The following is a 57036-nucleotide window of genomic DNA, read 5'->3' as shown; positions in this document are numbered from 1 at the left end:
TCCATGGCGATGCCCTTCAGATCGCGTTCCACCATGAAAACCGGCATTGTCCTGTCTCCTCGTATCGAGATTGCCAACGCGGCCATTGCACCGCACCGCGTCGCCGGGAGGAACTGCAATTGCGTTATCGTTCCATTCCCCACGGTTTGGGGAAAATGCGGTATGATCTGCGCCTGAGGTGTGGAGCGGCAGGAGGGACGCCCATGGAGATGTCGCAGATCCGCTATGTGCTGGCGGCGGCGCGGACACTCAACTTCACGCGCGCCGCCGAGGAGTGCCACGTGACGCAACCGGCGCTGACCAAGGGGATCAAGGCGCTGGAGGAGGATCTGGGTGCGGCGCTGTTCCTGCGCGAGGGGCGGCGCGTCGCGCTGAGCGAGTTCGGGCGCTCGATGCTGCCGCACCTGCGCCACATCGCGGACGAGGCCGAGGCCGCGCGGACGCTGGCCGAAAGCTTCAGGCTTCTCGAGAAGGCGCCGCTGAGGCTGGGGGTCCTGTCCACGATCGGCCACATGCGCCTCGCGCGGTTTCTCGCGCGGCTCGGCGCGGCGCATCCCGGCATCGAGCTTGCCGTTAGCGAGGGCCCGCTTGCGAGGCTGCGGCGCGACCTCGAGGCGGGACGGCTGGACGCGGCGATCCTGACCGACATCGACGGCATCGCCGAGGCCTTCAGACTCCATCCGCTCTACGAGGAACGCTACGTCGTGGTCATTCCGCCGCAGCACCGGCTGGGGGAGATGAACGCGGTGAGCCTGCGGGACCTGTCGGGCGAGGATTACGTCGACCGCCTGTCGTGCGAGATGCGCGAGATGGTCATGCGGGTCTGCGAGGATGACGGCGTCGCGCTTTACGCCCGCTTCCGCTCGGAGCGGGAGGACTGGGTGCAGGCCATGGTGCTGGCGGGGATCGGTTTCGCGTTCATGCCGGAGTATTCGGTGAGCCTGCCAGGACTGGTGCAGCGGCCGCTGATCGAGCCCGCCGTGGCGCGGAAGGTGACGCTTGCCACGGTGCCGGGGCGAAGGCACGCGCCGGCGACGGCGGCGCTGGTGCGCGCGGCGCAGGGTTTCGCCTGGCCGGGATAGCGCCTCAGATCTCCTCGACGGTGACGACGCCGCCGAGGCTTTTCAGGGCGCCCTTGATCTGCGGGGACACCGGAAGCCCCTCGCCCACCAGAGCCTCGACCTCGGCGGCGCCGTCCGGAAAGTCGGGGGCCATGGCGCAGATGTAGACCGGGCCGCGGGGCGCGCGCGCGTCCTCCGCGGCGATGCGCGCCAGAAGCTGCGCGACCGAGGTGGGCGCCGCGCAGTCGTCGACGAAGACGCGAAGGCCGCGCGCCTCGGCGGCCACGGCGTCGTCCACGAGCTGCACCGTCTCGCCGCGCAGGCGCAGCGTGCCGTCCTGCACCTCGGCCTTGACCTGAATTCGGACGTTGGTGCCGGGCTCGAGGATGTGGCGGTGCGCCTCAAGCGCCTCGGAAAACAGCATCACCTCGTAGGTGCCGGTCGGGTCGGACAGCCCAACGAAGGCGAAGCGCGTGCCGCGCTGGCTCTTGCGTTCCTGCCGCGAAGCGACGGCGCCGGCCATCCAGGTGACGAAATCGCCGCGGCTTGCGCGCCGTTCGACCTCGGCATGGGTCAGGCAGCCCTTGCGCTTGAGCGCGGACATGTAGTCGTCGAGCGGGTGGCCGGAGAAGTAGAAGCCGACGGCCTGATGTTCCTGCGCCAGCATGTGCGCGGGCATCCAGTCTTCCGCATCGGGCAGACGCGGCTCGGGCAGGTCCTCGCCCGCCTCTCCGAAAAGCGAGACCTGCGCGCTGCCCTTCTGCTCGTGGATCGCCGCCGAATAGGCGACGAGCGCGTCGAGGCCCGCCAGCACGCGGGCGCGGTTGCGGTCGAGCGCGTCGAAGGCGCCCGAACGCGCCAGCATCTCCAGCGACCGCTTGCCCACGCGCTTGAGGTCCGCGCGGCGGGCGAAGTCGTAGAGCGTGGCGAAGGGCCTGTCGTGACCGTTCCCGCCGCGGCGGGCCTCCACGATGAGGCGCATCGCGTCAACGCCCACGTTCTTCAGCGCCCCGAGCGCATAGAGAAGCCTGCCCTCCCGCACCGTGAAGCTCGCGTCGGACCGGTTCACGCAAGGCGCCAGAACCTCGATCCCCATGCGGTCGACCTCGGCCTTGTAGATGGCCAGCTTATCGGTGAGGTGGATGTCGCAGTTCATGACGGCGGCCATGAATTCGACGGGGTGGTTCGCCTTGAGCCACGCGGTCTGGTAGCTCACGACGGCGTAGGCGGCGGCGTGCGACTTGTTGAAACCGTAGTTGGCGAACTTGTCGAGAAGGTTCCAGACCTCCAGCGCCTTGGCGTCGTCGACGCCGTTTTCCTTGGCGCCTGCGATGAACTTGGGACGCTCGGCGTCCATCGCCTCCTGGATCTTCTTGCCCATCGCGCGGCGCAGCAGGTCGGCGCCGCCGAGGCTGTAGCCCGCCATCTCCTGGGCAATCTGCATCACCTGTTCCTGGTAGACGATGATGCCCTGCGTCTCGTCGAGGATGTGATCGACCGACGGGTGCAGGTAGTCGCGCTCGCTGAGGCCGTTCTTGACCTGGCAGTATTTCGGGATGTTCTCCATCGGGCCGGGCCGATAGAGCGCGACCAGCGCCACGATGTCCTCGATGCAGGTGGGCTTCATCTGCATCAGCGCCGACATCATGCCCGAGCTTTCCACCTGGAACACCGCGACCGTCTTGGCCGAGGCGTAGAGCTCGTAGGTGGCCGGATCGTCGAGCGGGATCGCGTTGATCTGGTTCTCCGCGCCCTCGGGCGGATCGTAGAGACGGCGGCCGTCGGCCGCCTCGTGAAGGCTGCGGCCGCCGGCGTGGATCAGCTCGATCGCGTTCTGGATCACGGTCAGCGTCTTGAGGCCGAGGAAGTCGAACTTCACGAGGCCCGCGGGCTCGACCCACTTCATGTTGAACTGGGTGGCGGGCATGTCCGACCGAGGATCGCGGTAGAGTGGCACCAGCTCGTCGAGGGGCCTGTCGCCGATCACCACGCCCGCGGCGTGGGTCGAGGCGTTCCTCAGAAGCCCCTCGATCTTGCCCGCGTAGTCGAACAGCCGCCGCACCGGGTTCTCGCGGCCCTCGCGGCGGTCCTGCTCGGTCTCGACCATCTCGTTGCGGATGCGCTCTTCCTGCGCGATGGCCTGCTCGATGGAAACGGGTTTGACGCCTTCGACCGGGATCATCTTCGACAGCTTGTCGACCTGCCCGAACGACATCTGAAGGACGCGCCCCACGTCGCGCACGGCGGCCTTCGACAGGAGCGCGCCGAAGGTGATGATCTGGCCCACCTTGTCGCGGCCGTATCTTTCCTGGACGTAGCGGATGACCTCTTCGCGGCGGTCCATGCAGAAGTCGATGTCGAAGTCGGGCATGGACACCCGCTCGGGGTTGAGGAAGCGCTCGAACAGGAGCGAGTAGCGCAAGGGATCGAGGTCGGTGATCGTCAGCGCATACGCCACGAGGCTGCCCGCGCCCGATCCCCGGCCCGGCCCGACGGGGATGTCGTTGTCCTTGGCCCACTTGATGAAGTCGGCCACGATCAGGAAATAACCCGGAAAGCCCATCCCCTCGATGATGCCCAGCTCGAAGTCGAGGCGCTTCTCGTAGTCCTCGACCGGGGCGGCGTGCGGAATGACGGCGAGGCGGGCCTTCAGGCCCTCGCGCGCCTGACGGCGCAACTCGTCCACCTCGTCGTCGGCGAAGCGCGGCAGGATCGGGTCGTGCGTCCGGGCGCGGAAGGCGCAGCGGCGCGCGATCTCCACGGTGTTCTCGATCGCCTCGGGCAGGTCGGCGAACAGCGCGGCCATTTCCTCGGGCGTCTTGAAATAGTGCTGCGAGGTCAGGCGGCGGCGCGGCTCGGACTGGTCGACATAGGCGCCCTCGGCGATGCAGATCATCGCGTCGTGGGCCGCGTACATCGAGGGCTCGGGAAAGTAGACGTCGTTGGTGGCGACCAGCGGCAGGCCCATGTCGTAGGCAAGCTCGACATGGCCCCGCTCGGTCAGGCGCTCGGCCTGCGGCGCGCCGCCCTCGGCGGGATGGCGCTGCAGCTCGACGTAGAGGCGGCCGGGATAGATCGCGGCGAGGCGCTCCATCGTCTCGCGGGCGCGGGTCGCGTTGCCGTTCTGCAGGTGCCGCCCGACCGGACCGTCGGGCCCGCCCGTCAGGCAGATCAGGCCCTGCCCATGCGCCCCGAGCTCCTCCATCGTCACATGCGGCAAGGCGCCGTCCGCGCGCAGGTAGAGGCAGCTGTTGAGCTTCATGAGGTTGCGGTAGCCCGCCTCGTCCTGCGCCAGCAGCACCACGGCCGCGTAGGGATTGGGGGCCTCGCCGGGGCGCACTGGGGCGTAATCGACATCGAGCTGGCAGCCGACGATGGGCTGCACCCCGGCCTTCGCCGCGGTCTCCGAGAATTCCAGCGCGCAGAACATGTTGTTGGTGTCGGTCACGGCCACGGCGGGCATGCCCGCCTTCGCCACGAGGCCGGGAAGCTTCTTCACCCGCATCGCGCCTTCCAGCAGCGAATATTCGGTGTGCAGGCGGAGATGGATGAATCGCGGCGCGGCCATGGCGCGGATGCTAGGCGAGGAGCGCCGCGGGGGAAAGACCGAAGCCGCATCATCTTGTGGATCGACGCAAGGTCCGCGCTGTTTGTTGTAGCCTCAGCGGAGAAGCTCCAGCGATGTCACCCGCCCGCGCCAGTAGGGCCGGAACACGCCGTCCTCGACATAGCCGACCTCGCCCCGCGTGGGGATGCGACGCTCTCCGAGCCAGCCGTAATCCGTGAAGACGCCGCGCCACTCGCGCGCGATCTCGGCGCCGCCGGGGCCCGTGTCGGGGCGGAGCGCCGTCATTCCGACGATGTCGCCCGCCCCATCGAAGGCGAGGCGGACGGCGGCCGGGCCCGAGGGCGTCTCGATCCGCGCCTCGACCTCGGCCGCGCCGGTCTCGCGCCACGCGATGTCGGGGTTGCCGAGGATCGCGTCGGGCGCCCACGGCAGCTCGGCGAGGTAGCGCATGGCCTCGGACCGGTCGAGCACGGCCCCCTCGGCGCGGGCGACCGGGATCGAGCCGAGGGCGTTGGCCCGCAGAAGCCCCCTGCCCCCGACATGGGCGTCGATCACGGTGAACATCGGCAGGCCCGGAAGAAGACCGGGACCGGGCGCGCGCGCGTTCCAGACGAAGCCCGGCGCGCCGAGGCAGATGTGCTGGACGGCGGGCATCGGGCCCCACGTCTCCGCCCTTCTGAAATCGGCATCCTGGACGATCCGGATCGCCCGGAACGGGCCCCGGTCGCCGCGGATGTTGCCGAGGGCGAAGCGCCGCGGGGCGTCCGGCGGATCGGCCGCGGAGGCCGCTGGCCCCTCGGCGATCGCCGAGGCCAAACGGGCCGCCTGCGCGCGGAACCGCGCGGCTGATACGAGGTGGGCCGCGACGCCCGCCGCCACACCGAGCGCCAGCGCGACGCCCGCGAATTCGAGACCCGTCATGTGCCGCCTCCTTGATCTTTCGCGCCGAACTATCGACCCTGCGCTGCCGCGTCGTTGATCCTGCGCAAGCCCGGCCCGGCACCGCGGGCCTCGGACGCCCGAAATGCGGGCACTTCGCCCCTGCGACCGCACTCCTCTTGCAAAGCGGGGCCGGGGCCGTTCTTCTAGCCTGCGGTCGACCACGAAAACGGGGCCGCCCTCTACGCCGCATCGAGGGCCGGACGACCACCCCGGAAAAGGTATCGCGGCGGATGAGATCCCATGACGATCCGGTTTCTTCTCAACGGGGAACCGCAGTCGGTCGACACGGCTCCGACCACGACGCTGCTCGACTGGCTGCGCGAACGAAAGCGCCTGACCGGCACCAAGGAAGGCTGCAACGAAGGCGATTGCGGCGCCTGCACGGTCATGGTCAGCGATGCGGGCGGCGCGCGCGCGCTGAACGCCTGCATCCTGTTCATGCCCCAGCTGCACGGCCGCGCGGTGCGCACGGTCGAGGGCATCGCAGGCCCCGACGGCGCGCTGCACCCGGTACAGGCCGCGATGGTGGAGCATCACGGCAGCCAATGCGGCTTCTGCACGCCGGGGTTCATCGTGTCGATGGCCACCGCGCATCTGAACGGGCGGACGGATTTCGACGACCAGCTCGCAGGCAACCTCTGCCGGTGCACCGGATATGCGCCAATCATCCGCGCGGCCGAGGCCGCCGCCGCCGAACCGGTGCCCGACTGGATGACCGAAGACGCCGAGGCGCTGGAGCTTCTGGCGCAGGACGTCGGCCGTGCCGAAGGCGTCGCGATGCCCGAAAGCGCCGACGCGCTCGCCGCGTGGTACGAGGCCCATCCCGACGCCACGCTGATCGCCGGGGCGACGGACGTGGGCCTCTGGGTGACGAAGGCGCTGCGCGATCTCGCTCCCGTGGCGTTCCTGAACAACTGCGCCGATCTGCGGGGCGTCTCGTCGGACGGGGAAACCGTCCGCGTCGGCGCGATGACGTCGCTGACGGATTTCGGCGCCTTCGTCGCGCAGCTTCACCCCAGCTTCGCCGAGATGGTGCGCCGTTACGGCTCGGTGCAGGTCCGCAACGCCGCGACGGTCGGCGGAAACATCGCCAACGGCTCGCCCATCGGCGACAGCCCGCCCGCGCTGATCGCGCTCGGCGCGACGCTGCACCTGCGCCGGGGCCCGGTCCGCAGGTCCCTCCCGCTCGAGGCGTTCTTCCTCGACTACGGCAAACAGGATCGCGTCCCCGGCGAGTTCGTCGAGGCCGTTTCCTTCCCGGTCCAGCCCGACCGGCTGCGCGTCTACAAGCTGTCGAAACGGTTCGACCAGGACATCTCGGCGGTCTGCGGCGCCTTCAACGTGACGGTCGAGGACGGCGTGATCACCGCGGCGCGGATCGCCTTCGGCGGCATGGCGGGCATCCCGAAGCGGGCCGGCCATGTCGAGGCGGCGCTGGTCGGACGGCCCTGGAGCCTCGAGACCTTCGAGGCCGCGCGCGACGGCTTCGCGCGGGATTTCAGGCCGCTCGACGACATGCGCGCATCTGCGGGCTATAGGCTGGAGACGGCGGCGAACATGGCGGTGCGCTACTTCCACGACATCTCGGGCGCGCCGGTCTCGGTCCTGGAGGTCGCGCCGTGAGCGTCCGCAAGCCGCTGCCGCACGATGCGGCCCCGCTGCACGTCACCGGCGCCGCCCGCTACGTCGACGACATCCCCGTGCCGCCGGACTGCCTGCACCTCGCCTTCGGCGTATCGACGGTGGCGAAGGGGCGGCTGGAGCGGCTCGACCTCGCGGCGGTGCGCGCGTCGCCCGGCGTCGTCATGGTGCTGTCGGGCGAGGATTTCGAGACCATCCCCGACTGCTCGCCCTCGGCCCATGACGAGCCGCTCCTGAGCGACGGCGCGATCCACTACGCGGGCCAGCCGCTGTTCCTGGTCGCCGCCGAAAGCCACCTGCTGGCCCGGAAGGCGGCCGCGCTCGCCGTGGCCGGGATCGAGGCGGAGACGCCGATCCTGAGCATCGACGAGGCGCTGGCGGCGGGGTCGATCTTCGAGGACGGCCCACGGATCTACGCCAAGGGCGACGTGGAGGCCGCGCTCGCGCACGCGCCGCGCGTGATCGAGGGCAGCATCGAGATCGGCGGTCAGGAGCATTTCTACCTCGAGGGGCAGTCGGCGCTGGCGATGCCGCAGGAAGACGGCGACATGATCGTCCATTCCTCCTCGCAGCACCCGACCGAGATCCAGCACAAGGTCGCCGACGCGATCGCGCGTCCGATGCATGCGGTCCGTGTCGAGGTCCGGCGCATGGGCGGCGGCTTCGGCGGCAAGGAGAGCCAGGGCAACCACCTCGCCATCGCCTGCGCCGTGGTGGCGGCGCGGACCGGCAGGCCCGCCAAGATGCGCTACGACCGCGACGACGACTTCGTGGTGACGGGCAAGCGCCACGACGCGCGCATCGCCTACCGCGTCGGCGTGCAGGAGGACGGGCGGATCCTCGGCGTGGACTTCACGCAGATGATCCGCTGCGGCTGGTCGATGGACCTGAGCCTGCCGGTAGCGGACCGCGCGATGCTGCATGCCGACAACGCCTACCTGCTGCCGCACGCGCGGATCACGTCGCATCGGCTGAGGACCAACACCCAGAGCGCGACGGCCTTCCGCGGCTTCGGCGGACCGCAGGGGATGGTGGGCATCGAGCGCGTCATGGACCACGTGGCCCACGCGCTGGGTCTCGATCCGCTCGAGGTGCGGCGGCGCAACTATTATGCCGAGGCGCCCGTGGCGGGCGGCGAGACGCGTATTTCGGGAAAGATGAAGGGCGGGGTGCTGGAGACCGCCGACCTTGCCGGGCGCGGCTCGGTCAGGGTCGCGACGGGATCGGGGGGTGCGTCGCGCTTCGGCGCGGCGCATTCGCCCGCGCCGCACGACGCCGCCGGGAACACGACGCCCTACGGAATGGAGGTGGAGGATTTCATCCTGCACGCGATGACCGAACGGCTGGAGGCCGGGGCGCGCGTCTCCGAGCGCAAGGCGCGCATCGCGGAGTGGAACGCCGGCAGCGAGATCCTGAAGCGGGGGATCGCGGTGACGCCGGTGAAGTTCGGCATCTCCTTCACGCTGACGCATCTCAACCAGGCGGGCGCGCTGGTGCATGTCTACCAGGACGGCTCGATCCACATGAACCACGGCGGCACCGAGATGGGACAGGGCCTGTTCCGGAAGGTCGCGCAAGTGGCGGCGGACCGTTTCGGGGTCGCGCCGGAGCGTGTGAAGATCACCGCGACGGACACCGGCAAGGTGCCGAACACCTCGGCCACCGCAGCGTCCTCGGGGAGCGACCTGAACGGCATGGCGGTCAAGGCCGCCTGCGACGAGATCCGCGCGCGCATCGCGGCCGTCGTGGCGCCCGAGCTGCAGGCCGAGCCCGCGTCGGTCGTCTTCGAGCACGGCATGGTGCGGGCGAACGGCGCCGCGATGAGCTTCGAGGAGGCGGTCACGAAGACCTACATGGCGCGCGTCTCGCTGAGCGCGACGGGGTTCTACCGCACGCCGAAGATCGAATGGGACCGGATCGCGGGGCGCGGGCGGCCGTTCTTCTACTTCGCCTACGGCGTCGCCTGCTCGGAGGTGGCGATCGACACGCTGACGGGCGAGAACCGCATCCTGCGAACCGACATCGTGCACGATTGCGGCGCGTCGCTGAACCCGGCGCTCGACATCGGGCAGATCGAGGGCGGCTTCGTGCAGGGCGCCGGATGGCTGACCATGGAGGAGCTCGTCTGGGACGACGCCGGGCTGCTGCGGACCCATGCGCCGTCGACCTACAAGATCCCGGCGTGTTCGGACCGTCCGCGGGAATTCGACGTGCAACTCTGGGACGGCGAGAACCGGGAAGAGACGATCTATCGCTCGAAGGCCGTGGGCGAGCCTCCGTTCATGCTCGGGATCAGCGTGTTCTCGGCGCTGGGGCAGGCCTGCGCCGCCTGCGGGCCGCATTTCCCCGACCTGCGCGCGCCGGCGACGCCGGAGGCCGTGCTGGCGGCGGTGAACCGGGCGCGCGGCGGGCGATGACGGGCATCCGCGTCACGGTCGTCGCGACCCGCGGCTCGGCCCCGCGCGAGGCGGGCGCGCAGATGTTCGTGACCGCGGAGGGCGCGCGGGGCACCATCGGCGGCGGCGCTCTGGAATGGGAGGCGATGGCGCAGGCGCGGCGGATGCTGGCGGAGGGCGTCGCGCGGGCCGAGCGGCGGATCTCGCTCGGGCCCGGCCTCGGGCAATGCTGCGGCGGGGCGGTCGAGCTGCGCTTCGAGGCGGCCGAGGGGCTGAAGAGGTCCCAGGGCGCGCCGCTCTGGGTCTGGGGCGCGGGCCATGTGGGGCGCGCGCTGGTCGGGGTGCTCGCGCCGCTGCCCGGGGTTGCGATCACATGGATCGACACGGCGGAGGACCGTTTTCCGCCGCAGGTCCCCGACGCGGTCACGCGCCTTGTCGCGGCCGATCCACCGAGGCTGATGCAGCACGCCCCGCGGGACGCGCATCACCTGATCCTCACCTATTCCCACGACATCGATCTCGCGCTTTGCGACGCGGCCCTCGGGCACGGCTTCGCGGGGTGCGGCCTGATCGGGTCGGCGACCAAATGGGCGCGGTTCCGTTCGCGGCTGGCGGCGATGGGCCACGGGATTGCTGAAATTTCGCGCATCGACTGCCCGATCGGCGACCCGAGCCTTGGCAAGCACCCGCAGGCCATTGCCGTCGGGGTCGCCGCGCGGCTACTGAAAGAGCATATGCCCAAGGAAGCGGCAGATGGGGATTCGGCGCGCGAAGCGGGCCACGGGGAAGCATGAAGGGAAGCGCGGGCACGTGACGGCACTCCTCGAGATCAGGGGGCTGACCAAGGCCTATCCCGGTGTCGTGGCCAACGACGACGTGTCTTTCGGGATCGCGCCGGGCGAGGTCCATGCGCTTCTCGGCGAGAACGGCGCGGGCAAGTCCACGCTGGTCAAGATGATCTACGGCCTCGTGCGGCCTGACAGCGGAACGATGACGCTGAACGGCGCGCCCTATGCACCGGCCGAGCCGCGGGCGGCGCGCGCCTCGGGCGTGGCGATGGTGTTCCAGCACTTTTCGCTGTTCGAGGCGCTGAGCGTGGCCGAGAACATCGCGCTCGGCATGGAGAGCCCGCCGAAGCCGCGTGACCTTTCACGCCGCATCCACGAGGTCAGCCGCGCCTACGGCCTGCCGCTCGACCCCGGGCGGATGGTGGGCGACCTGAGCGCGGGCGAGCGGCAGAGGGTGGAGATCATCCGCTGCCTTCTGCAGGACCCCAAGCTCCTGATCATGGACGAGCCGACCTCGGTCCTGACCCCGCAGGAGGTCGAGATCCTGTTCCACACGCTGCGCAAGCTGTCGTCCGAGGGGACCGCGATCCTGTATATCTCCCACAAGCTCGAGGAGATCCGCACGCTTTGCGACGCGGCCACGATCCTGCGGCTGGGAAAGGTCGTGGGAAGCTGCGTCCCGGCCGAGGTCTCGGCGGCGGGGATGGCGGAACTGATGGTGGGCAAGTCGCTGTCGACACCGGCGCGCGCGGCCACCGCACCGGGCGAAGTCCTGCTGCATGTCTCGGGCCTGTCGCTGGAGCCCGCCTCGCCCTTCGGCACGCCGCTGCGGCATGTCGGCCTCGAGGTGCGGGCGGGCGAGGTGCTGGGCATCGGCGGCGTGGCGGGCAACGGGCAGGACGAACTGCTGGCGGCGCTGTCGGGCGAGCGGCCCGTGGCGCCCGGCATGATCGAGCTTCGCGGCCAGGCCATCGGCGCGACCGGGCCGGAGGCGCGGCGCCGCGCGGGCCTTCTGTGCGCGCCCGAGGAACGCCTCGGCCATGCCGCCGCCCCCGACATGAGCCTGACCGAAAACGCCGTCCTGACCGGACGCGCGCGACGCGGCCTCGACCGGTCGGGCTTCGTCGGCTGGGGCAAGGCGCGCGCCTTCGCCGAGGAGATCATCGCGCGCTTCGACGTGCGCACGCCAGGGGCCGGAGTGGCCGCGCGCGCCCTGTCGGGCGGCAACCTGCAGAAATTCGTCATCGGCCGCGAGATCCTGCAGGCGCCCGACGTGCTGGTGGTCAACCAGCCGACATGGGGCGTTGACGCCTCGGCGGCCGCGGCGATCCGGCAGGCGCTTCTGGACCTCGCTTCGGACGGGGCCGCGGTCATCGTCATCAGCCAGGACCTCGACGAGCTTCTGGAAATCTCCGACCGTTTCTGCGCGCTGAACGAGGGGCGGCTCTCGGCGCCGCGGCCCGCGCGCGGCCTGTCGATGGAGGAGGTCGGCCTGATGCTGGGCGGCGCCCACGACATGCACGACCTCGCCGGGGACGGCGCGGCGACGGGCAGGCTTGCGGAGGCGGTGCCTTGATCCGGCTGGAGAAACGCCCCAGCCCGTCCCGCTTCTGGGGCGCGGCGACGCCGGTCGTGGCGGTGATCATGACCATGATCGCGGGCGGCGTCATGTTTTCGCTTCTGGGCAAGGATCCTTTCGCGGCCATCCGCATCATCTTCTGGGACCCGCTCTTTTCGGAACAGTTCGCCGGCTATTCCCGCCCGCAGCTTCTGGTGAAGGCCGGGCCGCTGATCCTGATCGCCATCGGCCTCAGCCTCGGGTTCAGGGCGGGGATCTGGAACATCGGCGCCGAGGGGCAGTACATCATCGGCGCGATCTGCGGGGCGGCGTTCGGGCTTGCGTTCTATCCGTCCGAAAGCCCGCTGATCTATCCGGGCATGGTGGTCGCGGGGGTCTTGGGCGGGTGGGCCTGGGCGATGATCCCGGGGATCCTGAAGACACGCTTCCGCACCAACGAGATCCTCGTGTCGTTGCTGCTGGTCTACGTCGCCGAGGCGATCCTCGCCTCCGCCGCGACCAATTGGTTGAGGAACCCCGACGCGATGGGCTTTCCCGGAAGCCGCAACCTCGCGCGGCATCCCGGCACCGACAATCCCGAGCTGATCGCGGGGACGGGCATGCATTGGGGCGTGCTTCTGGCCTTCGTCGCCGTCATCGCCGCCTACGTTCTCCTGAACCGCCACGTCCTTGGCTACCAGATCCGCCTCGCGGGGCAGGCGCCGCGCGCGGCGCGCTTCGCGGGCGTGAACCCCGGACGGCTCGTGCTTCTGTGTCTCGGGGTCTCGGGGGCCCTGGCGGGTGCGGCCGGCCTTTTCGAGGTATCGGGGCCCGCCGGCCAGATCTCCATCGACTTCAACGTGGGCTACGGGTTCACCGCGATCATCGTGGCGTTCCTCGGCCGCCTGCATCCCGTCGGCATCCTCTTTGCGGGGCTCCTGATGGCGCTGACCTATATCGGCGGAGAGCTTGCGCAGCTGATGCTGGGCGTGCCCGCCCCGGCGATCCAGGCCTTCCAGGGGATGCTTCTGTTCTTCCTGCTCGCGCTCGACGTGCTGTCGAACTACCGCATCCGCACCAGGCGCGAGGCCGCCGCATGATGATCGATCCCGTCACGCTTGTGGTCGCGCTGATCATCGCCTCCACGCCGGTCCTGCTGGCCGCGATCGGAGAGCTCGTCGTCGAGAGGGCGGGCGTCCTGAACCTCGGCGTCGAGGGGATGATGATCATCGGCGCGGTCACGGGCTTCATGACCGCCGTCGAGACCGGGTCCGTGGCCCTCGCCTTCCTCGCCGGAATGGCGGGCGGCATGATCCTCTCGGCGGTCTTCGCCTTCCTCACGCAGGTGCTGCTGTCGAACCAGGTGGCGACGGGACTGGCACTGACGCTGTTCGGGCTCGGGCTCGCGGCGCTGCTGGGCGTGGGATATTCGGGCCAGCAGGTGCCCGTTTCGGCAGACCTGTTCCCCCCGGCGATGCAGGCGATCCCCGTCGCGGGTCCGATCCTGTTCGGCCATTCGCCGATGATCTACGTCTCCGTCCTGCTCGTGGGGGCGGTGTGGTTCGTGCTGCGGCACACGCGCACGGGCCTGATCCTGCGCGCGGTGGGCGAAAGCCACGACGCCGCCCACGCGCTTGGCTACAAGGTGGTCCGCATCCGCGTAATGGCGATCCTCTTCGGCGGCGCCTGCGCGGGGCTCGCGGGGGCCTTCCTGTCGGTCGCGCGGGTGCAGAACTGGATCGAGGGCATGACGGCGGGCGCGGGGTGGATCGCGCTCGCGCTCGTGGTCTTCGCGTCGTGGAAGCCGTGGCGCGTGCTGTTCGGGGCCTACCTTTTCGGCGGGATCTCGGCGTTGCAGCTGCGCCTGCAGGCCGCCGAGGTGGGCGTTCCGGTCGCGCTCCTCGACGCTTCGCCCTACCTCGTGACGATCGTCGTCCTGGTGCTGATTTCCTCGGACCGCACACGCGCCGCGTTGAACGCACCGGCCGCGCTCGGCAAGGTGTTCCATGCCAGCGGCTAGGGGAAACCATGCGACGGACCGAGATCATCGACATTCTCGATGGCACCCACCCGCGGGTCGGGCGGGGTGTGGCGCTGTGCATCTACGCCCTGATCGTGACCTCGGCCATCGTGATCGCGGTCGAGACGATGCCCGCCCTGCCGCCGGCCGCGCACAGGGCGCTTCGGATCGTCGAGATGGCAATCATCGCGGTCTTCGCGGTGGAATACGCGCTCAGGCTCGCCTGCGCGCCGAGGCCGCTGTCCTACGCGCTCAGCTTCTGGGGGATCGTCGACTTCATCGCGGTGGTCCCGGCGATCCTGTTCCTGTTTCCCGATCTCGCGACGATCAGGGCGATGCGGCTGGTGCGCCTGTTGCGGCTCATGAAGCTGTTCAAGGCGAACCGGGCGCTCGACCGGATCGCCCGCGCCTTCCAGCAGGTCTGGGCGGAGTTCGTGATCTTCCTGATGATCGCGATCGTCATCCTGTATCTCGCAGCGGTCGGCATCTACCACTTCGAGCATGTCGCCCAACCCGAGGCCTTCGCCTCGATCCCCGCGAGCCTGTGGTGGGCGCTGGCGACGCTGACCACCGTGGGCTACGGCGACGTCTACCCCGTCACCACGGGCGGGCGGATGTTCACCGGCCTCGTGCTCCTGGTGGGTTTCGGCGTCATCGCCGTGCCCGCCGGCCTGATCACGTCCGCCCTCATGCAGGGCGGACGGGGGGCGGACACGCCCCGGCCGCCTGACGGCGGCACCCCGGAAAACCACCCCAGAGACCCCAACACGGAGGACAGAAGACAATGACATCACCCAGAAGGATCATCGCCTCGGCGCTTGCCGTCGCGGGCCTCGCCATGAGCCCGGCCGTGGCTCAGGACGACCCCTTCAAGGTCGGCTTCATCTACGTCGGCTCGCCCGGCGACTACGGCTGGACCTACGAGCACGACCAGGCCCGCCTCGCGGTCGAGGAGGCCTATGGCGACGCGGTCGAGACCGTGTTCCTCGAGAACGTGCCGGAAGGCGCCGACGCCGAGCGGTCGATCACCCAGATGATCCTCGGCGGCGCCGACATGATCTTCACGACGTCCTTCGGCTTCATGGACGCCACGAACGCCGTCGCGGCGCAGTTCCCGGACGTCTACTTCGAGCACGCCACCGGCTACCGCCGGGACACGCCGAACGTCTCGACCTACTCGGCCCGCTTCTACGAGGGCCGCGCCGTGATCGGCCACATCGCGGGCCACATGACGGAATCCAACATCGTCGGCTACATCGGGTCCTACCCGATCCCGGAGGTCATCCGCGGCATCAACTCGGCCTACCTTCACGCCAAGGAAGTGAACCCGGACGTCGAGTTCCGCGTGGTCTGGGCCTACACCTGGTTCGACCCGGCCGTCGAGGCGGACGCCGCGCAGGCGCTGATCGACGCGGGCGCGGACGTGATCATGCAGCACACCGATTCGACCGCGCCGCAGACCGTCGCGCAGGAGGCGGGCATCATCTCGTTCGGGCAGGCCTCGGACATGATCCAGTTCGCCCCGCGTCCCCGCGTGGCCTCGATCATCGACAACTGGGCGCCCTACTACATCCGCCGCGTCGGCGAGGCGATGGACGGCACCTGGGAGCAGTCGGACGTCTGGGAAGGCATCGACGATGGCATGGTCGTGATCGGCGAGATGACCGACGCGATCCCCGAAGAGGTCCGCGCCTCGGCTCAGGCGCTGCAGGCGTCGATCGCATCGGGCGAGTACCACCCGTTCACCGGGCCGATCAACCGGCAGGACGGCACGGCCTGGCTGGGCGAGGGCGAAGTGGCCGACGACGGCACGCTGCTCGGCATGGATTTCTACGTCGAGGGGCTCACGGGCGACATCCCGAACTGACCCCGAGGGTCCGAAGACGGGCATGAAGGTGAAAGGGCCTGCGAGACGCAGGCCCTTTCGTCATCCAGGGTCGCGCCGCGCCGGGGCGCGGCACGGACGGGGGCGCTGCCCCCGGGGCCTGCGGCCCTCCCCCGGAGTTTTTTTGCAAGGGTGAAGGATGCCGAGGCGGCGATGCCCAGGGTGCGGGGCCGCCCCTTGCCGCGCTACCGGAGCCGTGCCATTCCGGGGCATGGTCCACGATTTCATCGTCATCGGCGGCGGCATCGCCGGAACGTCGGCGGCCGCCCGACTGTCCGGGCTGGGTTCGGTTCTCGTGCTGGAGGCCGAGGAGGCGCTGGCTTACCACGCCTCGGGGCGTTCCGCGGCGCTTTACGAGCAGACCTATGGGCATCCCGCCACGGTGGCGCTGAACCGCGCCTCGCGGCCGGATCACGAGACGCTGGATGGCGGCGTCCTGTCGCCGCGCGGGCTGATCCTGCTGGGCGGGCCGGGACAGGAGGCGCTGGCGGAGGCCGACATCCGGGACATGGAGCTGACGCCCTTGCCGGTGGCGGAGGCGGTGGCGCGGGTGCCGATCCTCGATCCGAGCCACATCACGCGCGCGGCATGGCACGAGGACGCGCTCGACATCGACACCGATCGGCTGGTGCAGCATTTCGCGCGCACCGTGCGCGGCGCGGGCGGCACCGTGCTGACCGGCGCGCGGGTGGAGGCGATCGCGCGCGAGGGCGGGAGATGGCGGGTCACCTGTGGAGATACCCCTCACGAGGGACGGGTCCTCGTGAACGCCGCAGGCGCCTGGGCCGACCGCATCGCGGCCATGGCAGGCATCGCGCCACTCGGCCTGACGCCGCTGCGGAGGTCCGTGGCGAGGATGCCGGCGCCGGGCGGCCACGACGTGTCGGGCTGGCCCACGCTCCTCGGTGCGGGCGAGAGCTGGTATGCCAAGCCGGACGCGGGCGCATGGCTCGTGTCGCCCGCCGAGGAGGATCCCGTCCCCGAGCCGCACGACGCGTTCAGCGACGACATGGTGCTGGCGGAGGGCATCGCGCGCTACCAGCCCTTCGTGACCGAGGAGGTGACGCGCGTGACAGGCAGCTGGGCGGGCTTGCGGACCTTCGCGCCCGACCGCTGCCTCGTCCTGGGGCCCGAGCCGGGGCGCGAGGATTTCGTCTGGGTGGCGGGACAGGGCGGATACGGCTTCCAGACCGCGCCCGCGGCGAGCCGGCTTGTGGCCGACCTCGTGGCGGGCAGGCGGCCCGAGCTGCCGCCCGGCATCGTCGCGGCGCTGCGGCCGGACCGCCTGCGCACGGGAGGGATTTCCGCCGGCTGAGCGCGACGTGAGCGGGGCGCGCTTGCGATCGGGCGGAGTTTCGTCGGAACATGGCGGAGCACGATTACCGAGGATGACCGCGATGCCCCGCCTGACGCTCCGTCCGATTGCCAGCCTTGCCCTCCGTCCGACGCCGAGACTGGCGGCGCTGATGGCGGCGCTCGCGGCTTGCGCCACGCTCGCCGCCGGCCCCGGGGCCGCACAATCCGCTCTGGAGCGGCTGGAGACGCTGGACGAACGGATGAACGCCCTCGTCTTCGATGCGCTCGAGGCGGAGATCCCGGCGCTGTCGGGATACCGGCCTTCGCTGGAATGGGACGCCGCGATGCGCGAGAACGGCGCCTGCCTGATCGAGGCGGTCGAGGCGCAGACCGGCGGCGCGGGGGTGAGCCAGCTTCTGGAGAACTACGCCGCGACCGTGGAAGGGGCGTCAGACGGCGCCTCGGACCTCGGGGGCATCCGGCTCGACCCGCCCCAGGGCATGACCCCGGCCGAGTTCCAGGCCGCCTATGCCGAGTGCGGGATGCTGGACTGGCTGTCGGCGAAGCTGGCCGGGTCGGGCGCGCTCGCCATCATCATGGAAAGCACCCGGTAGGCGGCGCGTGACGCAGGCGCCCCCCACCGACGGCGGCGATCCGCGGCGGTCCGCGCCGGCCGCGCTGCGCAACCGCGACGCCATCGCGCGCGAGCTTGCGCGGCTTGCGCCGGGGCGCGGGCGGGCGCTGGAGATCGCGTCGGGAAGCGGCGAGCACGTGGTGCGGTTCGCGCGGGCGATGCCGGGGCTGGAATGGCAGCCGACCGACCCCGATCCCGGCCAGCGCGCTTCAATCGCCGGGTGGATCGCGGCGGAGGCGCCAGGGAACGTCGCCGCGCCGCGCGATCTCGACGTGACGCGCCCCGGCTGGGCCGAGGACGAGGCGGGGGCCGCGCTGGTCGTCCTCGTCAACCTCTTGCACCTCGTGACCGACGCGGGCGCGCGGACCGCGCTCGATGGCATTGCGCGGGTTCTCGCGCCGGGCGGCATCGCGGCGATCTACGGGCCCTTCCTCCGCGACGGCGAGACGACGAGCGAGGGCGACGCCGCGTTCCACGAAAGCCTCAGGGCGCGGGGAACCGGTCTGGGCTACAAGGACGTGGCGGAGGTCGCGGCCCGGCTGGTCGCCGCCGGCCTCTCGCATGTCGAGACCGTCCGGATGCCCGCCAACAACCTGCTGCTGGTCTTCGAACGGACGTGACGCAAGGTCATCCGCCCGACGGGCCGCCCGCGCGCCAACCCACTGGTGAATTGCCTGTTTCTGCCTGTATGCTTGCAGGACGCAGGGAGGCGATGCTGGCGCGCCGGCAGGGAGGTTCGCGTGAGATCGGAGCATGACGAGACCGAGGAGGGCCTGTTCGCCCTTCTCGCAGGGCCGGCGATTGCGCGCCTCGCGCGCGAGACCGTGCCGCGCGGCACACGCATGATCGAGGCCGGAAGCGCGGCCGAGGCGATGTATCTCGTCGAGACCGGCCGTTTCCGCGTGCGGCGCGACGGTGTCGACCTCGCCGAGATCGGGGCGGGCAACGTCATCGGCGAGATCGCCTTCCTCGCCGGCGGCGCGCGGACGGCGGACGTGGTGGCGGCGCGCGACTCGGTCGTGCTGAGGATCGACCGGGCGGCCTACGAGCTGTTGTGCACCGAGACGGCGGGCCTGCAGCAGGCCATCGCATCCGAGCTAGCCGCGCGGCTGGCGCGGACCTCGGCGCGGGTGGTGCCCGATCCCGGGCGTACGCCGGCGCGCACGGTCTGCATCATTCCCGCGGCGGGGGCGCCCCTGCCCGAGCGCTTCGTCCCGGACCTCGTGGCGGCGATGGAACGCCACCAGTCGGTGCGGACCGTCACCGAGGCGGCGCTGCGCGCGGCGCTGGGTCCCTCGGCCGATCCCGGCGGACCCGAGGCGACGTCCTGGCTCAACGCGCAGGAACGCACCGCCGATACGGTGGTCTACGTCACGGGCACGGATGCGTCGGACTGGTCGCGCGCCGCGCTCAAGCAGGCCGATCACGCCGTGTTCGTGGCGCAGGCCGCGCGCCATGCGCCGCCCTCGGAGATCGAGGCCCTCGCCCTCGACCTGATCCCCGAAAGCCAGCGGCGGCTGGTGCTGATCCATCCCCACAGGATGCAGCGCGCCTCCGGGACGGGCATCTGGCTGAACTCGCGTCCGGTCTTCATGCATCACCACGTCGCGATGACCGCGGACGGGGCCGACATGGCGCGGTTGGGGCGGTTCCTTGCCGGGCAGGCCATCGGCCTGACCCTGTCGGGAGGCGGCGCCTTCGGTGTCGCGCATGTCGGCGTGTGGAAGGCGCTCGACGACATCGGCATCCCGCTCGACATCGTGGGCGGAAGCTCGGTCGGCTCGGCGATGTCGGGCGCCATCGCGCTCGGCCTGTCCGCCGAGGAAATCGGGCCGCGGGTCGAGGAGATCTTCGTCCGCTCCGGCGCAATGCGCCGCGTCACCGTTCCGAAATACGGCTTTCTCGACCACAAGGTCCTCGATGCGGCGCTGCACAAGCATTACGGCGATGAGCCGATCGAGGACCTCTGGCTGCCCTATTTCGCCGTGGCCGCCGACCTGTCGTCGAACGAGATGGTCGAGATCCGGCGCGGCCCCCTGTGGGAGGCCGTGCGCGCGTCCTCCGCGATCCCGGGCATCCTTCCCGCCTTCTACAATGCCGACGGCCAGATGCTGGTCGACGGCGGCTGCATCGACAACATGCCGTTCCGCACGATGCATCGGCTGAAGTCGGGACCGAACGTCGTGGTCAACGTGCAGAAGAAGACCGGCCAGCGCTTCCATGTCGACTACGCCCGCCTGCCGGGACGCGCCGAGCTTCTGAAGCGGTCGGTCATGCCCTTCGGCAAGGGTGCGCCGCGGGCGCCCGGCCTGGTGTCCACCGTCATGCGCTCGTTGCTCGTCGGGCAGTCCGACATGCTCAAGGCGCTGCGGTCGACCGACATGATGATCCGGCCTCCGGGCCTGAGCGGGGCGGGATTTCTCGCATGGAACAAGCACAAGCTGTTCTACGAGATGGGCTACCAGCACGCCTCGGAGGTGTTTCAGACGGCGAAGGCCGACGGCGATCCCGCGATGGCCGCGCTTCTGCGGGCCGCCGCCGCGTGACGCCACGCGTTCAGCGCGAGAACGGCGGCCAGCGAAACGCCGTGCATCCGTTCGGCCCTGCCGGCGCTGGCCGCGTCGGCGGCGAGGCTCTGCGCGAAAAGCATGGCGTAGGCGCCGAGGAGCGGACGCACGAGGACCGAGGGCGCCACCGCGAGGCTCGCCAGGCGGAGCCGCCGTGGCAAGACCCGGCAGGTCCCGCGCCCCAGCCGAGGCGTCCAAGGGACAGGCCAAGCGCCAGCATCGACCGAAACGGGGCCCGCCAGGCGAACCCGGCAGGTGCGGCGTGGCTCGCGACCGCGATCAACCGTCCACGCGGATGACCGCGTTCGCAGGGTCGTAGGGGCTGTCCTCGACCACCTCGGCGTCGAACAGCTCGCGGAACATGCGGACCTTCAGCTTGGTGCCGACCGTGGCAAGGTCGGGGCGTACATAGCCCATCCCGATCTGCTTGCCGAACGCCACCGAATAGCCGCCCGAGGTCAGGCGCCCCACCTTCTCGTCACCCGAATAGAGCGCCTCGCGGCCCCACGGATCGGCGTCCTCCGGCCCATCGATCAGGACCGTGACGCACTTGGCGCGGATCCCCGTCTCCAGCATCTTCGCCTTGCCGCGGAAGTCCTTGTCCGTGTCGACGAACCGGTCCAGCCCCGCCTCGAGGGGGGTGGCGTCGCGGCCAAGCTCGGTGCCGAACGCGCGATAGGACTTCTCCTGCCGCAACCAGTTCTGCGCCCGCGCGCCGACGAGCTTCATCCCGTGCCTTTCGCCCGCAGCCATCAGCTGGTCCCACAGGTAGGTCTGCATCTCGATCGGGTGGTGAAGCTCCCAGCCCAGCTCTCCGGTGTAGGCCACGCGGATGGCGCGGACCGGGCACATGCCAAGCTCGATCTGGCGCATCGAAAGCCACGGGAACCGCTTGTTGCCCAGCACCGTCTCGGGGTCGGCGTCCTTCACGATCTCCTTCAGGACGTCGCGCGACCTGGGCCCCGCGATGGCGAAGACGCCCCACTGGGTCGTGACGTCGTGGATGTCGACATATGCGCCGCCCCCGGCCACGAAGTCCTCGGCCGCCTTGCGCATGAAATCGGCGTCGTAGGCCGTCCATGCCCCTGCCGAGACGAGGTAGTATTCGTGCTCGGCGAGGCGCACGATGGTGTATTCCGTCCGCGTCGTGCCGTGCTCGGTCAGCGCGTAGGTCAGGTTGATCCGCCCCACCCTGGGCAGCCTGTTGCAGGTGAAGCCGTCGAGGAATGCGGTCGCCCCCGGCCCGCGCACGAGGTGCTTGGTGAAGGCCGTCGCGTCGATCAGTCCGACGCCGTTGCGGACCGCCTCGGCCTCGGCCCTCGCATAGTCCCACCAGCCGCCGCGACGGAAGCTGCGCGTGTCGTGATCGAACCCCTCGGGCGCGTCCGCCGGACCGTAGTAGTTCGGCCGCTCCCAGCCGTTCACACAGCCGAACTGCGCGCCCAGCGCCTTCTGCCGCTCGTACGCGGGCGCGGTGCGCAGCGGGCGGCAGGCTTCGCGCTCTTCGTCGGGATGGTGCAGGATGTAGACGTGCTCGTAGGCCTCCTCGTTCTTGCGGGCGGCGTATTCGGTCGTCATCCAGCCGCCGAAGCGGCGCGGGTCGAGCGAGGCCATGTCGATCTCGGCCTCGCCCTCGACCATCATCTGCGCGAGGTAGTGGCCGGTGCCGCCCGCCGCCGTGATCCCGAAGGAAAAGCCCTCGGCCAGCCACATGTTGCGCAGGCCCGGCGCGGGGCCGACCAGCGGGTTGCCATCTGGCGTGTAGCAGATCGGTCCGTTGTAGTCGTCCTTCAGGCCCACCGTCTCGGAGGATGGAATGCGGTGGATCATCGACATGTATTCCTCCTCGATCCGCTCGAGATCGAGGGGAAAGAGGTCGGCGCGGAAGCTTTCGGGCACGTCGTAGAGGAACCGCGCGGGCGCGTTCCGCTCGTAGGGGCCGAGGATCCAGCCGCCGCGTTCCTCGCGGACATACCACTTGGCGTCGGCGTCCCGCAGGACCGGATGCTCGGGGTTCGAGCGGCGATACTCGACCAGCGCGGGGTCGGGCTCGGTCACGATGAACTGATGCTCGACCGGGATCGCCGGGTGCTTGATCCCCAGAAGCCGCGCCGTGCGCTGCGCGTGGTTGCCTGTGGCGGTCACGACATGCTCGGCGGTCACGACAACCTGCTCGTCGGAGGGCACGAGGTTGCCGCCCTTCTCCACCATCTTCGTGCAGCTGACGCGCCACTCCGCGCCGGTCCACTCGTAGCCGTCGACCTGCCATTTCCGCTCGATCGCGACGCCGCGCTGGCGCGCGCCCTTGGCCATCGCCATCGTCACGTCGGCGGGGTTGATGTAGCCGTCCGTGGGATGGAAGATCGCGCCCTTCAGGTCCTCGGTCCGCACCAGCGGCCAGCGCGCCTTGATCTCGTCGGGCGTCATGAATTCGAAGGGGATGCCCACGGTCTCGGCGGTCGAGGCATAGAGCATGTATTCGTCCATGCGCGCGTCCGTCTGCGCCATGCGAAGGTTGCCCACGACGTAGAAGCCTGCGTTCAGGCCCGTCTCCTCCTCGAGCGACTTGTAGAACCTGACCGAGTAGTCGTGGATGTGGCTGGTCGCGTAGCCCATGTTGAACAACGGAAGAAGACCGGCGGCGTGCCATGTGGAGCCGCTTGTCAGCTCGTCCCGCTCCAGCAGCATGACGTCCTGCCACCCCTCGCGCGCGAGGTGGTAGGCGATGGATGCGCCGACGGCGCCGCCGCCGACGACGAGGGCTTTGACATGGGTTTTCATCTGGCGCGCCGCTCCGATACGGGATTCTCAAATCTCGCCCTCATTGCCCGAGCGCGAGGGGATACGCCTCGCCCAATCGACACAATGCGGGCTGAAAGCGACATGATCGCAGAAGCCGCCCCTAGTCCGTGCACGCGGCGCGGCTTGCCGCAAGTGCGCTGACGCGCAGGGGCGCGCCGTCGTGCCGCCGGACAAGGTCGAAGTCGCGAGGGCGGGCCGCCGGCAGGGGGCAGAATCCGAGGCGCCGCGCGTAGTCGCGCGTGGCGGCGCCGTCGCCGCCGTCCTCCCAGAGAAGGGTCGCCGCCCCGGCCTTCGCAACCACATGTTGCGCCTGCGGAAATTCGGGCGTCGCGAAGGCGCGCGGCGCCTGCAGCCGAAGATTGGCGAGCACCCAGTAGCTTGGCGCGATCACGGGCTCGGGCAGGCCCGCATCCCGCAACGCGGCGTCGAGTGCGGCATAGTCGTAGTCGGTCCGGGGGTTGATCCGGGTGCTTTCGACCCACTGCGCCGAGGTCGACAGGACGCCCAGCAGCACGCCAGCCGCAAGCACCAGCGCCGTCGCGCGGGGCCGCCCCCGAAGCGCCGCGCCCATCACGATCGGCAGAAGCGGCACGCAGACCGGCACCAGCCAGCGCATCCGCACCTCTGTCGCGGCGGTGGCCATCGCCACGACCAGGCCGAGGGCCCACAGGATCAGGCCCCAGCGCGACAGGAGGGCGGGCGCGGCCTCAACCGGCCGCTGGATGTCGGAGACCCGCCCGCCCGACAGGAAGAACGCCGCCGCGGCGATCAGCGACACAAGCAGGTAAAGGCTTGCCGTCGCGCCGAGGTAAAGCCCCGCGCCACGCAGCGCGCCCGCCGCGCCCTCGGGCGCCGCGGGGACGAAACCCGCGGTGAGGGCGAAGACGGCGTCGGCGTTCGACAGCGCCCAGACGAGGTGCGGCGTGACGATCGCGGCAGCGATCCCCACGGCCAGCACCGCCTGCGGGCGCAGGAGCGCGCGCGCGCGCGGCATCGAGAGATCGGCCGCCACCAGCGCGCCGAGGAACAGGGCGCTGTTGTATTTCGACAGGAGCATCAGGCCCGACACGATCCCCAGCAGCGCGAAGCGCCGTCCCCCGCCATGCCGCAGGATGTCGAGGTAAAGCACCGCGGCCCAGGTCATCAGCGCGAAAAGCAGGACGGAATGGGCGTAGTTCCGCTGGCTTTCGAGGCCGATCTCGACGACGGCGAACAGCGACATCATGGTGGCCGTCGCCACCCGCCCGTCATGGCCAAGCCGCATCGACAGCGCGCGGATGCCCAGGAACCCCGCGAGGAGCAGCCCGAATTTCAGCGCGTTCTCCGCGATCTGGCTGACGCCGAGGACCTGCTGCACGCCGATCAGAAGCCATGTGTAGAGCGGCGGCTGCGAGCGCCCGTACCCCCAGTCGAGCACCTGCGTGTAGACCAGTTGCTCGGCGCCATCGACGCTGGTGCCGCTGCGCAGGACCGACAGGATCACGGCCTGCCCCGCGAAGGCGAGCGCAAGCAGGATCGCGGCGCGCGACCAGCGCTCGCCCGGCGCCGACCCGGCGGCCATCACAGCATCGAGGGCACGACCATGTCCGGCGGGCGGTGGCCGTCGGCGAAGGTCTTGATGTTGATGATGACCTTCTCGCCCATCTCGGTGCGTCCCTCGCGCGTGGCCGAGCCCATGTGCGGCAGAAGCACCACGTTGGGCAGCTCGCGCAGGCGGGGGTTCACCTCGCGCCCCTTCTCGAAGACGTCGAGCCCCGCCCCCGCGATCTCGCCAGCGCGCAGCATCCGCGTCAGGGCGTTCTCGTCGATGACCTCGCCGCGCGAGGTGTTCACGATGATGGCCTCGGGCTTCATCAGCTTCAGACGGCGGGCGTTCATCAGGTGGAAGGTCGAGGGCGTGTGCGGGCAGTTGACCGAGACCACGTCCATGCGTGCGATCATCTGGTCGAGGCTTTCCCAGTAGCTCGCCCCCAGCGCCGTCTCGATGTCCTCGTGGACGCGGCGGCGGTTGTGGTAGTGGACCTGCATCCCGAAGGCCTTCGCGCGGAGCGCAACCGCCTGCCCGATCCGGCCCATGCCCAGAATGCCGAGGCGCTTGCCGCCGACGCGGCCGCCCATGAAGGCCGTCGGCGCCCAGCCCTTCCAGTTGCCCTCCTGCATGACGGCCATGCCCTCGGGCACGCGGCGCAGGACGCCGAGGATCAGCGCCATCACCATGTCGGCGGTGTCGTCGGTCATGACGCCGGGGGTGTTCGACACCAGGATCCCGCGCTGCCGCGCGGTCGAGACGTCGATGTGATCCACCCCGGCCCCGTAATTCGCGATCAGCTTAAGCCTGTCGCCCGCCTGGCCTAGCATACTGGCGTCGATCCGGTCGGCGATGCAGGGCACCAGCACGTCCGCCCGGTTCATCGCCGCGACCAGCGCGGGCTTGGTCATGGGGAGGTCGTCCTCGTTCAGCTCGACGTCGAAAAGCTCCCGCATCCGAGCCTCGACGGCCTCGGGCAACCGTCGCGTGACGACAACACTCAAGCGCTCACCTGCCATCTGACGCTTCCCCCTGCTGGCATTCCGCAACCGGGAGTGACACTCTCGCATCCGCGGGGATGGCGCAAGAACGAGCCTCCCGCCCGCGACAATAACCGCATTCCCCGTGCGCCGGCGCCAAGACCGGACGGGGGCGATGACGACAGAGGCAGCAGAGTGACCCGCAACCTGGCAAGTACGCTTGGCGGCGCTATGACGGTGATGATCGTCGTGGCGTTCATAACCCTCGGTTTCGCGGGCGCACAGACGGAGGGCGCCCCGGAAGCGGCGACGCCGGAGGCGGCGGCGGCCCGCATCCTGCCCGCGCTGGCGCGCGAGGCGGCCGCGCCCGACCCGGTCCCGGTCCGCGCGGCGCCCGCCGACGTGCGGCGGGGCCCCGTCACGGGCTTCCCGCTGCCGCGCTACGTCTCGCTCGGCGCGTCCGAGGCGAATGCCCGCCGCGGCCCGTCGCGCAGCCACCGCATCGACTGGGTCTTCACCCGCCGGGAGATGCCGGTGATGATCGTCGCCGAACACGGCCACTGGCGCCGGGTCGTCGACCGCGACGGCGTCGGCGGATGGATGCACTACTCGCTTCTCTCCGGCGTGCGCACCGCCATCGTCGACCGCGACATGCTCCCCCTCTACAGCCGCCCCGACGCGAACAGTCCGGTGCGCGCCCGCGCCGAGCTTGGCGTGATCGGCCGCCTCAGGGAATGCCGCCCGTCGTGGTGCCTGATGGAGGTGGGCGGCCACCGCGGCTGGGTCGATCAGCGCGCGCTCTGGGGCGTCGAGGCCGACGAGGTCTTCGACTGAGGGCACGGGCGCGGATCGAAGCGCGCCCCCGCGATGACCGGGACGAAAGGCGCGCGCGAGGACTGACGCCGCGGGGGGGCTTCGCGCTATAGTCAGCCGCAGCCACCCCCCGCCCGTCCGTCCGAGCCGAGGCCGCGATTGATCCTTGAACCGCTTCATACGACCCTTCGGGACGGCAGGCCCGTCTTGATCCGCGAAGTGACGCCCGAGGACGCCGCGCTTCTGCGGCTCGGCTTCGATCACCTGTCCGAGACCTCGCGGCACTTCCGCTTCTTCGGCGCGATCAGCACCCTGAGCGAGGAGCAGGTCGCGGCCTTCACCAGCGAAAGCGATCGCGACCACGTCGCCATCGGCGCCGCCGTCCCCTTGCCCGAGGGTCTCGATCCCGCCGGAACCGCCCGCTACATCCGCCTGGCCGCCGATCCGCGGACGGCCGAGTTCGCCCTGACGGTCGTGGACCGCTACCAGCGCCTCGGCCTCGGCAGCCTGCTGCTGGGGGTGCTTGCCGCGATCGCCCGGCAGAACGGCGTCGACCGGCTCCTGGGCTACGTCATGCGCGCGAACCGCCCGATGATGGAGCTGATGGAGGCGCTCGGCGCGGACCGGAGGCAGGGGCCCGAGCCCTCGGTCCACGAGATGCTCGTGGAGCTGCACGACGATCCGGCCCGCTATCCCCCGACGGCGGCGGGCGACGCGGTCAGGCGCGCCTTCGCGCTGGTGCGCACCCGGCCACCCGGCCCCTAGGCCACCCGGTCGAGCCCGCGCCCCTTCAGAAGCGCCTCGACCCCCGGCATCCGGCCCCGGAACGCCGTATAGAGGTCGTCCGCCTCCCGCGAGCCGCCGGCAGACAGGATGTGACGCTCGAGGCGCGCGGCGATCTCGGGATCGAACGGGCCGTCCGCCTCCTCGAAGGCCGCGAAGGCGTCGGCGTCCATCACTTCGGACCACATGTAGCTGTAGTAGCCCGAGGAATAGCCGTCGCCCGCGAAGACATGGGCGAAGTGCGGCGTGGCATGGCGCATCCGGATCGCGCGCGGCATCCCGATGCGCGCCAACGTCTCCGCCTGCGCGGCCATCGGGTCCGCAGGCGCGGCGCCGGCATGGAAATCGAGGTCCACGAGCGCGCTCGCGACATACTCCACCGTCTGGAACCCCATGTCGTAGGTCTGCGCCGCCAGCAGCCGGTCGAGAAGGTCCTGCGGGATCGGCTCGCCCGTCCTCGCGTGGCGGGCATGGGTCCTCAGGACTTCGGGCACCTCCAGCCAGTGCTCGTAGAGCTGGCTTGGCAATTCCACGAAGTCGCGCGCGACCGAAGTTCCCGAGATCGACCCGTAGGTGACGTCCGACAGCATCTGGTGCAGCGCGTGGCCGAACTCGTGGAACAGCGTCCGCGCGTCGTCGTAGGACAGAAGCGCGGGGTCGCCCTTGGCGAAGTTGCAGACGTTGACCACGATGGGCCGCACCTCGCCGCCGAGCTTCTTCTGGCTGCGCATGGCCGAGCACCACGCGCCCGAGCGCTTCGACCCGCGCGCGAAATAGTCGCCGACGAAGACGGCCATGTGGCGACCGCCCCGCGTCACCTCCCAGGCGCGCGCGTCGGGGTGGTAGAGATCCACGTCGAGCGGTGCGAATTCCAGCCCGAACAGACGGTTGGCGCAGTCGAACGCGGCCTCGATCATCGCCTCCAGACCGAAGAACGGCTTCAGTTCGGCCTCGTCGAGGTCATGCTCGGCGCGCCGCCGCTTCTCGGCGTAGTAGCGCCAGTCCCACGGCTCCAGCGGACCGTTGACGCCGTCCTCGCGCATCATCTCCTCGAGAACCCGCGCATCGGCGTCGGCCGAGGCCTTCGCAGGCTCCCACACCGCCATCAGTAGCTCGCGCACCCGATCGGCGCTGCCCGCCATCTCGGTCTCGAGCTTGTAGCCCGCGAAATCCTCGTATCCCAGCAGCCCCGCACGCTCCTGCCTCAGCCGCAGGATCTCGGCCGCGATCTCCCGGTTGTCGGTCGCGCCGCCATTTTCGCCGCGCGCGGTCCAGGCCCTGAAGGCGCGCTCGCGCAGGTCGCGGCGCGGCGAGAACTGCAGGAACGGCACGATCAGCGACCGCGACAGCGTGACCACCGGGCCGCTCGCGCCCTTTTCCGTGCCGGCCGCGCGGGCGGTGTCGACGACGAAATCGGGCAGCCCCTCGAGGTCGGCCTCGGACAGCTCCATGAACCACTCCCGCTCGTCGGCGAGAAGGTTCTGAGTGAAGGACGTTCCAAGGACGGCGAGACGCGACTTCACCTCCGTCAGCCGCGTGCGCGCCTCGCCCTCCAGCGCGGCCCCCGACCGCACGAAACTGCGGTGCGTCAGGTGGAGAACGCGCATCTGCTCCTCCGACAGCCCCAGCTCGTCGCGCCGTTCCCAAAGCTCGGCGATGCGCGCAAAGAGCTTCTCGTTGTTCACGATCTCCGAGCCGTAGGCCGAGAACTTAGGCGCGAAGTCGCGCTGCAGCGCCTCGCGGGCGGGATTGGAATCCGAGCCTGCGAGATTGAAGAACACGCCCGCCACCCTGTCGAGCGTGGCATCGGCCAGTTCCAGGGCCTCGACCGTGTTCGCGAAGGTCGGCGGCGCGGGGTTCTCGGCGATGGCGCGGATCGCGGCCCGCCCCTCCTCGAGCGCGGCGTCGAGCGCCGGCGCGAAATGGCCGTCCTCGATCGCGGCGAAGGGCGGCAGGCCGAAGGGGGTGTCCCAGTCGGCGAGCAACGGGTTGGCGGCGGCGTCTGTCATGTCGGTCTCCCCTCGTGTCACGCGATACCTAGTCCGCCGCCGCCCCGGTTGCGAGGCCCCCCTGCGCAGGCGGCCGGAAAGGCGCCCCGCGGCCTCGCGCTGGCGACGGCGTCAGATCGATCCGCAGACCGGGCAGTCGGGGCGGCGCGCCACGCGGATCGTGCGCATCTCGGCATGGAGCGCGTCGTAGATCAGCATCCGGCCCCGCAGCCCCTCGCCCGCGCCGGTGACATGCTTGACCGCCTCCAGCGCCATCAGCGAGCCGACGACGCCCGGCAGCGCGCCGATCACGCCGGTCTCCGCGCAGGTCGCCGCAAGCCCCGGGGCGGGCGGCTCGGGGAAGACGCAGGTCAGGCACGGCGCGCCCGCGGCCGGATCGTAAAGCGTCACCTGCCCCTCCCACGCGCTGATCGCGCCGGCAAGGACGGGCCGTCCCGCCGCGACGGCCGCGCGGTTGACGAGCGCCCGCGTCTCGTAGGTGTCCGTCCCGTCGAGGATCAGGTCGTAGTCCTCGAAGAGCGTCGCGGCGATCTCGGCGGTCAGCGCGCGGTTGTAGGGCCGGACCTCGACGTGCGGGTTCAGCGCCGTCATCGCGGCCTGCGCCGAGAAGACCTTGGGCATGTCCTGCCGCTCGTCGGTATGGATCACCTGCCGCTGAAGGTTCGACAGGGCCACCACGTCGCCGTCGATCACGCCGATCCGACCCACGCCCGCCGCCGCGAGATAAAGCAGCGCCGGAGAGCCGAGGCCCCCCGCCCCCACCACGAGGACACGCGCGCGTTTCAACGCGAACTGCCCGCCGCCTCCGATGTCGGGCAACGTGATGTGGCGGGCGTAGCGTTCCAGTTCCACGTCGCTGAAGGGCGCGCCCTCCTCTGGCCCGGTCACGGGCTCGCGCGCCGCCTCCGCGGCCTCCGCCCGCCCCCGGACCTTCGACAGGATCGCGCGATAGATCAGCACGAGGACTGCTCCCGCCCCCAGCAGCAGCCACAGCGCGGGCGAGCCACCGGTCAGCTCGCGGACCGGATGGCCGCCGGGCAGGGCCACCTGCACGGCCAGCACCGCGACATAGAGCAGTCCCAGCATGTTCAGCCGGGCGGCCCTCGGCACGCCCATGAAGTGCCCGATCCCCCAGATGACGGCCGCCACGAACAGGACGAACAGCATCAGCTCACCCCGGTGGAGCCGAAGCCCCCCTCGCCGCGCGCGGTCTCGTCCAGCCTCCCCGCCACGACGAACCGCGCCTGCACGACCGGCGCGACCACCGCCTGGGCGATCCGGTCGCCATGGCAGATCCTGTAGGGCTCCGCCCCGAGGTTCACCAGAAGCACCCCAAGCGGCCCGCGATAGTCCGCGTCGATGGTGCCGGGCGTGTTGGGCAGCGTGATGCCGTGCTTCAGCGCAAGTCCCGAGCGCGGCCGGATCTGCATCTCGTATCCCTCGGGGATCGCCACCCGCAGCCCAGTGGGAACGACCGCGCGCTGCATCGGCGCGAGGACCAGCCCGGCCTCGCGGTCCCCGGGGACGAGGTTCGCGCGCAGGTCCGCCCCCGCGGCGCCCGCCGTCGCGTAATGCGGCAGGGGCACGGCCGGATCGGCCCAGTCCTCGCGCAAGACCTCGATCGGAACAGTCACCGGCAGACCAGACACGCGCGTCCCCTTCATCTTTCTCCAAATACGCAAGATACCGGCGCCGCCACTCAGCCGAGCGCCAGGGCGATGCGCGACGCCAGCCGCCGCGCCGTCTCGTCCTTCGACATCCGGGGCCAGGCCTCCGCCCCCTCCCCGGTGATCAGCGTCACCGCGTTCTCCGTCCCGCCCATGATGCCCGTCGCGGGCGACACGTCGTTGGCGACAATCCAGTCGCAGCCCTTCCGCGCGCGCTTGGCGGTGGCGTTGTCCTCCACCGCCTCGGTCTCGGCGGCGAACCCCACGACGAGGCGCGGCCGCCCCGCCTCCATCCGCGACACCGTGGCGAGGATATCGGGGTTCTCGCCGAAGCGCAGGCTGGGCGCGGCGGCCTCGGCGGTCTTCTTGATCTTCTGCCCCGAGGCGTTCTCGACCTTCCAGTCGGCCACCGCGGCGGCGAAGACGGCGGCGTCCGCGGGGAGCGCGGCGAGTGTCGCGTCCAGCATCTCGGACGCGGTCTCGACGGCGATCACCTCGACGCCCTGCGGCGGCGGCACCGATGCCGGACCGGTCACGAAGCTCACCCGCGCGCCGAGGTCGCGCAGCGCGGCGGCGATGGCCGTCCCCTGCGCCCCGGACGAACGGTTGGCGATGTAGCGAACCGGGTCTATGGGTTCGTGGGTCGGTCCCGACGTGACGAGGACATGCCTGCCCGCCAGCGGCCCCGCGCCCAGCGCGGCCTCGATCGCGGACAGGATCTGTGGCACTTCCGCCATCCGTCCCGGTCCGAACTCGCCGCAGGCCATCGCGCCGTCCGCGGGGCCGACGACGAGAATGCCGTCCTCGCGCAGCGTGCCGAGGTTGCGCCGGGTGGCCGGGTGCTCCCACATGCGCACGTTCATCGAGGGGGCGATCAGGACGCGCTTGTCGGTTGCCATCAGGACGGTCGAGGCGAGATCGTCGGCATGTCCGCCCGCCATCTTCGCCATGAGGTTCGCCGTCGCCGGCGCGACCACGAGGAGGTCTGCGGCGCGCGACAGCTCGATATGGCCCATCTCGGCCTCGTCGGTCAGGTCGAAGAGGTCGCGAAAGACCTTCTCGCCCGCCAGCGCCGAGACGCTCAGCGGCGTCACGAATTCTTCCGCGGCCCGCGTCAGGACGGGCACGACTCGCGCGCCTCTTTCGCGGAGGCGCCGGATCAGGTCCAGCGCCTTGTAGGCCGCGATGCCGCCGCCGATGATGAGAAGGATGGTCCTGTCGGCCAGCATGTCCGGTCCGGTGATTGCCCCTGTCGAAGGTTAGGTCCCGGCCCCGGTGGGGGCAATGCCGAATTCCGGATCGGCGGGACGGTCGCCCCCGGCCCCCTTCGGTGCGACCGGAGGGGCATCGAAGGGCAGGGCGCGGCGGCGCGGCGCGAGGGTCAGCGGAAGGCCGCGCAGGGGTCCTCGCGTTCGACCGGATCGGCGACCGTCCAGAAATCGAACGGAACCTCGCCCTCGGGCTCCGCCTCGAACTGGCCGAGGCTGAGGACAGACAGACCGGGCTCCGCCTCGGCCAGAAGCGCGGGCACCCCCCAGTCGCGGCGCGCATGGCCGTTTCCGGTGACGACGACCACCGGCGCGCCGTGCGCGGCCAGCGCCTTCAGGGCCGCATCGGCCAGCATCGCGTCGCGCAGCCTCTGCGCCTCGACGAAGCCGGGCAGGATGTCTTCGGGAAGCGCGTTGCAGTGCGCCTCGAGCTGTTCGGCCTCACGCAGGGCCTGCTCGCCCGGATCGAGGCTTCGGGTCAGGCCGAAGCGGGCCGCGTCGCCGCCGAAGACGGTGGCCGCGCCGTCTGCGAAGGCCTGGCGCGCGCGCGCTCTCGGCACCTCGGCGCCGAGGATGGGAAGCGTGGTTCCGTAGGCCAGCAACGGGTAGTACATCGAGAAATCGGGCCAGCCGGACTCGCCCCAGGCAAGCGCCGCCTCGAGCGCGCCGGCGTCGGCCGCAAGCTCGGGCGTCACGCGCGCCGCTTCCTCGTCGGTGAGCATCTCGAACACGATCGCGGTCGGCCCCAGCGCCGCCATGGCCTCGGCCTGGAAGGCGTGATGCGCGGGGCTGTCGTGGATCTCGCCCAGAACGACGACATCCGAGCCGGCAGCGCGCGCCGAAAGCTCCAGAGCGTCGTCGATGCGCTCGGCCGATCCCTGCGCCGGCAGAAGCGCAATGGCCGCAAGCAGAAGCGGAGCGCGTCGCGTGCGGCGGCGCGCGGGGTCGTCGGTCATGAGGCTGGTCCCCGTGCGTTGCGGCGTGGATCAGTCGGCGAAGGCGAAAAGCGCCGGGCGCAAAGCGCCATCGCCGTCAGCGTCCGACACCACCCCGCTCGCGGCACGTTCCGCGATTCCCAGGGGCGCCGCCGACAATCCGCCGTCGGGCGCACGCAGCATGAGGCTCGCCCCGAACATGAGCGCCAAAAGCGCCAGCGGGGCGTGGAGGATCACACGGCGAGGAATGACCGGACCTCCTTCGACTGCATCTCGAGCGTCTTGCGCATCTTGCCGAAAGCCGCCGCCTCAAGCTGGCGGACGCGTTCCTTGGACAGCCCAAGCTCGTTGCCGAGGCTCTCGAGGGTGCGCGGATCCTCGCGGAGCTTGCGTTCGCGGACGATGAAGCGCTCGCGTTCGTTGAGGGCGCCCATGGCGTTGATCAGCCAGTCGCGCAGCGTCTCCATGTCATGGGCGTGCTCGACCGCCGCCGCGGCCTGTTCGCTCTCGTCCTCGAGCGTGTCGATCCACTCGCGGCCCTCGTCGTCGACGGACTGCGTGGCGTTCAGCGAGTAGTCGGACCCCGCAAGGCGCCCCTCCATCATCTCCACGTCGTGAAGCGGCACGCCGACCTCGGTCGCGATCATCTGGCGAAGCTGGTGCTTGTCGAGCGTCTGACCCTCGGCCATCGCCTCGCGCTCGAGCCGGGCCTGGACGCGGCGCATGTTGAAGAACAGCGACTTCTGCGAGGACGTGGACCCGGTGCGCACCATCGACCAGTTGCGCATCACGTAATCCTGGATCGACGCCTTGATCCACCACACCGCGTAGGTCGAGAAGCGCACGCCGCGGTCGGGGTCGAACTTGTCGGCCGCCTTCATCAGGCCAAGGCCGGCTTCCTGGATCAGGTCGTTCATCGGCGCGCCGTAGCGCTTGAACTTGGCCGCCATGGAGATCGCCAGGCGCATGTAGGCGGTCACGAGACGGTGCAACGCCTCCTCGTCCCGATGGTCGCGCCACGCGTACGCCAGCTTGAGCTCCGTCTCTGCGTCCAGAAGCTCGGCCTTCATCGCACGACGCGAAAGCGACTGATCTCCACCCATGTCAAGTGCCATGACGCACCCCCGATGTTGGTTTCCCTGATGGTCTCGCAAGCAGTCTTTGTCCGTGTTACGCAGCCAAATCTCGTTTGGTTCACTTTTCGGAAAAGAAAATTGCGGCTTCCTCCTCTCACGCTGATCATCGGCGGCGCATCCTCGGGCAAGTCGGCCTTCGCCGAGAGGCTGGTGCGGCAAAGCGGTCTGGCCAAGGTCTACGTCGCAACCGCCGAAGCGCACGACGCCGAGATGGAGGCCAAGATCGCCGAGCATCGCGCGCGGCGTTTCGGACAGGGCTGGCGCACGATCGAGGCGCCGCTCGACCTCGAGCGCGCGCTGCTGAACGCCGAGATCGGCGAGGTGGTCCTGGTGGACTGCATCACCTTCTGGCTGACCAACCAGATGCTCGACGAGGCCGACCTCGCCGAGGAAACCGACGCCCTGATCGACCTTCTCGCGCAGATGTCACAACCGGTCGTGATCGTCACCAACGACGTCTCGGGCGGCATCGTGCCCGAGAACGCGATGGCCCGCGCCTTCCGCGCCGCGCAGGGGCGGCTGAACCAGCGCCTTGCCGCGCAGGCCGATCTCGTGGTCCTCGTCACTGCGGGCCTGCCGTCGGTCCTGAAGGGCGCGCCCCCGGCGCCCGAGGAGAACCGGGCGGAAGACGACTGGGCCGACGATCTTGACGCCGAAGCCCCGGACCACCCGGGCGGCACGTCTTGGTAGCGCGCCTCTGGTGGGTCCGTCACGGCCCGACGCACGAACGCGCCTTCACCGGCTGGCGCGACGTGCCGGCGGACCTGTCGGACGACGCGGCGCTCGCGCGGCTGGACGCGCATCTGCCACGGGACGCCCTTCTCGTGTCCTCCGATCTCGCGCGCGCCTCGGCGACGGCGGACCGGCTGGGCGCGGGGCGGACGCGCCTTCCCGACGAGCCGCGCCTGCGCGAATTCGATTTCGGCGAATGGGACGGCCTCGTGTTCGACGAGGTCTCCACGCGCGACCCCGACCTGTCGCGCGCCTTCTGGGAGACGCCGGGCACCGTCGCGGCCCCCGGGGGCGAGACATGGAACGGCGTCGCCGCGCGCGTGTCGGACGCGATCGACGCGCTCGCGCGCCTGCACCCCGGCGCGGACCTCGTGGCCGTGGCGCACATGGGCGTGATCCTGAGCCACCTCGGCCATGCCGGGGGCCTCGGCCCCATGAAGGCGCTGGGGCACCGGATCGAGCCGCTGTCGGTCACGCGGCTGGACCGCGACGGCGCGGGGTGGCGCATCGTTTCGGTCAATCACCTCGCCTGATCGCCCCCATCAGGAAATCGCGATTGACGGCACGGGTCCCTCCACCGCTCATGGCGCGATGACATATCGCCTTCTCATCGGACAACGATCCTACTCCTCGTGGTCGCTGCGCGGCTGGCTCCCCTTCGCCGCGTTCGGTATTCCCGTCGAGGTGGTCACGACCCGCCTGTACTCGGACGCCTTCGCGTCCGACGTGGCGGCCTTCGGCGGCAAGGGGACCGTGCCGGTCGCCCGGACGCCCGAGGGCGGCATCCTGGACGACAGCCTCGCCATCGCGTGGCACCTCGCGGAGGCCTTTCCCGACCACGGCCTCCTGCCCGCGGACGGCCGCGCGAGGGCCGAGGCGCAAAGCATCGTCGCCGAGATGCATTCGGGCTTCACCGCCCTTCGCCGCGCGTGCCCGATGAACCTGCGCACGGGCTGGGCCGGTTTCGCGCCCTCGCAGGACGTCCTCGCGGACCTCGGCCGCATCGCGGACCTCTGGGGCCGCGCGCTCGACCGCTCGGGCGGGCCCTGGCTGTTCGGCGGCTTCACCCTCGCCGACGTCTTTCACGGGCCCGTCGCCACCCGGATCGCCACATACGGCCTGCCCGGTCCCGACCACGCGCGCCGCTACGTCGACGCGATGCTCGCGCATCCCGACATCCGCCGATGGCGCGCCATGGGCGCCGCGGAGGGCGGCGCCGACCTATCGCAATACCGGATGCCGCTGGAGCGCGTGCCATTCCCGGCCCCCCCGACAATCGCGGCGCGCGCCGTGGACGACGGAACGCCCCTGAACGACGCCTGCCCCTATTCGGGCGAGCCCGTGACGCACCTCGCCGAGATCGGCGGGGACGTCTTCGGCTTCTGCAACCGCTTCTGCCGCGACAAGACCGTCGCCGACCCGGAAGCCTGGCCACGGTTCACGGCGCTCCGCGAAGGACGGCTTAACCGTTCGTAAACGCTTGGCCGCTAAACGTTAACCATGTTTGACGGACACCGGCCCGAAAGCGTCGCGCGCTGCCACACCGTCGCCTTCGAGGGGCTCGAGGCGCGGCGGGTCGAGGTGCAATGCGCCGTCACGCCGGGCCTGCCGGGCTTCGCCGTCGTCGGCCTGCCCGACAAGGCGGTGTCCGAATCGCGCGAGCGCGTGCGCACCGCGCTGCAGGCCATGGCGATTGCCCTGCCCTCCAAGCGCATCACCGTGAACCTCGCGCCCGCCAACCTTCCCAAGGAGGGGTCGCATTTCGACCTGCCCATCACGCTCGCGCTTCTCGCGGCCATCGGCATCGTGCCGCCGGACCGGATTGCGGAAAGCATGGCGCTGGGCGAGGTATCGCTCGACGGGCGCCTCGTCGCGGTCCTCGGCGCGCTCCCCGCGGCACTTGCCGCCGGGGAGGACGGGCGCGTCCTTCTGTGTCCCGCCGCCTGCGGCGCGGAGGCGGCCTGGGTCGGGGCGACGCCGGTCTACGCCGCCGGAAGCCTCGCCGAGATGATCGCCCACCTCACCGACCGCGCGCCGCTGGAACCCGCGCGCCCGGGCGAACTGGACGAGACGCCGGTGCCGGGCTGCCTGTCGGAGGTGCGCGGACAGGAACGCGCCAAGCGCGCGCTCGAGATCGCGGCGGCCGGGCGTCATCACCTGCTGATGATCGGCTCGCCGGGGTCGGGCAAGTCGATGCTCGCGGCGCGATTGCCGGGCCTCCTGCCACAGCTGTCCGCGCCCGAGGCGCTGGAGACCTCGATGATCCATTCGCTCGCCGGACTGCTCGACGAGGGCGGCATCTCGCGCACCCGCCCGTTCCGCGCGCCGCATCACACGGCCTCGATGGCGGCCATCGTCGGCGGCGGGCGCGGCGCGGAACCGGGTGAGATCTCGCTGGCGCACAACGGCGTCCTGTTCCTCGACGAATTCCCCGAATACCCGCGCGCCGTCCTCGAGACGCTGCGCCAGCCCATCGAGACGGGCGAGGTCGTCGTGGCGCGCGCCAACGCGCACGTGAAATATCCCTGCCGCTTCCTATTGGTCGCCGCCGCCAATCCCTGCCGCTGCGGCCATCTCTACGACGCCGATCAGGCCTGCGGCCGCGCCCCGGTGTGCGGCCAGGAATACCTGTCGCGCATCTCGGGCCCGCTGATGGACCGCTTCGACCTGCGCATCGAGGTGCCCGCGGTCTCCTACCGCGACCTCGACATCCCGGCCGGCGGCGAGACGTCGCGGAGCGTGGCCCAGCGCGTGCGCGCCGCGCGCGAGGTGCAGGCCGCGCGCTTCGGCGAACTGAAGGCCGCCGCCCGCGTCAATGCCGACGCGGAGGGCGCGCTTCTGGACCGGATCGCGACGCCGGACGCGGCGGGGCGGGAGATGCTGCTGAAGGCGGCCGAGCGTTTCCGCCTCTCGGCGCGCGGATATCACCGGATCCTGAAGCTCGCGCGCACGATCGCCGACCTCGACGGCTGCGCGACGATCTCGACGCCCCATGTCGCCGAGGCGGTCAGCTACCGCCTGATCGGCGCGCCCGAGCTCTAGCCTCCGAGGCGCGCCTCGACGGCGTCCCAGATCATGCCCGCGACATTCGTGCCGTCGAAACGCTCCAGCTCCTGGATGCCGGTCGGCGAGGTCACGTTGATCTCGGTCAGCCAGCCGCCGATCACGTCGATGCCGACGAAGACCTGCCCCATGTCGCGCAGGCGCGGGCCGATGGCGGCGCAGATCTCATGCTCGCGGTCGGTCAGGCCTGCCTTCTCGGGCCGCCCCCCGACATGCATGTTGGAGCGCGTCTCGCCCGCCGCCGGAACCCGGTTGATCGCGCCTGCGGGCGTCCCGTCCACGAGAATGATGCGCTTGTCGCCCATCGACACGTCGGGAAGGAACTTCTGCACGATCAGGGGCTCCCTGCTCATGCCGGTGAACAGCTCGTGCAGCGACGAGAGATTGCGGTCGTTGGGATCGAGACGGAACACGCCCGCCCCGCCATTGCCATAGAGCGGCTTGAGGATGATGTCCCCGTGCCGATCCTTGAATTCGCGCAGCACGCCGATGTCGCGCGCGATGGCGGTCGGCGGCGTCAGCTCGGGAAAGTCGAGGACCAGAAGCTTTTCGGGCGAGTTGCGCACCCAGAACGGATCGTTGACGACGAGCGCCCTGTCCTTCAGCCGGTCGAGGATGTGCGTCGTGGTGATATAGCCCATGTCGAAGGGCGGATCCTGCCGCAGCCAGACCACGTCGACCTCCGCGAGGTCGAGATCCACGGTCGCGCCGAGCTTGGCATGCGCCCCCTCGACCCGTTGCACCGAAAGCGGCTCGGCGCGCGCCATGACGCGCCCCTCCCGGAAGGACAGGTGCTCGGGCGTGTAATGCCAAAGCTCGTGACCGCGCGCCTGCGCCTCCTCGGCGAGACGGAACGTGCTGTCGGCCCGGAAATCGACGGAACCGATCGGATCCATCTGAAACGCAACCTTCATGCCCTGTCTCCCATGCCCGGAACGCGGCCTTGATGGCGCGGTATCGCCAAGAGCGCAATGGGGTCAGGCGCAGAGCGCGCCGGGAATCAGGCGCAGAGCGCGTTCGGAATGATGTCGAGCTGTCCGCTGCGGTCCACGAGGGCGACGTCGAAGCGCATCGGCGTGAGTGATCCGCGCGGCATCTGCCCGATATACGCCTCGGCGCTTTGCAGCAGCCGGCGCACCTGCCGCTGCGTCAGCGCCTGGGCGGCCTGCGCGTGGGTCGCGGAGGACTTCACCTCGACGAAGACGATCTCGCCGGCCTTCTCCAGGACGATGTCGATTTCGCCTGCGCCCCCGCGCCAGCGGCGCGTCCGGACCCGGTGCCCGCTGCGTTCGTAGCAGCGCACCACCTGTTCCTCCGCCGCCGCGCCGGCATGGAAGTTGCGCCGTCCGCGCAGGGCCTGCCGGGACGCAGCGACGTCACGGCCACCGCCCGACCCGTCCACCACCGGCGCGCGCCCACGCATCCCATGGCCGGCATCCCGTCCTTCAGTCGCGTTCTCCACTGCCGCTTTCTCCTTTCAGCCGAAGGGCCGTCTGGTAGACGTCCCGCCGCGGCATCCCGAATTTCTGCGCCACTTCCGCCGCGGCAACCTTCAGGCTTTCGCGTTTCATCGCGTCGCGCAGTTCGTCCTCCAGCGTAGCCTCGGAGGGGCGAATGTCCGGGCGCCGGTCCACCACGAGGACGCATTCGCCTTTCGGAGGCTGCCCCGAAAGGTCGTCGCGGAGCCGCCCGAGCGACCCGCGCCGCACGTCTTCGAAGCGTTTGGTCAATTCCCGGCAGAATGCCGCCTCGCGCTCCTCTCCGAAGACTTCGCACAATTCGCCTAACAATCGGTGAACGCGCCGCGGGCTTTCGAACATGATCACGGTCGCCTGCGCCGCGACGAGCCCCTCGATCCACGTCCGGCGGGCGGCTGCCTGCGGCGGCGGGAAGCCCGCGAACAGGAACCTGTCGGACGGCAGCCCCGACACCGTCAGCGCCGCCAGCACCGAGGAGGCGCCGGGCGCGGCCGTCACCGGAATGTCCGCCGCGATCGCCGCCCTTGCAAGCTGGTAGCCGGGGTCGGCCACGAGCGGCGTTCCCGCGTCCGACACGTAGGCCATGCGCGCGCCGTCCTTCAGCATCGCGATGAGCCTGGGGCGCATCTCGGGTCCGTTGTGGTCGTGGTAGGGCACCAGCGGCCGGCCGCGGACGGGGATGGAGTGCATCTCCATCAGCCGCCGTGCCGTGCGCGTGTCCTCGGCGGCGATGACATCGGCCGCCCGCAGCGTGTCGAGCGCGCGCAGCGTGATGTCGTCGGCCGTGCCGATCGGCGTGGCCACGAAGTGCAGCCCGGGCGCGAGGGCCGCCGCGGAAACCGGCGGGGCGCCGCCGTCGTCGCGCGGCGCGTCGTGCGGCGCCTTGCGTTTTCCGCCCGCCATGGTCATGCCTCCCCCGTGAATGGTGGCGCGGCCAAGGTCCGTTTACTTGGCCGCCCCGACACCTTAGCCTTGCGTTCATGCCGGCTGCACACGCCTGGCGCCAGACATGGACGAAGTCACGACACCGGGCAAGCCGACCGCGCCCAACGGAGGAGCACAGCAGATGTTTTCCGCATTCCGCCGAGTTCGCAACCCGCTCCGGATGGCCGCGATGTGCCTTGCCGCGCTGGTCCTGGCCGGCTGCCAGGTCGGTGCGCCGATGCTGAACTCGGGGCCCCGGGTCAGCGGGCAGACCGTCGACGTCGCGATGCTTCTGCCGCTCAGTTCGCAGCAGGGCGGCGACGCGATCATCGCCCGCTCGCTGGCCAACGCCGCGCGCCTGGCCGCCGACGAGGAGGCCGGAACGACCTTCAACATCGAGCTCTACGACACCGGGGGCACCCCGGCGCAGGCCGCCGCCGTCGCCCGGCAGGCGGTGCAGGAGGGCGCTGACGTGATCCTCGGGCCGCTGCGTTCTGACGCCGCCGCGGCCGTGGGCGTCGCCGTCGCGAATTCCGGCGTCGCGGTCCTGAGCTTCTCGAACAACACCGAGGTGGCGGGCGGCAACGTCTTCGTGCTGGGCCACACCTTCGCCAACACCGCGGATCGCGTCGTCTCCTACGCCGCGCGGCAGGGACAGGGGACCATCGTTCTGGTGCACGCCTCGAACCTCGCGGGCGAGGTGGCGCGGGACGCCACGCGCCGCGCCGCGGCCCGTTCGGGCGCCACCATCGCGGCGGCGATCCCCTACGAATTCTCGCAGACCGGCGTCATCAACGTCGTGCCGCAGGTCGTCGAGGCCGTGCGCTCGACCGGCGCAAACGCGGTGCTGCTGACCTCCGACAGCGCGGGGGCGCTGCCCTTCTTCGCGCAGCTTCTCCCGGAGAACGGCCTCGACACCGAGACGGTGCGCGTCATGGGCCTGACGCGCTGGGACACGCCGCCGCAGACGCTGGAGTTCGCCGGGCTTCAGGGCGGCTGGTTCGCGGTGCCCGACCAGGGCGCGTTGACGACCTTCGAGGCGCGCTACTCCGCGGCCTACGGGTCGCCGCCGCACAGCCTCGCGGCACTGGCCTACGACGGTATGCGCGCCATCGCGCTGACGGCGGCCGCCTCGGGCCGGATCGGCGCCGCCGAGCTTGCGGCAGCGGGCGAGGTCCAGGGCGCCAACGGCGTCTTCCGCCTGCTGCCGGACGGCACCAACCAGAGGGCGCTGGCGATCGCCCAAGTGATCGACAATCAGGTGGCAATCATTGACCCCGCCCCAAGACGCCTCGGCGCTCCCGGTCTCTGACCGGAACCCGCGCCTTACCGACGCCAGCGCACCCGGAACGCTCATCGTCGCGGCGGAGGAGATCTTCGACGCGGCGACGGTGCGGGCCCGGATCTCCGACGCGCTGGCGCAGGCCAACGACGCCGCCGCCATGCGCGCGGCCGCCGTCACCGTGCTGGCGGCGGCGAACGCGCGCGGCCGCGCGGCGATCGAGGCCGGGTTCGACGCGGCGCCCCTCGCCGCGCGCCGGACGACCCGGGCCTACGCCTACCTGACGGACTGCCTCGTGCGGGAGGTCCTGCACGTCGCGCAGACCGCGCTCCACCCCAACCCGATGCCGTCCGACACCGAACGCATGGCGGTGATGGCCGTCGGCGGCTACGGGCGCGGCGAGATGGCGCCCTATTCGGACGTCGACCTGCTGTTCGTGATGCCGTGGAAGATGACCGCGGCGATCGAGAAGGTCATCGAGTCCTCGCTCTACATGCTGTGGGACCTGCGGATGAAGGTCGGCCACGCCTCGCGCACCGTGAAGGAGTGCCTGCGCCTGGGCAAACAGGACGTGACCATCCGCACGAGCCTGCTGGAGATGCGGTATCTCACGGGCGACCGAGCGGTGGCCGGCGAGTTGCAGACCGCGCTGCGCGAGCAGCTTTTCGAGGGCACGGTGGGCGAGTTCATCGAGGCCAAGCTCGAGGAGCGCAGCGCCCGGCACAAGAAGCAGGGCGGCCAGCGCTACATGCTGGAACCCAACGTGAAGGAGGGCAAGGGCGGGCTTCGCGACCTCCAGACGCTCTACTGGATCGCGAAATACGAGCACGGCGTTGCGCGCGTGGCCGAGCTTGTGGAGCGGGGCAATTTCCGGCCCGAGGAATTCGCGGCCTTCGACGCGGCCGAGCGCTTCCTCTGGGCCGTGCGCTGCCACCTGCACCTGATCGCCGGCCGCGCCCAGGACCAGTTGACCTTCGACAACCAGGTCCAGGTCGCCGAGCGCATGGGCTACCACGCCCATTCCGGCCGCCGTGCGGTCGAGCACTTCATGCAGGACTATTTCCGGCACGCCACCCAGGTGGGCGAGCTGACCCGCATCTTCCTGACCGAGCTCGAGGCCCGCCACGTCAAGCAGGAACCGGCTATCCTTGGCTTCCTGCGCGGCCGCAGGCAACGGCGCAAGAAGGTCCGCGACGGCTACGCGATCAAGCAGAACCGGCTGACCGTGGAAGCGCCCGACGCCTTCTTTGCCGACAAGGTGAACATCCTGCGACTCTTCGAGGAGGCGCTGAGGACCGGCTACCTGATCCACCCCGACGCGATGCGCGAGGTGCAGGCGCGCATCGACACGATCAACGACGCGGTGCGCCGCGACCCCGAGGCGGTGCGCATCTTCCTCGACCTGCTGCTGAAGCACGGGAACCCCGAGCGCGCGCTGAGGCGGATGAACGAGCTGGGCGTGCTGGCAGCCTTCCTGCCCGAGTTCTCGCCGGTCGTGGCGATGATGCAGTTCAACATGTATCACAGCTACACGGTGGACGAGCACACGATCCAGGTGATCTCGACGCTGGCGCAGATCGAGCGCGAGGAACTCCTCGAGGAGCTTCCGGTCGCCTCGGGCATCCTCAAGCGCGGCGTCAACCGAAAGGTGCTTTACGTCGCCTGCCTGCTGCACGACATCGGCAAGGGCCGCAAGGAGGACCACTCCATCGTCGGCGCGCGGATCGCGCGCAACGTCTGCCCGCGGTTGGGCCTCAAGCCCGCCGAGTGCGAGACGGTGGAATGGCTGGTGCGCTATCATCTGCTGATGTCGGACATGGCCCAGAAGCGCGACATCTCCGACCCGCGCACCGTTCGCGACTTCGCCAAGGCGGTGAAGACGCGCGAGCGGCTGGAGCTGTTGACGGTGCTGACGGTCTGCGACATCCGCGGCGTCGGCCCGAACGTCTGGAACAACTGGAAGGCGACGCTTCTGCGGGGCCTCTACCGAGCGACGGAGACGGCGCTGGAGACCGGGCTCGAGGACCTCAACCGCGAGAAGCTCGAGGGCGAATCGAAGCGCGCGCTGCGCGAGGCGCTGGCGGAGTGGCCGAAGGCCGAGCTCAAGACCGAGATCGACCGGCACTACGGCCCCTACTGGCAGGGCCTCGACCTGCCGACGCAGATCACCTTCGCGGGGATGCTGCGCGGCATCGGCGCCGACGAGATCCGCATCGACACCCGCCAGGACGAGGACCGCGACGCGACCCGCGTGTGCTTCGCGCTGTCCGACCATCCCGGCATCTTCTCGCGGCTCGCCGGCGCGCTCAGCCTGGTGGGCGCGAACGTGGTGGACGCGCGCACCTATACCTCTAAGGACGGCTTCGCGACGGCCGTCTTCTGGGTGCAGGATGCCGAGGGCAATCCCTACGAGGCCGCGCGCCTGCCGCGGCTGAAGGGGATGATCGACAAGACCCTGAAGGGCGAGGTCGTGGCGTCCCGCGCGCTCGAGGGGCGCGACAAGATCAAGAAGCGCGAGCGTCCCTTCGACGTGCCCACGACGATCACCTTCGACAACGAGGGGTCCGAGATCTACACGATCATCGAGGTCGACACGCGCGACCGGCCGGGCCTTCTCTATGACCTGACCAAGACGCTGGCCGGCAGCAACATCTACATCTCGCACGCGGTCATCGCGACCTACGGCGCGCAGGTGGTCGACGTCTTCTACGTCAAGGACCTCTTCGGGCTGAAGCTCTATACCCGCGCGCGGCAGGAGACCCTGGAGCGCAAGCTGCGCGACGCCATCGCCCGCGTCGCCGAACGGGCCGGGGCCTAGCCATGGCCGCGGCCCGCCCGATCCGCCTGGTGACGGGCTTCGTGACCGTGGGCTTCTGGACGCTGCTCAGCCGCGTCCTGGGCTTCGTGAGAGACATCATGATCGCCGCCTACATCGGGACCGGACCGGTGGCTGAGGCGTTCCTCGTCGCCTTCTCGCTGCCAAACATGTTCCGCCGCTTCTTCGCCGAGGGGGCGTTCAACACGGCCTTCGTGCCGATGTTCTCCAAGAAGCTGGAGGCGGGCGAGGACGCCGAGGGGTTCGCGCGCGACGCGCTGTCGGGGCTGGCGAGCCTTTTGGTCGTGCTGACGGTGGCGGCAATCGTCTTCATGCCCGCGCTGGTCCTGGCGATGGCGGCGGGCTTCGCGGGCGACGTGCGCTTCGAGCTTGCCGTGGACTTCGGCCGCATCGCCTTCGCCTACATCCTGTTCATCTCGGTGGCGGCCCTCCTGTCGGGCGTCCTGAACGCCTCGGGCCGCTTCGCCGCGGCGGCGGCCGCGCCGCTCCTGCTCAACGTCGTGCTGGTCGCCGCGCTCGTGGCGGCGGAACGCGGCGCGTTCCCGGGCATCGCAATCGACATCAGCTCGGTGGACAGCGCCGAGGGGCTTCTGGTGCGCCACGGCACGCTCCTGACCTGGGGGGTGCTGGTGGCGGGCGCGGCGCAGATGGCGCTGGTCTGGGTCGCGGCGGCGCGGGCGGGATTCCGGCTGGTGCCGCGCCTGCCGCGCCTCACGCCCGACATGCGGCGTCTGGCCATGATCGCAGGGCCCGCCATGCTTGCGGGCGGCGTCGTGCAGATCAACCTTCTGGTGGGGCGGCAGGTGGGCAGCTTCTTCGAGGGCGCGATCGCGTGGCTATCGTTCGCCGACCGGCTCTACCAGCTGCCGCTCGGCGTCGTCGGGATCGCGGTGGGCGTCGTCCTGCTGCCGGACCTCGCGCGGCGGCTCAGGGCCGGCGACGGGGCGGGCGGGCGCGAGGCGCTCAGCCGCGCGGGCGAGATCTCCATGGCGCTGACGATCCCCTCGGCGGTCGCGCTGGTCGTGATCCCCGTGCCCATCGTCTCGGTCCTTTTCGAGCGTGGCGAATTCGGGGCCGACGACACCGCGGCGACCGCGCTTGCGCTGGCCGTCTACGGCGCGGGCCTGCCGGCCTTCGTGCTGCAGAAGGTTCTGCAACCGCTCTACTTCGCGCGCGAGGATACGCGGACTCCGTTCCGCTACGCGCTTGTCGCGATGGTCGTGAACGCGGTCGCGGCGATCGGCTTCGCATGGACGCTGGGCTTCGTCGGCGCGGCGATCGGCACGACGCTCGCGGCATGGGCGATGGTCTGGCTGCTGCACCGGGGACGGCGCGGCATGGGAGAGGTCGCGACCTTCGACGACCGCTTCCGCAGGCGCATCTGGCGCATCCTCGCGGCCTCCGCGCTGATGGGCGCCGGTCTTTGGCTGGGCGTGGTCCTGCTCGGTCCGCTTCTGGGCGTCCCGACATGGCGCTATCTCGCGCTCGGCGTGCTGATCGCGGGGGGGATGGCCCTCTATGCGGGCCTTGGCCAGCTGCTGGGCGCGTTCCGGCTGGGCGAGTTCCGGCGCGCGTTGCGGCGCGGCTAGCGCTGCCTGAGCCTGTCGAGCGCGCGGCGCCAGCCGCCGGGACTGACCACGAAGGACAGGAGGAACCCGGCCACGAAGCCCGAAAGGTCCGCCGTCACGCTGCCGAAATCGCCCTGGATGACGCCGAACAGAAGCTGGATCGCCAGCAGCGCCCCGATCAGGCCGAAGGCGCGCATCCGGCTGTCCCCGCGCCGCGAGGCGTCCACCCACATCAGGAAGGTGAAGGCCCCGATCAGGCCATAGACGCCGGGATAGCCGCCGATCAGGGGATAGGGGCTGTCCAGAAGCAGCGTGTAGCCCAGTGCGCCCACGATGGCCGAGATCCAGAAGACCGTGACGAAGGCGAGGGGCGAGAAGACCTCGGCCACCATCTTGCCGATCGCAAGGACGAACACGACGACGAAGGCCGCATGGACGAAGCCGCCGTGGATCAGCGGATAGGTCAGGAACCGCAGAAGCTGATCCGGCGGATAGCGCCCGTTGGCCAGCATCCAGTCCACCACCTCGTCGAGAACGGCGTAGTCCTGGATCGCGGCAAGCCGCCACCCGATGCCGCCCTGTCCTCCGAGGACGCCCGCGGTCGCAAGCTGGAACAGCACCTCGAGCCCGGCGATGACCGCGGCGAGCGCCACGACCACGGGGGGCAGCGCGTTGAAGGGCGAGACGTTGTGGTTCTCCATCGGCGGAGGGCCTTCGGTTGACGCCATTTGCGCCCGTGGGTAAGCGATGCCGCGGCGCTTGGCCAGAGGGACGGACCCGGCGCGACAACGGGGAAAAGGCACGACATGGCCGAGGCGACCTTCACACCGCGCGTATTCTCGGGGATCCAGCCCTCGGGCGGGCTGACGCTTGGCAACTATCTCGGCGCGATGAAGCGCTTCGTGCAGATGCAGGACGCCGGCACGCACCAGACGATCTACTGCATGGTGGACCTCCACGCGATCACCGCGACGCTGCTGCCCGCCGACACGCTCAGGCAGAACACGCGCGAGCTGTGCGCAGGCTTCCTCGCCATCGGGATCGACCCCGAGAAGTCCATCCTCATCAACCAGTCGCAGGTTCCCGAACACGCCCAGCTCGCCTGGATCTTCAACTGCGTGGCGCGGATGGGCTGGATGGGGCGCATGACCCAGTGGAAGGACAAGGCCGGCAAGAACGCCGAGGCGGCCTCGCTCGGGCTGTTCGCCTACCCTGCACTCATGGCCGCCGACATCCTCGTCTACCACGCGACGCACGTTCCCGTGGGCGAGGACCAGAAGCAGCACCTCGAGCTGACGCGCGACATCGCCGCGAAGTTCAACCACGACTACGCCACCGATTTCTTCCCGATCACCGAACCCGTGATCGAGGGCGTCGCCACGCGGGTGATGAACCTGCAGGACGGCACCAGGAAGATGTCCAAGTCCGACCCCTCGGACAAGACGCGCATCAACCTGACCGACGACGCCGACGCCATCGCCCGGAAGATCCGCAAGGCCAAGACGGACCCCGACCCCCTGCCGGAAGCGGTGGACGGGCTGGAGGCGAGGCCCGAGGCGCGCAACCTCGTGAACATCTACGCCGCGCTGGCCGAGACGACGCAGCAGGCGGTGCTGGACGAGCACTCGGGCGCCCTGTTCGGGCATTTCAAGGTCGCCCTCGCCGATCTTGCCGTGGAAAAGCTCGCCCCGGTCTCGACCGAGATGAAGCGCCTGATGAACGATCCCGCCGAGATCGACGCCATCCTCGGACGCGGCGCCGAGCGGGCGCGCGAGATCACGGTTCCGATCCTCGAGCGGACCTACGACATCGTGGGAATGCTGCGGAGCTGAGCGCTGGCGCACAGGCTGCGTGAGCGGGTGAGACTGTTCACGAGGCTGCCGACGTGGGCATGCTGCGCGCAGAAGGAGAGCGCACATGCCCTACACCACGCATCCCCGGACCGCCATCGGCCATGTCCACCTGAAGGTCGCCGACCTCGACCGCTCCATAGCGTTCTACCGCGACGTCATGGGCTTCGAACTGACGCAGCGTTACGGCGCCCAGGCCGCGTTCATGTCGGCCGGCGGCTATCACCATCACATCGGCCTCAACACGTGGCAGAGCCGGGGCGGACCCGCGCCGGCGCCGGGCACGACCGGGCTGTTCCACGTCGCGTTCCTTTATCCAGACAGGCCGGCGCTGGCGCGCGCGCTGCAACAGGTGATCGACGCCGGCGTCCCCATCGACGGCGCGGCGGATCACGGCGTGTCCGAGGCGGTGTATTTCCGCGACCCCGACGGCAACGGCATCGAGATCTACCGCGACCGGGCCGAGGCGGACTGGCCGCGCGACGCGGCCGGACAGCTCCATATGTCGAACGATCCGATCGACCTCGACGCCCTGCTCTCCGAGGCCTGAACGCCCCCGGCCCGGCAACCGCGCATGTTAGCGCTGCCAATTTCATTGGACTTTCACACTTGCACGGCATATATCTTCCGAACTCAGAAAATTCATAACCAAGGGGGATATGCCATGCGCAAGACGCAGATGGCGGAGCTACGCCGCTCCGGTCGCATCGTGGTCCGTGCCGAGAGCACTGGTGGATCGCCTCGAACGACGGCGCCCGTGCGCCGCGCGGAAACACCGGTCAAGCGGCCCACGCCCGCCGTTCGCACCCCGCGCGGTGCGACGATGGACTACCAGATGGGCTTCACCTCGGGCCCTTCCAATTGACCTGAGCCCAGCCTAACCTCCGCCCCGCTCGGGAGACGGAGGTCAGGCATGGCGACGGGAACCAACATCAGGACATACTTCGACGGCGCGTGGCACGAGGGCGACGTTCCCGTCATGCGGGCCGCCGATCACGGCTCCTGGCTGGGAACGACCGTGTTCGATGGCGCCCGCCACGTCGATGGCATGGCGCCCGATCTCATGGCGCATTGCGAAAGGGTCGTCGCCTCGGCGCGCGCGCTGATGCTGCACCCGGCGCAGTCCCCGCAGGACATCTTCGACATCGTGTGGGAGGGGCTTGGCCTTTATCCGCGCGACGCGGCCGTCTACATCCGGCCGATGTTCTGGGGCGTCGACTGCGGCCCCTTGGGCATCCTGCCCGGCGAGGGGCCGGCGGGCTTCTGCGTCTGCCTCGAGGAGGTGCCGATGGCCCCGCCCGAGGCAGCCGTCCGGCTGACCACGACGCAGTTCCGCCGCCCGGTTCTGGCCGACAACGTTTGCAATGCCAAGGCGGGCTGCCTCTATCCCAACAACGCTCGGATGCTGGCCGAAGCGCGATCCAAGGGATTCGACAACGCGCTGGTGGCTGACGCGCTCGGCAACGTGGCCGAGACGGCTTCGGCCAACATCTTCATGGTCCGCGACGGCGTCGTGTTCACGCCGATCCCGAACGGCACGTTCCTGGCCGGGATCACCCGCAACCGACATATCGCGAACCTGCGCGCCGACGGGGTGGAGGTGGTCGAGAAGGTGCTGAGCTTCGACGATTTCCGCCACGCCGACGAGGCCTTCATGACCGGCAACCTTAACAAGGTGACACCGGTGGCGGAATTCGACGGCACCGTCTACCAGCCCGGCCCGATGGCCCGGCGCGCGCGCGAGCTTTACTGGGACTGGGCCGGAAGCGACCGGACGGCGCGCGGCACCGCCTGAGCGCCCCGCACCGTCGTGCAGGACTGAACCGACCTTCAAGATTGCACCGGCCGCCCGCGTGGCGCAGACTTCCACCCCGGAAGGGAGCCCTTGATGCGCAAATTCCTCGTGGTCCTAGACGATACCCGCGAATGCCTCAACGCGATGCGCTTCGCCGCCATGCGCGCGGCAAGCACGGGCGGAGGGGTCGAGATCATCGCCATCATTCCCCCCGACGAGTTCAACCACTGGATCGGCGTGGGCGAGGTCATGCGCGCCGAGGCGCGAGAACGCATCGAGGCGCATTTCAACGTCTTCGCCAAATGGATGCGCGACCGGCAGCACGTCGACCCCACGCTCGTCATCCGCGAGGGCGAGCCGCTGGACGAGCTTCTGGAGCATGTGCGGGCGACGCCCGAGATCGGGGTGCTCGTGCTCGGCGCGGGTTCGGGCAAGGGCGGGCCCGGGCCGCTGGTCACGGCGCTGACGAAGCAGGCGGGATCGCTGCCGGTGCCGATCACGATCGTTCCCGGAGAGCTCTCGAAGGAGCAGCTGGAGCAGATCACCTGATCGGGGGTGTAATTTAGAACGGTTCCAAATCTTGACTTCGGCGGGTCCGGCCCGCATATCTCGGACAACCCCCGGAGGATCCGACCGATGTTCATCCAGACCGAATCCACGCCGAACCCGGCGACGCTGAAATTCCTGCCCGGCCAGTCCGTCCTCGAGATGGGAACGGCGGATTTCCCCACGTCCGAGGCGGCGCAGAAATCTCCGCTCGCGCGGCGCATCTTCGACGTCGACAACGTGACCGGCGTCTTCTTCGGCACCGACTTCGTGACCGTCACCAAGGCCGAGAGCGCGGAGTGGGACCATCTCAAGCCCGCCATCCTCGGCGCGATCATGGAGCACTTCCAGTCCGGCGCCCCGGTGATGGAGGGTGACGCCGACACCTCGGGCGGCCACGCCGCGCACGAGGGCGAAGACGCGGAGATCGTGGGCCAGATCAAGACCCTGCTCGACACCCGCGTGCGCCCCGCCGTCGCGCAAGATGGCGGCGACATCACCTTCCACGGCTTCGATCGCGGCGTCGTCTACCTGCACATGCAGGGCGCCTGCGCCGGCTGCCCCTCGTCCACGCTGACCCTGAAAATGGGGATCGAGAACCTCCTGCGGCACTACATACCCGAGGTGGTGGAGGTGCGCCCTGTCAACGTCTGATCCCCTGATCCTGGGGTTCGACACGTCGGCCGCGCATTGCGCGGCCGCTGTCGTTTCGGGCGGCCGCGTGCTGGCCCATCTGCACGAGGACATGACGAGGGGCCAGGCCGAGCGTCTGTTTCCCCTGATCGCCGAGGTCATGAAGGAGGCCGGCGCGGCGCTCGCGGACCTCGACGCCCTGGCCGTGGGCACGGGGCCGGGCAACTTCACCGGCCTCAGGATCGCCGTCTCCGCCGCACGGGGGCTCGCGCTTTCGCTGGAGCGCCCGGCGATCGGCATTCCCAGCCACGAGGCCCTCGCCGAGGGCCTGCCCCGCCCGCTCCTCGTGTCGATCGACGCGCGCCGCGAGCGGCTTTACCTGCAGCTCTTCGGGCGCGAGGCCCGCGGCCCAGAGATCGCCGCACTCGACGACGTGGGCAACGGATGGGACGCGCCCGGCCTGCACGTCACGGGACATGCGGCCGCCGACATCGCCGCGCGCACAGGGGCCGTCGCGATCGAGGCGCCCGCGCCCGCGCCGTCGGTCGCGCTCGCGGCCCTCAGGCGCCTCGCGGCGGCGCCCGCGGCCACGGACTGGCCGCGGCCCGCGCCGCTCTACCTGCGACCCGCGGACGCGGCGCCCTCCTCCGAGGCGGCGCCGATCCTTCTGCCATGACGCCGCGGCGCATGGCCGCGATCCACGAGGCCGCCTTCGCGGGCGGCGAGACGTGGGACGAGACCTCGATCCGCGCCCTGCTCGACCGGCCCCGGACCCTGAGCGTGACGCACCCGCCCGACGCCTTCGCGCTGGTGCAGGCGCTACCGCCCGAGGCGGAGCTTCTGACGATCGCCGTCGACCCACGGGCGCAGGGGCGCGGGGTCGGACGCGATCTTCTGCGCGCGGTGTTCGCGGCCGCCGCGGCGGCGGGCTGCGAGACGCTTCACCTCGAGGTCGCGGCCGACAACGCCGCGGCCCGCGCGCTCTATGCCGCGGCGGGCCTTGCCGAGACCGGGCGCAGGCCGCGCTACTACCGCCGCCCGGACGGCACCCGCGCCGATGCCGTCGCCATGGCCGTTTCGCTGCCTGCCCAGCATTCGGGCACGGATCGCGGAAGCTGACCCGAGGGCAATGCGCCGCCCCCCTGCGCGACCTAGAATCCGGTTGACCGCCCCCACGACCTTGGCCCTTAATCGCCGCCGGGGATCGCATCAGATCTTTTTTGAGCGAGGGCACGCGGCCTGCCAATCGGCCCGGCCCCACCAACCGGGAGAAACACATGAACCTCACCAAGAAACTCGGCAGCGCCGCCATCGCGCTGGCGCTTACCGCCACGGGCGCGATGGCCGATCCGGCCATCATCTTCGACCTCGGCGGCAAATTCGACCGCTCGTTCAACGAAGCGGCCTTCACGGGCGCCGAGCGTTGGGCGGAAGAGACCGGCGGCAGCTACCGCGAGATCGAGCTTCAGTCCGACGCCCAGCGCGAGCAGGCCATGCGCCGCCTCGCCGAGGCGGGCTCGAACCCGATCGTCATGGCCGGCTTCAGCCAGGCCACCGCACTTTCCGAGGTGGCTCCCGACTATCCGGACACGACCTTCGTGATCATCGACGGCGTGGTCGACGCGCCGAACGTCCGCTCGGTCATCTTCTCCGAGCACGAGGGGTCCTACCTCGTCGGGATGCTGGCCGCGATGGCCTCCGAGACCGGCACCGTCGGCTTCGTGGGCGGCATGGACATCCCGCTGATCTCGCGCTTCGCCTGCGGCTATGCCCAGGGCGTCGTCGCCGTGAACCCCGATGCGACCGTGATCGCCAACATGACCGGGACGACTCCGGCCGCATGGAACGACCCGGTGCGCGGCGGCGAGCTGACCCGTGGCCAGATCAGCCAGGGCGCCGACGTGGTCTACGCGGCCGCCGGCGGCACGGGCCTCGGCGTCCTGCAGGTCGCGGCGGACGAGGGCATCTATTCGATCGGCGTGGACAGCAACCAGAACTACCTGCACCCGGGTTCGGTCCTGACCTCGATGCTCAAGCGCGTCGACGTCGCCGTCTACGACGCCTTCACGCAGGGCAGCGACGTGGAGACCGGCATCCACGTCTTCGGCCTCGCCGAGGAAGGTGTGGGCTACTCGGTCGACGAGTTCAACGCCGAGCTGATCAGCGAAGAGATGATGGCCGCCGTGGACGCAGCGCGCGAGCAGATCATCGCGGGCGAGATCATGGTGCACAACTACACCGAGGATGGCTCCTGCCCCGTGCAGATGCAGTGAGCCTCTGATACCAAGACCAGGCCACGGGCCGCGGTGCGAGAGCTGCCGCGGCCCGTTCCGTCTCAGACCCATCCGGGGGTTTCCGACATGACAGACGCGCCAGCCATCGAACTGAGGGGCATCTCCAAGGCCTTTGGCCCCGTGCAGGCCAACAAGGACATCTCCATGTCCGTGAAGCGCGGCACGATCCACGGCATCGTGGGCGAGAACGGCGCCGGCAAGTCGACGCTGATGTCGATCCTCTACGGCTTCTACAAGGCCGACCGGGGCGAGATCGTGATCAACGGCAAGCCCACCCCGATCCCCGACAGCCAGGCCGCGATCCGCGCCGGCATCGGCATGGTCCACCAGCACTTCAAGCTGGTCGAGAACTTCACGGTGGTCGAGAACGTGATCCTCGGCGCCGAGGACGGCGCGATGCTGAACCCCTCGATCGCCAAAGCGCGCAAGACCCTCACGGAGCTTTCGGAGGAATACGGCCTCAAGGTCGATCCCGACGCCGTGATCGAGGATCTGTCCGTCGGCCACCAGCAGCGCGTCGAGATCCTCAAGCAGCTCTACCGGCACGCCGACATCCTGATCCTCGACGAGCCCACGGGCGTCCTGACGCCCGCCGAGGCCGACCAGCTGTTCCGCATCCTCGAGCGGCTTCGCGACGAGGGCAAGACGATCATCCTGATCACCCACAAGCTGCGCGAGATCATGGAGATCACCGACACGGTCAGCGTGATGCGCCGCGGCGAGATGACGAACACCGTCAGGACGGCCGACACCTCGCCGGCCGAACTGGCCGAGATGATGGTGGGCCGGAAGGTCCTTCTGCAGGTGGACAAGGCCCCCGCGCGACCCGGACCCGTGGTCCTGGACGTCGAGAACCTGCGCGTCATGCGCCACGGCGTGGAGCGACTGAAGGGCGTGTCCCTGCAGGTCCGGGCCGGCGAGATCCTCGGCATCGCGGGCGTTGCCGGCAATGGCCAGACCGAGCTGCTGGAAGTGCTGGGCGGCATGATCCCGGCGCAGGGCGGCACGGTGACCCTGCACGGAGAGCCGATAGACATCTCCGGCAAGCACTCCAACGGTCAGACCAGGCGCGCGCGCGGCATCGGCCACGTTCCCGAGGACCGGCAGGACGAGGGCCTGATCATGCCCTTCGAGGCGTGGGAGAACGTGGCCTTCGGCTACCACAAGGACGCGAAATACAATCACGGCCTCCTGATGGACAACGGCGCGATCAAGGACGACTGCGCGGACAAGATGGCGCGCTACGACGTGCGCCCGCCCAACCCGCGCCTGCCCGCCCGGAACTTCTCGGGCGGGAACCAGCAGAAGATCGTCGTCGCCCGCGAGATGGACCGGGCCCCCGACCTCCTTCTGGTGGGCCAGCCGACGCGCGGCGTGGACATCGGCGCGATCGAGTTCATCCACAAGGAGATCCTGCGCCTGCGCGACGAGGGCAAGGCGATCCTGCTGGTCAGCGTGGAGCTTGACGAGATCATGGGGCTGAGCGACCGCATCGCGGTCATGTTCGACGGGCACATCATGGGCGAGCGGCTTCCCGGGGAAACCGACGAGAACGAGCTTGGCCTCCTGATGGCCGGCGTGACCGAGGGGGCGGCGTAGATCATGGACAAGATGCCGAAATGGGCCGACGTGGTCCTGATCCCGCTGATCAGCGTGCTTCTGGCACTGATCGTGTCCGGTCTTGTCGTCGCGTTGATCGGTGAAAGCCCGGTGCGTGCGATGGAGATCATGGTGCGCGGCGCCTTCGGGTCGGCCTATGGCTGGGGCTACACGCTCTACTACGCGACCAACTTCATCTTCACCGGCCTCGCGGTCGCGGTGGCGTTCCACGCGCGCCTCTTCAACATCGGCGGCGAGGGGCAGGCGGCGGTCGGCGGCCTGGGCGTGGCGGTGATCCTGCTGGGCATCGCGTGGCCGCACTGGACCGTGGCGCTTCTGGCCGCGATGGTCTTCTCGGCGCTGTTCGGCGCGGCCTGGGCGGCGATCCCTGCCTACCTCCAGGCCAGGCGCGGCAGCCACATCGTGATCACCACGATCATGTTCAACTACATCGCCGCCGCGCTTCTCGTCTACCTGCTGGTCAACGTGTTCCGCGTCGAGGGCTCGATGGCGCCCGAAAGCGCGACCTTCGCCGAGGCCGTTCACCTGCCCTCGGCCTCGGACTTCGCGGCCTTCCTCGGCTTCCGCGGATCGACGCCGCTCAACTTCGCCTTCTTCGTGGCGCTCGTCGCCTGCGTCTTCGTGTGGCTGCTGATCTGGCGCACCCGCCTCGGCTACGAGATCCGTGCCTTCGGCCATTCGCAGTCGGCCGCCGTCTACGCCGGGATCAATCCCGTCAAGATCACCATGATCACCATGCTGATCTCGGGCGGGCTGGCCGGGATGATGGCCGTCAACGTGGTCATGGGCGAGGCCGAGCGGCTGGTGCTGGACTTCGTGGAGGGCGCGGGCTTCGTCGGCATCGCCGTGGCGCTGATGGGACGCTCGCACCCGGTGGGCGTCGTGCTGGCGGCGCTTCTGTTCGGGGCGCTCTACCAGGGCGGCGCGGAGCTTCAATTCGAGATGCCCGCGATCAGCCGTGAGATGATCGTGGTGATCCAGGCCCTCGTGATCCTGTTCACCGGCGCGCTCGACAACATGGTGCGGATGCCGATGGAACGCCTGTTCCTGTCGCTGCGCCGCCGGTCGGACCCGGCGATGGCCGCCGCCCCCGCGGCACCGAACCCAAGGCCGGCCCCCGCGCAGCATCGCGCCGGCGGCCCCGGCAAGCCGGAGTGAGACCATGGATTTCCTGACCATCCTCCAGATCCTCGACTCCACGGTGCGGCTGGCCACGCCGCTTCTCCTGGCCTGCCTCGCCGGGCTCTATTCCGAGCGCGCGGGCATCTTCGACATCGGGCTCGAGGGCAAGATGCTGGCCGCCGCCTTCTTCTCGGCGGCCATCGCCTACACCTCGGGCTCCGTGTGGATCGGCCTCCTCGCCGGCATCGCGGCCTCCATGGCGCTTTCGGGCCTGCACGGGCTTGCCTCGATCACGTTCCGGGGAAACCAGCTGATCTCGGGGGTTGCGATCAACTTCCTCGCGGCCGGCATGACCGTTGTGATCGCGCAGACGTGGTTCTCGCAAGGGGGGCGCACGCCCGCGCTGTCGGGCGGCGCGCGGTTCGAGAACATCGTCCTTCCGGGCGCGGAATCGACCATTCGCGGCATCCAGGCGCAGGGGCCTCTGGGGCAGGTCTATTCCGAGCTGATCTCGGGCCACTCGATCCTCGTCTACCTCGCGCTTCTGATCGTGCCGCTGACGTGGTGGGTGCTGTTCCGCACGCGCTTCGGCCTCCGGCTGAGGGCGGTGGGCGAGAACCCCGCGGCGGTCGATACGGCGGGCATCTCGGTCGTGGGCCTGCGCTACGCCGCGGTGATGATCTGCGGCGTGCTGACTGGACTGGCCGGCGCATACCTCGCCACCGCGCTCTCGGCGGGTTTCGTGAAGGACATGAGCGCGGGACGCGGCTTCATCGCGCTGGCCGCGCTGATCTTCGCCAAGTGGCGGCCCTGGTACGCGCTGTACGCCTGCCTTCTCTTCGGGCTGCTCGACGCGGTCGGCAACCGCTACCAGAACATCCAGGTCGCGGAATTCGTCATCCCGGTGCAGTTCATGCAGGCCCTGCCCTACATCCTGACCGTCATCATCCTTGCGGGCTTCGTCGGACGCGCGATCCCGCCGCGCGCAGGAGGAGAGGCCTATGTCAAGGAACGCT

The 57036-nt window shown here is 70.1% G+C and carries 52 protein-coding genes (3 of these 52 only partly in view); 35 read left to right on the top strand and 17 right to left on the bottom strand.

Annotation, left to right across the window (positions count from 1 at the left end; translation table 11 throughout):
- A protein-coding gene (locus P6F26_RS02255; protein WP_278027011.1) for a nickel-binding protein crosses the window boundary here: on the bottom strand, positions 1-47 show its beginning. It extends 217 nt beyond the left edge of the window; only the first 47 of its 264 coding nucleotides appear in the window; its start codon is at positions 45-47; its stop codon lies off the left edge, out of view.
- A 156-nt stretch (positions 48-203) separates the two neighbouring features.
- Here P6F26_RS02255 and P6F26_RS02250 point away from each other — a divergent pair, with 156 nt between their 5' ends.
- Positions 204-1082 (top strand): LysR family transcriptional regulator, encoded by an 879-nt coding sequence (locus tag P6F26_RS02250; RefSeq protein ID WP_278027010.1) that lies wholly within the window; start codon positions 204-206, stop codon positions 1080-1082.
- A gap of 4 nt (positions 1083-1086) precedes the next feature.
- Here the strand turns inward: P6F26_RS02250 and dnaE are convergent, their stop codons facing one another.
- Both dnaE and P6F26_RS02240 read right to left on the bottom strand, forming a co-directional pair.
- Positions 1087-4629 (bottom strand): DNA polymerase III subunit alpha, encoded by a 3543-nt coding sequence (gene dnaE, locus P6F26_RS02245; protein ID WP_278027009.1) that lies wholly within the window; start codon positions 4627-4629, stop codon positions 1087-1089.
- Between the two features lie 93 nt (positions 4630-4722).
- Entirely contained in the window at positions 4723-5550 is an 828-nt protein-coding gene (locus tag P6F26_RS02240) for a DUF6544 family protein (protein ID WP_278027008.1), read from the bottom strand.
- 261 nt (positions 5551-5811) lie between these two features.
- Here P6F26_RS02240 and xdhA point away from each other — a divergent pair, with 261 nt between their 5' ends.
- The 12 genes from xdhA (at position 5812) to P6F26_RS02180 (ending at position 20335) form a co-directional block, all read left to right on the top strand.
- Positions 5812-7194, top strand: coding sequence for a xanthine dehydrogenase small subunit (xdhA, locus tag P6F26_RS02235; RefSeq protein ID WP_278027007.1), 1383 nt, complete (start codon positions 5812-5814; stop codon positions 7192-7194).
- Positions 7191-9629, top strand: a complete 2439-nt coding sequence (gene xdhB, locus P6F26_RS02230; protein ID WP_278027006.1) for a xanthine dehydrogenase molybdopterin binding subunit — start codon at positions 7191-7193, stop codon at positions 9627-9629. Before xdhA ends, xdhB begins: the two co-directional genes overlap by 4 nt.
- Complete coding sequence (gene xdhC / locus P6F26_RS02225; protein ID WP_278027005.1) at positions 9626-10402, top strand: xanthine dehydrogenase accessory protein XdhC; 777 nt, start codon at positions 9626-9628, stop codon at positions 10400-10402. The genes xdhB and xdhC overlap by 4 nt, the downstream gene beginning before the upstream one ends.
- A 16-nt stretch (positions 10403-10418) precedes the next feature.
- Complete coding sequence (locus tag P6F26_RS02220; RefSeq protein ID WP_278027004.1) at positions 10419-11972, top strand: ABC transporter ATP-binding protein; 1554 nt, start codon at positions 10419-10421, stop codon at positions 11970-11972.
- Positions 11969-13054, top strand: coding sequence for an ABC transporter permease (locus tag P6F26_RS02215; protein ID WP_278027003.1), 1086 nt, complete (start codon positions 11969-11971; stop codon positions 13052-13054). The genes P6F26_RS02220 and P6F26_RS02215 overlap by 4 nt, the downstream gene beginning before the upstream one ends.
- On the top strand, positions 13051-13974 hold the full coding sequence (locus P6F26_RS02210) for an ABC transporter permease (RefSeq protein WP_278027002.1): 924 nt from the start codon (positions 13051-13053) through the stop codon (positions 13972-13974). The genes P6F26_RS02215 and P6F26_RS02210 overlap by 4 nt, the downstream gene beginning before the upstream one ends.
- 8 nt (positions 13975-13982) lie before the next feature.
- Positions 13983-14762, top strand: a complete 780-nt coding sequence (locus P6F26_RS02205; RefSeq protein WP_278027001.1) for an ion transporter — start codon at positions 13983-13985, stop codon at positions 14760-14762.
- Entirely contained in the window at positions 14759-15841 is a 1083-nt protein-coding gene (locus P6F26_RS02200) for a BMP family ABC transporter substrate-binding protein (RefSeq protein WP_278027000.1), read from the top strand. Before P6F26_RS02205 ends, P6F26_RS02200 begins: the two co-directional genes overlap by 4 nt.
- A 229-nt stretch (positions 15842-16070) precedes the next feature.
- Positions 16071-17174 carry an NAD(P)/FAD-dependent oxidoreductase gene (locus P6F26_RS02195; RefSeq protein ID WP_278026999.1) on the top strand — a complete coding sequence of 368 codons (1104 nt, stop codon included), beginning with the start codon at positions 16071-16073 and terminating at the stop codon, positions 17172-17174.
- Between the two features lie 82 nt (positions 17175-17256).
- Positions 17257-17769, top strand: a complete 513-nt coding sequence (locus P6F26_RS02190; protein WP_278026998.1) for a hypothetical protein — start codon at positions 17257-17259, stop codon at positions 17767-17769.
- A 7-nt stretch (positions 17770-17776) separates the two neighbouring features.
- Positions 17777-18409, top strand: a complete 633-nt coding sequence (locus P6F26_RS02185) for a DUF938 domain-containing protein (protein ID WP_278026997.1) — start codon at positions 17777-17779, stop codon at positions 18407-18409.
- A 120-nt stretch (positions 18410-18529) separates the two neighbouring features.
- Complete coding sequence (locus P6F26_RS02180; protein ID WP_278026996.1) at positions 18530-20335, top strand: patatin-like phospholipase family protein; 1806 nt, start codon at positions 18530-18532, stop codon at positions 20333-20335.
- On the opposite strand, the gene P6F26_RS02175 is transcribed toward P6F26_RS02180, so the two are convergent.
- The 4 genes from P6F26_RS02175 to P6F26_RS02160 all read right to left on the bottom strand — a co-directional run bounded on the left by P6F26_RS02175 (position 20272) and on the right by P6F26_RS02160 (position 25705).
- On the bottom strand, positions 20272-20517 hold the full coding sequence (locus tag P6F26_RS02175) for a hypothetical protein (RefSeq protein ID WP_278026995.1): 246 nt from the start codon (positions 20515-20517) through the stop codon (positions 20272-20274). The genes P6F26_RS02180 and P6F26_RS02175 overlap by 64 nt on opposite strands.
- A 118-nt stretch (positions 20518-20635) precedes the next feature.
- Positions 20636-23137, bottom strand: coding sequence for a GcvT family protein (locus P6F26_RS02170; RefSeq protein ID WP_278026994.1), 2502 nt, complete (start codon positions 23135-23137; stop codon positions 20636-20638).
- A gap of 121 nt (positions 23138-23258) precedes the next feature.
- Positions 23259-24719 (bottom strand): glycosyltransferase family 39 protein, encoded by a 1461-nt coding sequence (locus P6F26_RS02165; protein WP_278026993.1) that lies wholly within the window; start codon positions 24717-24719, stop codon positions 23259-23261.
- Positions 24719-25705 carry a 2-hydroxyacid dehydrogenase gene (locus tag P6F26_RS02160; protein WP_278026992.1) on the bottom strand — a complete coding sequence of 329 codons (987 nt, stop codon included), beginning with the start codon at positions 25703-25705 and terminating at the stop codon, positions 24719-24721. Before P6F26_RS02160 ends, P6F26_RS02165 begins: the two co-directional genes overlap by 1 nt.
- 156 nt (positions 25706-25861) lie before the next feature.
- On the opposite strand from P6F26_RS02160, the gene P6F26_RS02155 reads away from it, so the two are divergent.
- A complete protein-coding gene (locus P6F26_RS02155) occupies positions 25862-26500 on the top strand; it encodes an SH3 domain-containing protein (protein WP_347403027.1) in 639 nt (212 codons plus the stop codon).
- 186 nt (positions 26501-26686) lie between these two features.
- Entirely contained in the window at positions 26687-27244 is a 558-nt protein-coding gene (locus tag P6F26_RS02150; RefSeq protein ID WP_278026991.1) for a GNAT family N-acetyltransferase, read from the top strand.
- On the opposite strand, the gene P6F26_RS02145 is transcribed toward P6F26_RS02150, so the two are convergent.
- From P6F26_RS02145 to P6F26_RS02120, 6 genes are all read right to left on the bottom strand, one after another.
- Positions 27241-29271 carry a M3 family metallopeptidase gene (locus P6F26_RS02145; protein WP_278026990.1) on the bottom strand — a complete coding sequence of 677 codons (2031 nt, stop codon included), beginning with the start codon at positions 29269-29271 and terminating at the stop codon, positions 27241-27243. The two genes, P6F26_RS02150 and P6F26_RS02145, sit on opposite strands and share 4 nt — an antisense overlap.
- Before the next feature lie 111 nt (positions 29272-29382).
- A complete protein-coding gene (locus P6F26_RS02140) occupies positions 29383-30438 on the bottom strand; it encodes a HesA/MoeB/ThiF family protein (protein ID WP_278026989.1) in 1056 nt (351 codons plus the stop codon).
- The gene (dut, locus tag P6F26_RS02135; RefSeq protein WP_430736711.1) at positions 30438-30935 is read right to left on the bottom strand and encodes a dUTP diphosphatase; all 498 of its coding nucleotides are present in this window, start codon (positions 30933-30935) and stop codon (positions 30438-30440) included. The genes P6F26_RS02140 and dut overlap by 1 nt, the downstream gene beginning before the upstream one ends.
- A gap of 35 nt (positions 30936-30970) precedes the next feature.
- A complete protein-coding gene (gene coaBC / locus P6F26_RS02130; protein ID WP_278026988.1) occupies positions 30971-32167 on the bottom strand; it encodes a bifunctional phosphopantothenoylcysteine decarboxylase/phosphopantothenate--cysteine ligase CoaBC in 1197 nt (398 codons plus the stop codon).
- 152 nt (positions 32168-32319) lie between these two features.
- Positions 32320-33162 carry a ChaN family lipoprotein gene (locus tag P6F26_RS02125; RefSeq protein WP_278026987.1) on the bottom strand — a complete coding sequence of 281 codons (843 nt, stop codon included), beginning with the start codon at positions 33160-33162 and terminating at the stop codon, positions 32320-32322.
- 212 nt (positions 33163-33374) lie between these two features.
- A complete protein-coding gene (locus P6F26_RS02120; protein ID WP_278026986.1) occupies positions 33375-34256 on the bottom strand; it encodes an RNA polymerase factor sigma-32 in 882 nt (293 codons plus the stop codon).
- 99 nt (positions 34257-34355) lie between these two features.
- Between P6F26_RS02120 and cobU the strand changes: the two genes are divergently transcribed.
- The 4 genes from cobU to P6F26_RS02100 are packed head-to-tail and all read left to right on the top strand — an operon-like array spanning position 34356 to position 38051.
- Positions 34356-34967 (top strand): bifunctional adenosylcobinamide kinase/adenosylcobinamide-phosphate guanylyltransferase, encoded by a 612-nt coding sequence (gene cobU / locus P6F26_RS02115; protein ID WP_347403026.1) that lies wholly within the window; start codon positions 34356-34358, stop codon positions 34965-34967.
- Positions 34961-35542: a histidine phosphatase family protein gene (locus tag P6F26_RS02110; RefSeq protein WP_278026985.1), complete on the top strand. Its 582-nt coding sequence runs from the start codon at positions 34961-34963 to the stop codon at positions 35540-35542. Before cobU ends, P6F26_RS02110 begins: the two co-directional genes overlap by 7 nt.
- 58 nt (positions 35543-35600) lie before the next feature.
- Entirely contained in the window at positions 35601-36485 is an 885-nt protein-coding gene (locus P6F26_RS02105) for a glutathione S-transferase (protein WP_278026984.1), read from the top strand.
- A 24-nt stretch (positions 36486-36509) separates the two neighbouring features.
- Entirely contained in the window at positions 36510-38051 is a 1542-nt protein-coding gene (locus tag P6F26_RS02100; protein WP_278026983.1) for a YifB family Mg chelatase-like AAA ATPase, read from the top strand.
- On the opposite strand, the gene gshB is transcribed toward P6F26_RS02100, so the two are convergent.
- The 3 genes from gshB to rsmI form a co-directional block, all read right to left on the bottom strand.
- Positions 38048-38986 (bottom strand): glutathione synthase, encoded by a 939-nt coding sequence (gene gshB / locus P6F26_RS02095; protein WP_278026982.1) that lies wholly within the window; start codon positions 38984-38986, stop codon positions 38048-38050. The two genes, P6F26_RS02100 and gshB, sit on opposite strands and share 4 nt — an antisense overlap.
- 86 nt (positions 38987-39072) lie before the next feature.
- Positions 39073-39495 carry a YraN family protein gene (locus P6F26_RS02090; RefSeq protein WP_278026981.1) on the bottom strand — a complete coding sequence of 141 codons (423 nt, stop codon included), beginning with the start codon at positions 39493-39495 and terminating at the stop codon, positions 39073-39075.
- A gap of 22 nt (positions 39496-39517) precedes the next feature.
- Positions 39518-40453, bottom strand: a complete 936-nt coding sequence (rsmI, locus tag P6F26_RS02085) for a 16S rRNA (cytidine(1402)-2'-O)-methyltransferase (protein ID WP_278026980.1) — start codon at positions 40451-40453, stop codon at positions 39518-39520.
- A 163-nt stretch (positions 40454-40616) separates the two neighbouring features.
- On the opposite strand from rsmI, the gene P6F26_RS02080 reads away from it, so the two are divergent.
- Genes P6F26_RS02080 through murJ form a run of 3 tightly spaced genes read left to right on the top strand, consistent with a single transcriptional unit; the run spans position 40617 to position 46181 of the window.
- Positions 40617-41786, top strand: coding sequence for a penicillin-binding protein activator (locus P6F26_RS02080; RefSeq protein ID WP_278026979.1), 1170 nt, complete (start codon positions 40617-40619; stop codon positions 41784-41786).
- Complete coding sequence (locus P6F26_RS02075; RefSeq protein ID WP_278026978.1) at positions 41746-44574, top strand: [protein-PII] uridylyltransferase; 2829 nt, start codon at positions 41746-41748, stop codon at positions 44572-44574. The genes P6F26_RS02080 and P6F26_RS02075 overlap by 41 nt, the downstream gene beginning before the upstream one ends.
- 2 nt (positions 44575-44576) lie before the next feature.
- Entirely contained in the window at positions 44577-46181 is a 1605-nt protein-coding gene (gene murJ / locus P6F26_RS02070; protein ID WP_278026977.1) for a murein biosynthesis integral membrane protein MurJ, read from the top strand.
- Here murJ and P6F26_RS02065 read toward each other — a convergent pair.
- On the bottom strand, positions 46178-46861 hold the full coding sequence (locus P6F26_RS02065; protein WP_278026976.1) for a rhomboid family intramembrane serine protease: 684 nt from the start codon (positions 46859-46861) through the stop codon (positions 46178-46180). The two genes, murJ and P6F26_RS02065, sit on opposite strands and share 4 nt — an antisense overlap.
- Before the next feature lie 105 nt (positions 46862-46966).
- Here P6F26_RS02065 and trpS point away from each other — a divergent pair, with 105 nt between their 5' ends.
- On the top strand, positions 46967-47992 hold the full coding sequence (gene trpS / locus P6F26_RS02060; protein ID WP_278026975.1) for a tryptophan--tRNA ligase: 1026 nt from the start codon (positions 46967-46969) through the stop codon (positions 47990-47992).
- An 85-nt stretch (positions 47993-48077) separates the two neighbouring features.
- Complete coding sequence (locus P6F26_RS02055) at positions 48078-48560, top strand: VOC family protein (protein ID WP_278026974.1); 483 nt, start codon at positions 48078-48080, stop codon at positions 48558-48560.
- A gap of 114 nt (positions 48561-48674) precedes the next feature.
- Positions 48675-48875 (top strand): hypothetical protein, encoded by a 201-nt coding sequence (locus P6F26_RS02050; RefSeq protein ID WP_278026973.1) that lies wholly within the window; start codon positions 48675-48677, stop codon positions 48873-48875.
- Between the two features lie 48 nt (positions 48876-48923).
- Positions 48924-49805 (top strand): branched-chain amino acid aminotransferase, encoded by an 882-nt coding sequence (locus P6F26_RS02045; protein ID WP_278026972.1) that lies wholly within the window; start codon positions 48924-48926, stop codon positions 49803-49805.
- Between the two features lie 93 nt (positions 49806-49898).
- Entirely contained in the window at positions 49899-50354 is a 456-nt protein-coding gene (locus P6F26_RS02040; protein WP_278026971.1) for a universal stress protein, read from the top strand.
- A gap of 87 nt (positions 50355-50441) precedes the next feature.
- Complete coding sequence (locus P6F26_RS02035) at positions 50442-51005, top strand: NifU family protein (RefSeq protein WP_278026970.1); 564 nt, start codon at positions 50442-50444, stop codon at positions 51003-51005.
- Positions 50992-51660 (top strand): tRNA (adenosine(37)-N6)-threonylcarbamoyltransferase complex dimerization subunit type 1 TsaB, encoded by a 669-nt coding sequence (gene tsaB / locus P6F26_RS02030; protein WP_278027044.1) that lies wholly within the window; start codon positions 50992-50994, stop codon positions 51658-51660. Before P6F26_RS02035 ends, tsaB begins: the two co-directional genes overlap by 14 nt.
- Positions 51657-52103 carry a GNAT family N-acetyltransferase gene (locus tag P6F26_RS02025; RefSeq protein ID WP_278026969.1) on the top strand — a complete coding sequence of 149 codons (447 nt, stop codon included), beginning with the start codon at positions 51657-51659 and terminating at the stop codon, positions 52101-52103. Before tsaB ends, P6F26_RS02025 begins: the two co-directional genes overlap by 4 nt.
- A 158-nt stretch (positions 52104-52261) precedes the next feature.
- Entirely contained in the window at positions 52262-53257 is a 996-nt protein-coding gene (locus tag P6F26_RS02020) for a BMP family lipoprotein (protein WP_278026968.1), read from the top strand.
- Positions 53258-53344: 87 nt separating this feature from the next.
- Complete coding sequence (locus tag P6F26_RS02015; RefSeq protein WP_278026967.1) at positions 53345-54877, top strand: ABC transporter ATP-binding protein; 1533 nt, start codon at positions 53345-53347, stop codon at positions 54875-54877.
- A gap of 3 nt (positions 54878-54880) precedes the next feature.
- On the top strand, positions 54881-56056 hold the full coding sequence (locus P6F26_RS02010; RefSeq protein ID WP_278026966.1) for an ABC transporter permease: 1176 nt from the start codon (positions 54881-54883) through the stop codon (positions 56054-56056).
- Between the two features lie 4 nt (positions 56057-56060).
- A protein-coding gene (locus tag P6F26_RS02005) for an ABC transporter permease (RefSeq protein WP_278026965.1) crosses the window boundary here: on the top strand, positions 56061-57036 show its 5' portion. 2 nt of this gene lie beyond the right edge of the window; only the first 976 of its 978 coding nucleotides appear in the window; the start codon lies at positions 56061-56063; only part of the stop codon is in view: it crosses the right edge, with 1 base visible at position 57036.
- Positions 57022-57036, top strand: partial view of a purine-nucleoside phosphorylase gene (locus P6F26_RS02000; protein WP_278026964.1) — the start only. It continues 789 nt past the right edge of the window; 15 of the gene's 804 nt are visible here — the first part of the coding sequence; it begins with the start codon at positions 57022-57024; the stop codon falls past the right edge of the window. The genes P6F26_RS02005 and P6F26_RS02000 overlap by 17 nt, the downstream gene beginning before the upstream one ends.

The sequence above is a fragment of the Roseicyclus salinarum genome (assembly GCF_029624655.1).
Classification (GTDB): Bacteria; Pseudomonadota; Alphaproteobacteria; order Rhodobacterales; family Rhodobacteraceae; genus Roseibacterium; species Roseibacterium salinarum.
Note: the sequence above shows the minus strand (reverse complement) of the source record. Positions and strands in the feature narration are given on the sequence as shown.

What these genes read in the sequence shown, in the direction of transcription:
- P6F26_RS02210 (WP_278027002.1), top strand. Translation starts at nt 13,051, where the DNA reads ATGATGATCGATCCCGTCACGCTTGTGGTCGCGCTGATCATCGCCTCC.
- P6F26_RS02100 (WP_278026983.1), top strand. Translation starts at nt 36,510, where the DNA reads ATGTTTGACGGACACCGGCCCGAAAGCGTCGCGCGCTGCCACACCGTC.
- P6F26_RS02195 (WP_278026999.1), top strand. Translation starts at nt 16,071, where the DNA reads ATGGTCCACGATTTCATCGTCATCGGCGGCGGCATCGCCGGAACGTCG.
- dut (WP_430736711.1), bottom strand. Translation starts at nt 30,935, where the DNA reads ATGAAGGGGACGCGCGTGTCTGGTCTGCCGGTGACTGTTCCGATCGAG.
- P6F26_RS02045 (WP_278026972.1), top strand. Translation starts at nt 48,924, where the DNA reads ATGGCGACGGGAACCAACATCAGGACATACTTCGACGGCGCGTGGCAC.
- P6F26_RS02125 (WP_278026987.1), bottom strand. Translation starts at nt 33,162, where the DNA reads ATGACCGACGACCCCGCGCGCCGCCGCACGCGACGCGCTCCGCTTCTG.
- P6F26_RS02140 (WP_278026989.1), bottom strand. Translation starts at nt 30,438, where the DNA reads ATGCTGTTCGTCCTGTTCGTGGCGGCCGTCATCTGGGGGATCGGGCAC.
- P6F26_RS02035 (WP_278026970.1), top strand. Translation starts at nt 50,442, where the DNA reads ATGTTCATCCAGACCGAATCCACGCCGAACCCGGCGACGCTGAAATTC.
- P6F26_RS02010 (WP_278026966.1), top strand. Translation starts at nt 54,881, where the DNA reads ATGGACAAGATGCCGAAATGGGCCGACGTGGTCCTGATCCCGCTGATC.
- P6F26_RS02250 (WP_278027010.1), top strand. Translation starts at nt 204, where the DNA reads ATGGAGATGTCGCAGATCCGCTATGTGCTGGCGGCGGCGCGGACACTC.
- P6F26_RS02145 (WP_278026990.1), bottom strand. Translation starts at nt 29,271, where the DNA reads ATGACAGACGCCGCCGCCAACCCGTTGCTCGCCGACTGGGACACCCCC.
- P6F26_RS02025 (WP_278026969.1), top strand. Translation starts at nt 51,657, where the DNA reads ATGACGCCGCGGCGCATGGCCGCGATCCACGAGGCCGCCTTCGCGGGC.
- P6F26_RS02105 (WP_278026984.1), top strand. Translation starts at nt 35,601, where the DNA reads ATGACATATCGCCTTCTCATCGGACAACGATCCTACTCCTCGTGGTCG.
- murJ (WP_278026977.1), top strand. Translation starts at nt 44,577, where the DNA reads ATGGCCGCGGCCCGCCCGATCCGCCTGGTGACGGGCTTCGTGACCGTG.
- P6F26_RS02065 (WP_278026976.1), bottom strand. Translation starts at nt 46,861, where the DNA reads ATGGAGAACCACAACGTCTCGCCCTTCAACGCGCTGCCCCCCGTGGTC.
- P6F26_RS02190 (WP_278026998.1), top strand. Translation starts at nt 17,257, where the DNA reads ATGCCCCGCCTGACGCTCCGTCCGATTGCCAGCCTTGCCCTCCGTCCG.
- P6F26_RS02050 (WP_278026973.1), top strand. Translation starts at nt 48,675, where the DNA reads ATGCGCAAGACGCAGATGGCGGAGCTACGCCGCTCCGGTCGCATCGTG.
- P6F26_RS02080 (WP_278026979.1), top strand. Translation starts at nt 40,617, where the DNA reads ATGTTTTCCGCATTCCGCCGAGTTCGCAACCCGCTCCGGATGGCCGCG.
- dnaE (WP_278027009.1), bottom strand. Translation starts at nt 4,629, where the DNA reads ATGGCCGCGCCGCGATTCATCCATCTCCGCCTGCACACCGAATATTCG.
- P6F26_RS02090 (WP_278026981.1), bottom strand. Translation starts at nt 39,495, where the DNA reads ATGCGTGGGCGCGCGCCGGTGGTGGACGGGTCGGGCGGTGGCCGTGAC.
- P6F26_RS02020 (WP_278026968.1), top strand. Translation starts at nt 52,262, where the DNA reads ATGAACCTCACCAAGAAACTCGGCAGCGCCGCCATCGCGCTGGCGCTT.
- coaBC (WP_278026988.1), bottom strand. Translation starts at nt 32,167, where the DNA reads ATGCTGGCCGACAGGACCATCCTTCTCATCATCGGCGGCGGCATCGCG.
- P6F26_RS02200 (WP_278027000.1), top strand. Translation starts at nt 14,759, where the DNA reads ATGACATCACCCAGAAGGATCATCGCCTCGGCGCTTGCCGTCGCGGGC.
- P6F26_RS02165 (WP_278026993.1), bottom strand. Translation starts at nt 24,719, where the DNA reads ATGGCCGCCGGGTCGGCGCCGGGCGAGCGCTGGTCGCGCGCCGCGATC.
- rsmI (WP_278026980.1), bottom strand. Translation starts at nt 40,453, where the DNA reads ATGGCGGGCGGAAAACGCAAGGCGCCGCACGACGCGCCGCGCGACGAC.
- P6F26_RS02055 (WP_278026974.1), top strand. Translation starts at nt 48,078, where the DNA reads ATGCCCTACACCACGCATCCCCGGACCGCCATCGGCCATGTCCACCTG.
- xdhA (WP_278027007.1), top strand. Translation starts at nt 5,812, where the DNA reads ATGACGATCCGGTTTCTTCTCAACGGGGAACCGCAGTCGGTCGACACG.
- P6F26_RS02170 (WP_278026994.1), bottom strand. Translation starts at nt 23,137, where the DNA reads ATGAAAACCCATGTCAAAGCCCTCGTCGTCGGCGGCGGCGCCGTCGGC.
- P6F26_RS02240 (WP_278027008.1), bottom strand. Translation starts at nt 5,550, where the DNA reads ATGACGGGTCTCGAATTCGCGGGCGTCGCGCTGGCGCTCGGTGTGGCG.
- P6F26_RS02120 (WP_278026986.1), bottom strand. Translation starts at nt 34,256, where the DNA reads ATGGCACTTGACATGGGTGGAGATCAGTCGCTTTCGCGTCGTGCGATG.
- trpS (WP_278026975.1), top strand. Translation starts at nt 46,967, where the DNA reads ATGGCCGAGGCGACCTTCACACCGCGCGTATTCTCGGGGATCCAGCCC.
- gshB (WP_278026982.1), bottom strand. Translation starts at nt 38,986, where the DNA reads ATGAAGGTTGCGTTTCAGATGGATCCGATCGGTTCCGTCGATTTCCGG.
- P6F26_RS02205 (WP_278027001.1), top strand. Translation starts at nt 13,983, where the DNA reads ATGCGACGGACCGAGATCATCGACATTCTCGATGGCACCCACCCGCGG.
- P6F26_RS02160 (WP_278026992.1), bottom strand. Translation starts at nt 25,705, where the DNA reads ATGGCAGGTGAGCGCTTGAGTGTTGTCGTCACGCGACGGTTGCCCGAG.
- P6F26_RS02040 (WP_278026971.1), top strand. Translation starts at nt 49,899, where the DNA reads ATGCGCAAATTCCTCGTGGTCCTAGACGATACCCGCGAATGCCTCAAC.
- xdhC (WP_278027005.1), top strand. Translation starts at nt 9,626, where the DNA reads ATGACGGGCATCCGCGTCACGGTCGTCGCGACCCGCGGCTCGGCCCCG.
- P6F26_RS02015 (WP_278026967.1), top strand. Translation starts at nt 53,345, where the DNA reads ATGACAGACGCGCCAGCCATCGAACTGAGGGGCATCTCCAAGGCCTTT.